The sequence below is a fragment of the Nonomuraea sp. NPDC050663 genome (genome assembly GCF_044456985.1).
Taxonomy (GTDB): Bacteria; Actinomycetota; Actinomycetes; order Streptosporangiales; family Streptosporangiaceae; genus Nonomuraea.
This window is the reverse complement of record NZ_JBITGL010000019.1, coordinates 55,486-110,750: the sequence shown is the minus strand read 5'-3', so window position 1 is coordinate 110,750 and position 55,265 is coordinate 55,486. Positions and strand designations below refer to the sequence as shown.

The 55,265-nt window shown below is 70.5% G+C and carries 54 protein-coding genes and 1 tRNA gene (2 of these 55 only partly in view); 26 read left to right on the top strand and 29 right to left on the bottom strand.

Annotation, left to right across the window (positions count from 1 at the left end):
- Positions 1–8 carry the 3' portion of a helix-turn-helix domain-containing protein gene (locus tag ACIBH1_RS40420; RefSeq protein ID WP_397319353.1) on the top strand. The gene continues 838 nt to the left of window position 1, outside the view, so 8 of the gene's 846 nt are visible here — the last part of the coding sequence; the start codon falls outside the window, past its left edge; it ends in the stop codon at positions 6–8.
- A gap of 292 nt (positions 9–300) precedes the next feature.
- Here ACIBH1_RS40420 and ACIBH1_RS40415 read toward each other — a convergent pair whose 3' ends face one another.
- The 4 genes from ACIBH1_RS40415 to ACIBH1_RS40400 all read right to left on the bottom strand — a co-directional run bounded on the left by ACIBH1_RS40415 (position 301) and on the right by ACIBH1_RS40400 (position 4,079).
- A complete protein-coding gene (locus tag ACIBH1_RS40415; protein WP_397319352.1) occupies positions 301–1,563 on the bottom strand; it encodes an RNA polymerase sigma factor in 1,263 nt (420 codons plus the stop codon).
- A gap of 379 nt (positions 1,564–1,942) precedes the next feature.
- Positions 1,943–2,317 (bottom strand): YciI family protein, encoded by a 375-nt coding sequence (locus ACIBH1_RS40410; RefSeq protein WP_397319351.1) that lies wholly within the window; start codon positions 2,315–2,317, stop codon positions 1,943–1,945.
- Positions 2,318–2,355: 38 nt separating this feature from the next.
- Positions 2,356–3,210 carry a DUF998 domain-containing protein gene (locus ACIBH1_RS40405; protein WP_397319350.1) on the bottom strand — a complete coding sequence of 285 codons (855 nt, stop codon included), beginning with the start codon at positions 3,208–3,210 and terminating at the stop codon, positions 2,356–2,358.
- Between the two features lie 98 nt (positions 3,211–3,308).
- Complete coding sequence (locus ACIBH1_RS40400; protein ID WP_397319349.1) at positions 3,309–4,079, bottom strand: arginase family protein; 771 nt, start codon at positions 4,077–4,079, stop codon at positions 3,309–3,311.
- An 82-nt stretch (positions 4,080–4,161) separates the two neighbouring features.
- Between ACIBH1_RS40400 and ACIBH1_RS40395 the strand changes: the two genes are divergently transcribed.
- Both ACIBH1_RS40395 and ACIBH1_RS40390 read left to right on the top strand, forming a co-directional pair.
- A complete protein-coding gene (locus ACIBH1_RS40395; RefSeq protein WP_397319348.1) occupies positions 4,162–5,064 on the top strand; it encodes a 4-(cytidine 5'-diphospho)-2-C-methyl-D-erythritol kinase in 903 nt (300 codons plus the stop codon).
- 46 nt (positions 5,065–5,110) lie between these two features.
- A complete protein-coding gene (locus tag ACIBH1_RS40390) occupies positions 5,111–6,907 on the top strand; it encodes an ABC-F family ATP-binding cassette domain-containing protein (RefSeq protein ID WP_397319347.1) in 1,797 nt (598 codons plus the stop codon).
- Positions 6,908–6,926: 19 nt separating this feature from the next.
- Here ACIBH1_RS40390 and ACIBH1_RS40385 read toward each other — a convergent pair whose 3' ends face one another.
- Positions 6,927–7,418, bottom strand: coding sequence for a MarR family winged helix-turn-helix transcriptional regulator (locus ACIBH1_RS40385; RefSeq protein ID WP_181614272.1), 492 nt, complete (start codon positions 7,416–7,418; stop codon positions 6,927–6,929).
- Positions 7,419–7,473: 55 nt separating this feature from the next.
- On the opposite strand from ACIBH1_RS40385, the gene ACIBH1_RS40380 reads away from it, so the two are divergent.
- The 3 genes from ACIBH1_RS40380 to ACIBH1_RS40370 are packed head-to-tail and all read left to right on the top strand — an operon-like array spanning position 7,474 to position 10,098.
- Positions 7,474–8,247 carry a trans-aconitate 2-methyltransferase gene (locus ACIBH1_RS40380; protein WP_397319346.1) on the top strand — a complete coding sequence of 258 codons (774 nt, stop codon included), beginning with the start codon at positions 7,474–7,476 and terminating at the stop codon, positions 8,245–8,247.
- A complete protein-coding gene (locus tag ACIBH1_RS40375) occupies positions 8,244–8,591 on the top strand; it encodes a glyoxalase (protein WP_397319345.1) in 348 nt (115 codons plus the stop codon). The genes ACIBH1_RS40380 and ACIBH1_RS40375 overlap by 4 nt, the downstream gene beginning before the upstream one ends.
- 52 nt (positions 8,592–8,643) lie before the next feature.
- The gene (locus ACIBH1_RS40370) at positions 8,644–10,098 is read left to right on the top strand and encodes a CHAD domain-containing protein (RefSeq protein WP_397319344.1); all 1,455 of its coding nucleotides are present in this window, start codon (positions 8,644–8,646) and stop codon (positions 10,096–10,098) included.
- Here the strand turns inward: ACIBH1_RS40370 and ACIBH1_RS40365 are convergent.
- The 4 genes from ACIBH1_RS40365 to ACIBH1_RS40350 are packed head-to-tail and all read right to left on the bottom strand — an operon-like array spanning position 10,095 to position 14,960.
- On the bottom strand, positions 10,095–10,901 hold the full coding sequence (locus tag ACIBH1_RS40365) for an NUDIX domain-containing protein (RefSeq protein ID WP_397319343.1): 807 nt from the start codon (positions 10,899–10,901) through the stop codon (positions 10,095–10,097). The two genes, ACIBH1_RS40370 and ACIBH1_RS40365, sit on opposite strands and share 4 nt — an antisense overlap.
- A complete protein-coding gene (locus ACIBH1_RS40360; protein WP_397319342.1) occupies positions 10,891–12,951 on the bottom strand; it encodes an RNA degradosome polyphosphate kinase in 2,061 nt (686 codons plus the stop codon). The genes ACIBH1_RS40365 and ACIBH1_RS40360 overlap by 11 nt, the downstream gene beginning before the upstream one ends.
- Before the next feature lie 54 nt (positions 12,952–13,005).
- Entirely contained in the window at positions 13,006–13,959 is a 954-nt protein-coding gene (locus ACIBH1_RS40355; protein ID WP_397319341.1) for a TetR family transcriptional regulator, read from the bottom strand.
- A 59-nt stretch (positions 13,960–14,018) separates the two neighbouring features.
- Positions 14,019–14,960, bottom strand: coding sequence for an acyl-CoA desaturase (locus tag ACIBH1_RS40350; protein WP_397319340.1), 942 nt, complete (start codon positions 14,958–14,960; stop codon positions 14,019–14,021).
- 267 nt (positions 14,961–15,227) lie between these two features.
- On the opposite strand from ACIBH1_RS40350, the gene ACIBH1_RS40345 reads away from it, so the two are divergent.
- The 10 genes from ACIBH1_RS40345 to ACIBH1_RS40300 all read left to right on the top strand — a co-directional run bounded on the left by ACIBH1_RS40345 (position 15,228) and on the right by ACIBH1_RS40300 (position 24,831).
- A tRNA-Gln gene (locus ACIBH1_RS40345) sits at positions 15,228–15,300 on the top strand.
- Positions 15,301–15,464: 164 nt separating this feature from the next.
- Positions 15,465–16,922: a bifunctional UDP-N-acetylglucosamine diphosphorylase/glucosamine-1-phosphate N-acetyltransferase GlmU gene (gene glmU / locus ACIBH1_RS40340; RefSeq protein WP_397319339.1), complete on the top strand. Its 1,458-nt coding sequence runs from the start codon at positions 15,465–15,467 to the stop codon at positions 16,920–16,922.
- 4 nt (positions 16,923–16,926) lie between these two features.
- Positions 16,927–17,904, top strand: coding sequence for a ribose-phosphate diphosphokinase (locus ACIBH1_RS40335; RefSeq protein ID WP_397319338.1), 978 nt, complete (start codon positions 16,927–16,929; stop codon positions 17,902–17,904).
- Positions 17,905–18,044: 140 nt separating this feature from the next.
- Positions 18,045–18,674 carry a 50S ribosomal protein L25/general stress protein Ctc gene (locus ACIBH1_RS40330; protein WP_397319337.1) on the top strand — a complete coding sequence of 210 codons (630 nt, stop codon included), beginning with the start codon at positions 18,045–18,047 and terminating at the stop codon, positions 18,672–18,674.
- Between the two features lie 60 nt (positions 18,675–18,734).
- Positions 18,735–19,319, top strand: coding sequence for an aminoacyl-tRNA hydrolase (gene pth / locus ACIBH1_RS40325; RefSeq protein WP_397319336.1), 585 nt, complete (start codon positions 18,735–18,737; stop codon positions 19,317–19,319).
- A 112-nt stretch (positions 19,320–19,431) separates the two neighbouring features.
- A complete protein-coding gene (locus ACIBH1_RS40320) occupies positions 19,432–20,871 on the top strand; it encodes a sugar transferase (RefSeq protein WP_397319434.1) in 1,440 nt (479 codons plus the stop codon).
- On the top strand, positions 20,871–21,635 hold the full coding sequence (locus ACIBH1_RS40315) for a 3'(2'),5'-bisphosphate nucleotidase CysQ (protein WP_397319335.1): 765 nt from the start codon (positions 20,871–20,873) through the stop codon (positions 21,633–21,635). The genes ACIBH1_RS40320 and ACIBH1_RS40315 overlap by 1 nt, the downstream gene beginning before the upstream one ends.
- A gap of 10 nt (positions 21,636–21,645) precedes the next feature.
- Positions 21,646–22,563, top strand: a complete 918-nt coding sequence (gene cysD / locus ACIBH1_RS40310; RefSeq protein ID WP_181614284.1) for a sulfate adenylyltransferase subunit CysD — start codon at positions 21,646–21,648, stop codon at positions 22,561–22,563.
- Positions 22,564–22,565: 2 nt separating this feature from the next.
- The gene (cysN, locus tag ACIBH1_RS40305; protein ID WP_397319334.1) at positions 22,566–23,831 is read left to right on the top strand and encodes a sulfate adenylyltransferase subunit CysN; all 1,266 of its coding nucleotides are present in this window, start codon (positions 22,566–22,568) and stop codon (positions 23,829–23,831) included.
- Positions 23,832–23,907: 76 nt separating this feature from the next.
- On the top strand, positions 23,908–24,831 hold the full coding sequence (locus ACIBH1_RS40300) for a phosphotransferase (RefSeq protein ID WP_397319333.1): 924 nt from the start codon (positions 23,908–23,910) through the stop codon (positions 24,829–24,831).
- Positions 24,832–24,848: 17 nt separating this feature from the next.
- Here the strand turns inward: ACIBH1_RS40300 and ACIBH1_RS40295 are convergent, their stop codons facing one another.
- The 4 genes from ACIBH1_RS40295 to ACIBH1_RS40280 form a co-directional block, all read right to left on the bottom strand.
- Positions 24,849–25,268 carry an HIT family protein gene (locus ACIBH1_RS40295; protein ID WP_397319332.1) on the bottom strand — a complete coding sequence of 140 codons (420 nt, stop codon included), beginning with the start codon at positions 25,266–25,268 and terminating at the stop codon, positions 24,849–24,851.
- A gap of 14 nt (positions 25,269–25,282) precedes the next feature.
- Entirely contained in the window at positions 25,283–27,874 is a 2,592-nt protein-coding gene (gene rph, locus ACIBH1_RS40290; RefSeq protein WP_397319331.1) for a rifamycin-inactivating phosphotransferase, read from the bottom strand.
- 111 nt (positions 27,875–27,985) lie between these two features.
- Positions 27,986–28,345 carry a hypothetical protein gene (locus tag ACIBH1_RS40285; RefSeq protein WP_397319330.1) on the bottom strand — a complete coding sequence of 120 codons (360 nt, stop codon included), beginning with the start codon at positions 28,343–28,345 and terminating at the stop codon, positions 27,986–27,988.
- Positions 28,346–28,353: 8 nt separating this feature from the next.
- A complete protein-coding gene (locus ACIBH1_RS40280; RefSeq protein ID WP_397319329.1) occupies positions 28,354–28,782 on the bottom strand; it encodes a hypothetical protein in 429 nt (142 codons plus the stop codon).
- A 532-nt stretch (positions 28,783–29,314) separates the two neighbouring features.
- Here ACIBH1_RS40280 and ACIBH1_RS40275 point away from each other — a divergent pair.
- Both ACIBH1_RS40275 and ACIBH1_RS40270 read left to right on the top strand, forming a co-directional pair.
- A complete protein-coding gene (locus ACIBH1_RS40275) occupies positions 29,315–29,662 on the top strand; it encodes an ArsR/SmtB family transcription factor (protein WP_397319433.1) in 348 nt (115 codons plus the stop codon).
- 52 nt (positions 29,663–29,714) lie between these two features.
- Entirely contained in the window at positions 29,715–29,837 is a 123-nt protein-coding gene (locus tag ACIBH1_RS40270; RefSeq protein ID WP_397319328.1) for a hypothetical protein, read from the top strand.
- Between the two features lie 56 nt (positions 29,838–29,893).
- Here the strand turns inward: ACIBH1_RS40270 and ACIBH1_RS40265 are convergent, their stop codons facing one another.
- Positions 29,894–30,682 (bottom strand): thioesterase family protein, encoded by a 789-nt coding sequence (locus tag ACIBH1_RS40265; RefSeq protein WP_397319327.1) that lies wholly within the window; start codon positions 30,680–30,682, stop codon positions 29,894–29,896.
- Positions 30,683–30,728: 46 nt separating this feature from the next.
- Between ACIBH1_RS40265 and ACIBH1_RS40260 the strand changes: the two genes are divergently transcribed.
- Genes ACIBH1_RS40260 through ACIBH1_RS40235 form a run of 6 tightly spaced genes read left to right on the top strand, consistent with a single transcriptional unit; the run spans position 30,729 to position 35,594 of the window.
- Complete coding sequence (locus tag ACIBH1_RS40260; protein ID WP_397319326.1) at positions 30,729–31,412, top strand: TetR/AcrR family transcriptional regulator; 684 nt, start codon at positions 30,729–30,731, stop codon at positions 31,410–31,412.
- On the top strand, positions 31,387–32,496 hold the full coding sequence (locus tag ACIBH1_RS40255; protein ID WP_397319325.1) for a DNA glycosylase AlkZ-like family protein: 1,110 nt from the start codon (positions 31,387–31,389) through the stop codon (positions 32,494–32,496). Before ACIBH1_RS40260 ends, ACIBH1_RS40255 begins: the two co-directional genes overlap by 26 nt.
- 59 nt (positions 32,497–32,555) lie before the next feature.
- Positions 32,556–33,449, top strand: a complete 894-nt coding sequence (locus tag ACIBH1_RS40250) for a sulfotransferase (RefSeq protein ID WP_397319324.1) — start codon at positions 32,556–32,558, stop codon at positions 33,447–33,449.
- A complete protein-coding gene (locus tag ACIBH1_RS40245; RefSeq protein ID WP_397319323.1) occupies positions 33,446–34,369 on the top strand; it encodes a glycosyltransferase family 2 protein in 924 nt (307 codons plus the stop codon). Before ACIBH1_RS40250 ends, ACIBH1_RS40245 begins: the two co-directional genes overlap by 4 nt.
- On the top strand, positions 34,366–35,202 hold the full coding sequence (locus ACIBH1_RS40240; RefSeq protein ID WP_397319322.1) for a WecB/TagA/CpsF family glycosyltransferase: 837 nt from the start codon (positions 34,366–34,368) through the stop codon (positions 35,200–35,202). Before ACIBH1_RS40245 ends, ACIBH1_RS40240 begins: the two co-directional genes overlap by 4 nt.
- Entirely contained in the window at positions 35,199–35,594 is a 396-nt protein-coding gene (locus ACIBH1_RS40235) for an SRPBCC domain-containing protein (protein ID WP_397319321.1), read from the top strand. The genes ACIBH1_RS40240 and ACIBH1_RS40235 overlap by 4 nt, the downstream gene beginning before the upstream one ends.
- On the opposite strand, the gene ACIBH1_RS40230 is transcribed toward ACIBH1_RS40235, so the two are convergent.
- The 7 genes from ACIBH1_RS40230 to ACIBH1_RS40200 are packed head-to-tail and all read right to left on the bottom strand — an operon-like array spanning position 35,591 to position 44,208.
- Entirely contained in the window at positions 35,591–37,858 is a 2,268-nt protein-coding gene (locus ACIBH1_RS40230; RefSeq protein WP_397319320.1) for an immune inhibitor A domain-containing protein, read from the bottom strand. The genes ACIBH1_RS40235 and ACIBH1_RS40230 overlap by 4 nt on opposite strands.
- Before the next feature lie 38 nt (positions 37,859–37,896).
- Positions 37,897–38,790: a sulfotransferase gene (locus ACIBH1_RS40225; RefSeq protein WP_397319319.1), complete on the bottom strand. Its 894-nt coding sequence runs from the start codon at positions 38,788–38,790 to the stop codon at positions 37,897–37,899.
- Complete coding sequence (locus ACIBH1_RS40220) at positions 38,787–40,019, bottom strand: lipopolysaccharide biosynthesis protein (protein WP_397319318.1); 1,233 nt, start codon at positions 40,017–40,019, stop codon at positions 38,787–38,789. Before ACIBH1_RS40220 ends, ACIBH1_RS40225 begins: the two co-directional genes overlap by 4 nt.
- Entirely contained in the window at positions 40,010–40,852 is an 843-nt protein-coding gene (locus tag ACIBH1_RS40215; RefSeq protein WP_397319432.1) for a sulfotransferase family protein, read from the bottom strand. The genes ACIBH1_RS40220 and ACIBH1_RS40215 overlap by 10 nt, the downstream gene beginning before the upstream one ends.
- Positions 40,853–40,857: 5 nt before the next feature.
- Positions 40,858–41,757, bottom strand: coding sequence for a hypothetical protein (locus ACIBH1_RS40210; protein WP_397319316.1), 900 nt, complete (start codon positions 41,755–41,757; stop codon positions 40,858–40,860).
- The gene (locus tag ACIBH1_RS40205) at positions 41,750–43,021 is read right to left on the bottom strand and encodes an O-antigen ligase family protein (protein ID WP_397319315.1); all 1,272 of its coding nucleotides are present in this window, start codon (positions 43,019–43,021) and stop codon (positions 41,750–41,752) included. Before ACIBH1_RS40205 ends, ACIBH1_RS40210 begins: the two co-directional genes overlap by 8 nt.
- A complete protein-coding gene (locus ACIBH1_RS40200) occupies positions 43,018–44,208 on the bottom strand; it encodes a YveK family protein (RefSeq protein ID WP_397319314.1) in 1,191 nt (396 codons plus the stop codon). The genes ACIBH1_RS40205 and ACIBH1_RS40200 overlap by 4 nt, the downstream gene beginning before the upstream one ends.
- A 369-nt stretch (positions 44,209–44,577) precedes the next feature.
- Here ACIBH1_RS40200 and ACIBH1_RS40195 point away from each other — a divergent pair, with 369 nt between their 5' ends.
- Together ACIBH1_RS40195 and ACIBH1_RS40190 are read left to right on the top strand one after the other, a co-directional pair.
- On the top strand, positions 44,578–45,582 hold the full coding sequence (locus ACIBH1_RS40195) for a glycoside hydrolase family 26 protein (protein WP_397319313.1): 1,005 nt from the start codon (positions 44,578–44,580) through the stop codon (positions 45,580–45,582).
- A 159-nt stretch (positions 45,583–45,741) separates the two neighbouring features.
- The gene (locus tag ACIBH1_RS40190) at positions 45,742–45,903 is read left to right on the top strand and encodes a hypothetical protein (protein ID WP_397319312.1); all 162 of its coding nucleotides are present in this window, start codon (positions 45,742–45,744) and stop codon (positions 45,901–45,903) included.
- 70 nt (positions 45,904–45,973) lie between these two features.
- On the opposite strand, the gene ACIBH1_RS40185 is transcribed toward ACIBH1_RS40190, so the two are convergent.
- The 8 genes from ACIBH1_RS40185 to cysC all read right to left on the bottom strand — a co-directional run.
- Complete coding sequence (locus ACIBH1_RS40185; RefSeq protein WP_397319431.1) at positions 45,974–47,686, bottom strand: pectin acetylesterase-family hydrolase; 1,713 nt, start codon at positions 47,684–47,686, stop codon at positions 45,974–45,976.
- Entirely contained in the window at positions 47,683–49,221 is a 1,539-nt protein-coding gene (locus ACIBH1_RS40180) for a hypothetical protein (RefSeq protein WP_397319311.1), read from the bottom strand. The genes ACIBH1_RS40185 and ACIBH1_RS40180 overlap by 4 nt, the downstream gene beginning before the upstream one ends.
- 68 nt (positions 49,222–49,289) lie before the next feature.
- Positions 49,290–50,144: an ABC transporter ATP-binding protein gene (locus ACIBH1_RS40175; RefSeq protein ID WP_397319310.1), complete on the bottom strand. Its 855-nt coding sequence runs from the start codon at positions 50,142–50,144 to the stop codon at positions 49,290–49,292.
- The gene (locus tag ACIBH1_RS40170; RefSeq protein ID WP_397319309.1) at positions 50,141–50,995 is read right to left on the bottom strand and encodes a zf-HC2 domain-containing protein; all 855 of its coding nucleotides are present in this window, start codon (positions 50,993–50,995) and stop codon (positions 50,141–50,143) included. Before ACIBH1_RS40170 ends, ACIBH1_RS40175 begins: the two co-directional genes overlap by 4 nt.
- Before the next feature lie 19 nt (positions 50,996–51,014).
- The gene (locus tag ACIBH1_RS40165; RefSeq protein ID WP_397319308.1) at positions 51,015–51,560 is read right to left on the bottom strand and encodes an RNA polymerase sigma factor; all 546 of its coding nucleotides are present in this window, start codon (positions 51,558–51,560) and stop codon (positions 51,015–51,017) included.
- A 48-nt stretch (positions 51,561–51,608) separates the two neighbouring features.
- Positions 51,609–53,273: a LamG-like jellyroll fold domain-containing protein gene (locus ACIBH1_RS40160; RefSeq protein WP_397319307.1), complete on the bottom strand. Its 1,665-nt coding sequence runs from the start codon at positions 53,271–53,273 to the stop codon at positions 51,609–51,611.
- Between the two features lie 77 nt (positions 53,274–53,350).
- Positions 53,351–54,235: a sulfite exporter TauE/SafE family protein gene (locus ACIBH1_RS40155; RefSeq protein ID WP_397319306.1), complete on the bottom strand. Its 885-nt coding sequence runs from the start codon at positions 54,233–54,235 to the stop codon at positions 53,351–53,353.
- Positions 54,223–55,265, bottom strand: partial view of an adenylyl-sulfate kinase gene (gene cysC, locus ACIBH1_RS40150; protein ID WP_397319305.1) — the 3' portion only. The gene runs 136 nt beyond the window's last position; 1,043 of the gene's 1,179 nt are visible here — the last part of the coding sequence; its start codon lies beyond the right edge, outside the window; it ends in the stop codon at positions 54,223–54,225. The genes ACIBH1_RS40155 and cysC overlap by 13 nt, the downstream gene beginning before the upstream one ends.

Below are 55,265 nucleotides of genomic sequence, written 5' to 3'. Positions count from 1 at the left end.
GCCCCTGAGCGCAACCCACCGCTCGACAACCTACGGTCTTCCCGCGCCAGCCCCACCCCGCTCGGCGCTCTCCGCCTCCATCGGAGATCTTCGCCGGGTGCCCCGTTCGCCGTCGTCTCCTTCCCCCTTCCCTCCACCGAGCGCCGCACGACCGGTAGTCGGGTTCGGCGGAGAGCGGCCACACCACGATCAGTCACTTCAGGCGGGGAGCGGCGGCACCACGGTCGGTCAGGTCGGGCGGGGAGCGGCGGCCATACGGCGGTTGGTCCCGCCGGCGGAGGGCGGCCACACGACGGTGGGTTACGTTTCGCGGAGGGTGGCCGCGCGTGACAGGAACAGAATGCGTTCACGGGCGTTGCGCGTCAGGGCCGCCGCGCGTTCAAAAGCTTCCGCCGCCTCCTGGGCATGGCCGAGGCGGGCGAGGAGGTCGCCGCGTACGGCAGGCAGCTGGGGATAGTCGCGCAGCGAGCGTTCCGAGAGCAGGGTGTCCACGATCTCCAACCCCGCGGCGGGACCGTCGGCCATGCCGACGGCGACGGCGCGGTTGAGCTCGACGATGGGCGATGGGCTGACGTGGGAGAGCAGCCGGTAGAGCGCCGCCATGCGCGACCAGTCGGTGGCGTCGGAGGTGAGGGCGCGGGCGTGGCAGGCGGCGATGGCTGCCTGGAGGGCGTACGGGCCGAGGGTGCCGAGCGATTCGGCGCGACCGAGTGCGGCCAGGCCGCGGCGGATCAGGAGGCGGTCCCAGCGGCTGCGGTCCTGGTCGAGCAGGAGGATGGGGGAGCCGTCCGGCGCGGTGCGGGCGGGGATGCGGGAGGCCTGGATCTCCATGAGCGCGAGGAGGCCGTGGACCTCGGGTTCGTTCGGAAGGAGTCCGGCGAGGACGCGGCCCAGGCGCATGGCCTCCTCGCAGAGGGAGGGGCGGATCCAGTCCTCGCCGGTGGAGGCGGCGTAGCCCTCGTTGAAGATCAGGTAGATGACTTCCAGGATCGAGGCGAGGCGGGTGGGGAGTTCGGCGGGGGGTGGGAGCTCGATGGGGACCTGTTTGTCGGCGAGGGTGCGTTTTGCGCGGGAGATGCGTTGGCCGACAGTGGGTTCGGGGACGAGGAAGGCGCGGGCGATCTCTTCGGTGGTCAGGCCGCCGAGCAGGCGGAGGGTCAGGGCCAGGCGTGCTTCGGCGGGGAGGACGGGGTGGCAGGCGGTGAAGATCAGGCGGAGGAGGTCGTCGCCGATGTGGTCGTCCAGGGCATCGTCGAGCTCGGCTTCGGCGGATTCCTGGCGGATTTCGAGGTCGTGGCCGACTTGTTGGAGCTTGCGGTCGTAGGTGTCGCGGCGGCGGAACTGGTCGATGGCGCGGTGCTTGGCCGTACGCGTCAACCAGGCGCCCGGGTTATCGGGGATGCCTTTTTGGGGCCATTCCTCCAGGGCGGCTACCAAAGCGTCTTGGGCGAACTCCTCGGCCAGGCCGATGTCGTTGACCATGCGGGCGAGACCGGCGATGACGCGGGCGGACTCGATTCGCCAGACGGCTTCTACGGCGCGATGCGCGTCGGCTGTGGGCATGGGATGTGGATATCGGATGGGGGTGGGTGGGGGGAAGCCCCTTGGCGCTCCGGGGGGGCTGGGAGCCATGATCGACGGGAGTCGGGAGGGCCTGGGATCAGGGAGGGGGGACCAGGGACGGCGGGGATGCGGGGTGGGGATGCGGGGGAGACGGGAATGCGAGGGAGGCGGGGATGTGGGGAAGGCGGGAGTGGGGGAAGCGGGCAGGGCGAGGCAGCGAGAGGCCCGCCGTTGCGGGTGCGCTACGGCGGGCCTGGGGGAGCGGGTCGGGTGGGGGATTGGGCCGGGGTTCGGGTGCGGGAGCGGGCCAGAGTGCGGGAGCGGGCGGGGTGCGGGAGCGGGCCGGGGTGTGGGAGCGGGCCAGGTGGTGGGGAGTGGGTTAGGCCGGTGGGGCGAAGTCCTCGGGGCCGAAGAGGCGCAGGACGTCGGCTTCGCCCTCCCAGCCCGGCCACAGGTCGAGGTGGATGCGGAGGAACCGAGCGCCCCACTCCACCGCCTCCTCCTTCGTCTTGACCTGGTACAGCGCGTAGCTGATCAGTTCCTTGGCCTCCGCGAAGGGCCCGTCGGTGACCGCGAGGCGGCCGCCGGTCGCCACGATCCTGGCGCCTTCGGAGCTGGGGGCCAGGCCGCTGTTGTCGAGGAGGGCGCCGGCCTCGGTGGCCTCCTGGCCGAGTTTGAAGATGGCTTCCATGAGCTCCGCGGGCGGCGGACCGTCGGGCTGGGACACGACCTTGAGGGTGATGAGGTAACGCATGGTGGGACTCCTTTGTCGTCAGTGATCAGGGGGCGGGATCAGGCGTTGCGGGAGAACTTGATGGACAGTAGCGACATCCAGCACCAGACGGCGATGATCGCGGTGACGAAGATCAGGTTCGCCCAGGCGATGGCTCCGCCGGTGGCGATGCCGAGGAAGGCGCCGAGGAAGAGGGTGCCGGTGATGCGGGTGTAGATGGCCCAGCCGCGCTCGCCGGAACGGGAGAAGCGGGAGGCGAGGACGTAGCAGGCGGCGACGAGGCAGAGGAAGCCGACGCCGCCGACGGCCATGTGCAGGGTGCCGGAGAGGGTGATGGTGCCGGGGCCTTCGGGGGTGCCGGTGGGGAAGCCCATGGCGGGGTCGGCGGGGAAGATGGCGGCGCCGAGCATGCTGGCGCCGAACGCGGCGATGAGGCGGGGGGCCCAGCGGGAGCCACGGCCGGAGGGGCGGCCATCGGAGCCGCGGCCGGAGGCGGGCATGGCGGGCGCGGGCGCGGGGGTGGGGGCGGGGACGGAAGCGGAGGTGAGGGCGGAAGCGGGAGCGGAGGCGGAGCCGGGAGCGAAAGCGGAGGTGGAGGCGGAAGAGGAGCCGGGGGCGGAAGCGGGGGCGGCGCTAGGCCCGGGGGTGGAAGTGGAGGAGGGCGCGGGGGTGAGGGTGCGGCGGAGGCCGATGGCGAAGGCGATGGTGGCCAGGGCGGTGATGACGAAGTTGGCCGTCTGGATCCAGCCCAGCTCGCCGTTGGCGAGGAAGCTCCAAGGGTGGCGCGACAGGTCGAAGCCTTCGCGGGTGAGCGCCTGGGCCAGGGCGACGGTGACGTAGAAGGGCCCGGCGAGGGCGCCCAGCCGCAGGAGTGAGAGCGTGCTGCCGACAACAGGTGCGGTGCGGAGGGCCATGGTGATCGTCCTTGCGTTCGGCCGGGACCGGCGTTTCCGGCCCTCTGCCTACGCGGCGATCGGGCGGCCCTCCTTTCGACAACGCACCCGGATTTTTTTCAAGATTTTTTGGAAGCCGCAAATGCCGAGGTCAGCCCCCTGACGAGAGGCACCAGCAACTCCTGGTCGGCCGCCGAGGCGGGCTCGTACTCTGTGATCGCCATCCCCACCACCTCGGCGACGGACGCGATGGCGGTCACGGCGTCGAGGAGTTCGCCGGGCTTCAGCCCGCCGGGCGCAGGGGTGCCGACGGAGGTGAACACGCCTGGATCGAGCACGTCGAGGTCGATGTGGATGTAGGCGACGTCGCCGGGAGCGAGTGCGGACTCGACCCCGGAGGCGTCGCGCAGGTGGGTGATGCCCGAGGAGTCGACGAACGCCTGCTCTCCCGGGTCCAGGTCGCGGACGCCGACCAGGACGATCTGGGCGGGGTCCAGGAGGGTGCCGGGCACCAGAGAGGCGGGTCCGGTGCCGGTCAGCGTGCGCAGGACCATGCCGTGGAAGGCCCCGGAGGGTGACGATTCGGGCGTGTTGAGGTCGCCGTGCGCGTCGAACCAGAACACTTTCAGCCGCGAGCCGTACTGGGAGACCGCTCTGGCGACGGGTTCGAGGTCGACCGAGCAGTCGCCGCCGACCGTCAGCACGGGTCCCGGCGGCAGCATGGAGCGCACGGAGGCGGCGATCCCGTCGACGGACGACTCCTCGCCGACCGGCACCCGCAGCCGCGTGCCGTACGGGATCATGTCGGCCAGCAGGGCGGCGCCCTCGGCGAGGCGGCGGGCGGTGGGTGCGCCGGAGCCCTGCCACTGGGGCACTTCGAGAATGTGCATATCGCGGTCCGCCAATCCTTTGAACCGGCCACCGATAGCATCGGGAGCCTTGAAAACCACTGGGGATGAGAGTAGAAGCGCGATGAGTTCGGTGACCGTCCGGGTGCCCGCCAAGGTGAACGTCCAGCTGTCGGTCGGCCCGCTTCGTGACGACGGTTACCACGATCTGGTCAACGTCTTCCACGCGGTGTCGATCTTCGACGAGGTGGTCGCCAAGGAGTCCGAGCTGGTGACCGTGCGGGTGGAGGGCGAGCACGCCGACCAGGTGCCGCTCGACGACGGCAATCTGGCCATCCAGGCCGCTCGGGCGCTGGCCAAGCACGCGGGCCGTACATATGGCGTGGAGCTGGTCATCAGCAAGGCGATCCCGGTGGCGGGCGGCATGGCGGGGGGCAGCGCCGACGCGGCGGGCGCCCTGGTGGCGTGCAACGAGCTGTGGGGGCTCGGGCTGCCGCGCGAGGACCTGATGGAGATCGCCGCGGATCTGGGCAGCGACGTGCCGTTCTCGCTGCTGGGCGGCACGGCGGTGGGCACCGGGCGGGGCGAGCAGCTGACCGGGGTGCCGACCGGCGGCGACTTCCACTGGGTGTTCGCGGTGGCCGACGGCGGGCTGTCGACGGCGACCGTCTACGCCCAGTGCGACAGGCTGCGCGAGGCGACCGGGGAGCAGGTCGCGTGGCCGCAGGTGAACGACGGGCTGCTGGCGGCGCTGGCGGCGGGTGACGCCGGGCGGCTGGGCGCCGAGCTGGTCAACGATCTGCAGCCGGCGGCGGTGATGTTGCGGCGTTCGCTGACCAGGACCCTCGACGCGGGACGCGAGCTCGGCGCGCTGGGAGCGATCGTGTCGGGGTCGGGCCCGACCTGCGCGTTCCTGGCCCGCGACGGGGATCACGCGCGGGAGCTGGCGGCGGCGCTGAGCGGTGCGGGGGTGTGCAGGCTCGCGGTGGCCGCCCACGGCGAGGTGCCGGGCGCCGAGATCGTGTGATCGGCCGTACGGCACAAGCGGACGGCGCGGATACGCTAGTGCTGCGATGAATCTGGTCAATCTCGAATCGGTCTCCCAGGCCTTCGGCCCCAAGCCCTTGCTCAGCGACGTCTCCCTCGGCATCGAGGCGGGCGATCGCATCGGCGTCGTGGGCCGCAACGGCGACGGCAAGTCCACGCTCATCTCGGTCATCGCGGGCACGCTCAAACCCGACGGCGGCCGGGTCACGCACACCCGCGGCGTCCGCATCGGCCTGCTCGCCCAGCGCGACGACTTCGATCCGGCGAAAGCCGTACGAGAGATCGTGCTCGGCGACAAGGCCGAGCACGAGTGGGCCGGAGACCAGCAGATCAGGGAGATCCTCACGAACCTGATCGGCGACCTCGACCTCGAGGCCAAGGCGGCCGAGTTGTCGGGTGGCGAGCGGCGGCGCGCGGCGCTGGCCAAGCTCCTCATCGAGGACCACGAGCTGATCATGCTCGACGAGCCGACGAACCATCTCGACATCGAGGCGATCGCGTGGCTGGCGCGGCACCTGTCGGCGCGTAAGAGCGCGTTGCTGGTCGTCACGCACGACCGGTGGTTCCTCGACGCGGTCTCGACGCGGACGTGGGAGGTCGTCGACGGCCGGGTCGAGCGCTACGAAGGCGGCTATGCCGCGTTCGTCCTGGCCAAGGCCGAGCGGGCGCGCATCGCGCAGGCGGCCGAGGAGCGCCGGCAGAACCTCATGCGCAAGGAGATCGCGTGGCTTCGGCGCGGCCCGCCCGCCCGCACCTCCAAGCCCAAGTTCCGCATCGAGGCCGCGCAGGCGCTCATCGCCGACGAGCCTCCGGTGCGTGACACGGTCGAGCTGCTGAAGTTCGCCTCGGCGCGGCTCGGCAGGACCGTCTACGACCTCGAAGACCTCACGCTGCACGCCGGCGGCCCCGGCGAGGGCCCGCTGGTGCTCGACCGCTCGACCTGGCAGTTCGGCCCCGGCGACCGCATCGGGCTGATCGGCGTCAACGGCTCGGGCAAGTCGAGCGTGCTGCGGCTGCTGGCCGAGCAGGTCAAGCCCGACTCGGGCCGGCTGGTCAAGGGCAAGACGGTACGGCTGGCGTACCTGTCGCAGGAGCTGGCCGAGCTCGACCCGAAGCGGCGCGTGCTGGAGACGGTCGAGGAGATCCGCAAGTACATCCAGGTCGGCAAGAAGGAGTGGAGCGCCTCCCAGCTGCTGGAGCGCCTCGGCTTCAAGGGCGAGGCGCAGTGGAAGGTCGTCGGCGACCTGTCCGGCGGCGAGCGGCGGCGGCTGCAGCTCCTGCGGCTGATCATGGACGAGCCGAACGTCCTGCTGCTCGACGAGCCGACCAACGACCTCGACATCGAGACGCTCAACGAGCTCGAAGACCTGCTCGACGGCTGGCCCGGCACGCTCGTGCTGGTCTCGCACGACCGCTACTTCCTGGAGCGCGTCACGGACCGGTGCGTGGCGCTGCTCGGTGACGGGCGGTTGTCGATGCTGCCGGGCGGCGTCGACGAGTATCTGGAGCGGCGGGCGTCGGGCGGCGCGGTGACCGCGCGGGTGTCGTCGGCGGTGAAGGCTCCCGTCGAGGCGGCCGCTCCGGTGGCCGACCCGGGCAAGTCGGCCAAGGAGGAGCGGGAGCTGCGCAAGGAGCTCAACCGGCTGGAGCGCCAGCTCGACAAGCTGGGGCAGCAGGAGGCCAGACTTCATGCTGCCATGGCTGACGCGGCCAGCGATTTCGGGCGGCTCGGTGAGCTCGACGCGCAGTTGCGCGAGGTGCTCGGCCAGAAGGACACGGTCGAGGGTGAGTGGCTGGAGGTCGCCGAGCGCCTCGGGGAGTAGCCGGGGTCAGGCCGTCGGTTCAGCTGTCGAAGGGCGCCAGCAGGGTGCGCAGGAGGCCGGCGAGCGCGCGCTGGTCGTCGGCGCCCAGCCCGGCCAGCAGGTCGTGCTCACGCCTGAGCAGGCCGGCGAAGGCCGCGTCGACCCGGTCGAGCCCTTCGGAGGTGAGGGAGACGAGCACGCCGCGCCGGTCCTCGGGGTCGGGGCGGCGGCGCACCAGCCCGGCCTGGGCGAGGCGGTCGATGCGGTTGGTCATGGTGCCGGAGGTGACCAGGGTCGCCCGCAGCAGCGCGCCGGGCGACAGTTCGTACGGCTTGCCCGCGCGGCGCAGCGCGGTGAGCACGTCGAACTCCCACGGTTCGAGGGCGTGCTCGGCGAAGGCGGCCCGGCGGGCGCGGTCGAGGTGCTTGGCCAGCCGCGAGACGCGGCTGAGCACCTGGAGCGGCTCGACGTCCAGATCGGGGCGTTCCTGTCGCCAGGCGGCGACCAGCCGATCGACCTCATCGGTGTTCATGGGAGAAGTCTACTGTCTTGACATCGAGATATCTCTCTCGATATCAATTATCTTCATGTCAAGAGATATCTGGGACCCGGCCGTCTACGCACGGTACACCGACGAACGATCACGCCCGTTCTTCGAGCTCACCGCGAGGATCGGGGCGCAGGGCCCGGCGACGGTGGTGGACGCGGGGTGCGGCAGCGGTGAGCTGACCGCCGCCCTCAAGCAGCGCTGGCCGGAAGCGGACGTGCGCGGCTTCGACTCCTCGCAGAAGATGATCGACCAGGCGCGCGAGCACCGCGGCGTGAGCTTCGAGGTCGCCGACGCCGCGACCTGGGCACCCGTCGGACCTGTCGACGTGCTGGTCTCCAACGCGCTGCTCCAGTGGGTGCCCACCCACCGCGAGGTCCTGACGCGCTGGGCCGACGCCCTCGCGCCGGAGGGCTGGCTGGCCTTCCAGGTGCCGGGCAACTTCGACGCGCCCAGCCACGTGATCATCCGGGAGCTCTGCCAGAGCCCCGAATGGCGGGACAAGGTGGGAGACGTGCCACGGGCCAAGCCCGTCGACGATCCCGAGGGCTACGTGGATCTGCTGGCCGCCCGGTTCACGCGGGTCGACGCGTGGGAGACCACCTACGTGCACCTGCTGCAGGGCGAGGACGCCGTGCTCCGGTGGACCTCGGGCACCGCCCTTCGCCCGATCTTCGACCGCCTCGACCAGGACGAGCGCGAGCGCGAGCGCTTCACCGCCCAGCTGGCCGTACGGCTCGGCGAGGCCTACCCGCGCCGGCCGTACGGCACGGCGTTCCCGTTCAGAAGGATCTTCGTCGTGGGGCAGAAATGATCACAGCGATCCACCACGTCCAGCTCGCCGCGCCCAAGGGCAGCGAGCCCTTGCTCAGGGAGTTCTACGAGGGCGTGCTCGGGCTCACGGAGGTGCCCAAGCCGCCGGAACTGGCCAAGCGCGGCGGCGCGTGGTTCAGGGGGCCGGGGGTAGAGGTGCACCTGGGCATCGAGGAGGATTTCCGTCCCGCGGGGAAGGCTCATCCGGGCTTCCTCGTCGACAATCTCGACGAACTCGCGAAAAAGCTTCCCGACGCTATACCAGACCACCTTTTCCCCGGATTTCGGCGAATTTACGTGAAAGATCCGGTGGGCAACAGGATCGAGCTCCTGCAGGCCGTGTGATGTTCACCTTGCGATGGCATCATGGTCCGAAATCGGCCATCTAGGGGGTCTAGTGGGCATTGAGATTGAGGACAAGTTCGACGTTCCACCCGACTACGAAGTACCGGATCTGGGCGCGACGATCGGTCCCAAGAGCTACCAACTCGTCGCCCTCTACTACGACACCGCCGATCTGCGGCTGGCCAGGAGAGGGGTGACGCTCCGCAGGAGACGCGGAGGCTCCGACCCCGGCTGGCACCTGAAACTGCCCAAGGCCAAGGGCGCGCGGCAGGAGATCACCCACCCGCTGACCCGCAGCATCAAGGTCGTCCCGACGGAGCTGTCCGAGCTGGTGCTCGCCTTCACGCGCGGCGCCGACCTGCAGATCGTCGCCGAGCTCGACACCAGGCGCACGGTCGTCCGGCTCGGCAACGACCTGGAGGTCGCCGACGACCGCGTCAAGGGCACCGTGATGGGCGAGGAGCCCAGGGTCGTGCGGTGGCGCGAGGTCGAGGCCGAACTCCTCGACGGCGACCGCAAGCTGCTGGCCAAGGTCGGCAAGAAGCTCATGAAGGCCGGCGCGACGCCCGCCGGAGCGGCCAGCAAGCTGGCCCGCCTGCTCGAACCCCCGCCCCTGGACCGCGCCGCCACCGAGGCGGGCAGCGCGGGCGCGGTGGTGGTCGACTACCTGGCCGGGCACGTGGCGGCCCTGCTCTCGCAGGACCCGAGAGTACGGCGGGCCGAAGACGACGCCGTGCACCAGATGCGCGTCGCCTCCCGGCGCATGCGCAGCGCGCTCAAGGCGTTCAAGTCGGTCATCACGGACACCGACGAGCTGCAGGAAGAGCTGAAGTGGCTCGGCACCGTGCTCGGCGAGGCCCGCGATCTGGAGGTCATCCGCGCCCGCTTCGACGGCCACCTGCGCAGCCTCGCGCCCGAACTGGTCACCGGACCGATCCAGACCCGCCTCGGCGAGGACCTGCACAAACGCGAGCAGGAGGCCTACGAGCGCATCCGCGAGGCCCTCCGCGGAGAGCGCTACTTCGCCCTTCTCGACGCCCTCGACCGGATGGTCACCGCGCCGAAGCTGACCGGCAGGGCGGGCAAGGCCGCCCAGCAGCAGCTCACCGCGGCCGCGGCGAAGAACTGGAACCGCGTCACCAGGGCCTACGACACCGCCCAGGCGATCGACGACCCCGAGCGCCGCGAGATCGCCATGCACGACGTGCGCAAGGCCGCCAAGCGTGCCCGCTACACCGCGGAGGCGCTCCGGCCCGCGCTCGGCAAGGACATGGGCAGGCTGGCCAAGCACGCGGAAGCCGTACAGGAGGTCCTCGGCAAGCACCAGGACGGCGTCGTCGCGCAGGAGACCCTGGCCAAGGAGGCCGAGACCGCGCGGCAGGCGGGTGAGGACACCTTCACCTACGGCCTGCTGATCGGGATCGAGCGCAACACGGCCGAGCGTGCGCACGCCGACTTCCCCGCCGTCTGGGCCAGGACGGTCGAAGCGGTCGGCAAGCTGCTCTAACGGGTCAGGTGGTACTCCTCGGCGACCACGCGGTCGCCGAGGCGGTGCCGGACGACGAAGGCGCCCTTGTCGAGGTGGCGCGGGGCGAGCGCGGGGAGCACCTTGCCGTGCGAGCAGACCACCGCGGGCACGCGGATCCCGTCGACCAGGTCGACGGTCTTGTCGGGATCCCACTGCTCCTCGCTGAGCAGGGGCTCCAGGCCCGGCATGCCGTACGGCTCCAGCGTCTGGACGCAGCGCAGGCTCGGCGAGCTGAGCAGCAGCCGGGGCTGGTAGGCGGGCAGGATCTTGGCCAGGATCCTGGCCTGGACCAGGCCGTGGGCGTCGAGCGGGCGCAGCAAGTCGGGCCCTCGCCAGGCGTCACGCTCGCCCGCCGTGCCGTGCCGTACGAGCACGAGAGGGACGGTGTCGAGCGGGCGCAGGCGGCCGAGCAGCGCCGCGTCGAACGGGAAGGTCAGGCGCTCCCTGGCGGCGCCGGGCTCCAGCCAGACGAGCTCATCCACCTCGTCGTTCGGGGTGAAATGGCCGGACACCAGGCGTGCCGTCCAGTAGTTCACCCGTTTCGGGCGGCCGTTATGCGCGTAGTAGTGAGTCGGCAGCCGCCGGCCCAGCGTGACCGTGAAGCCGGTCTCCTCCCTGACCTCGCGCAGCGCCGTCACGATGTCGTGCTCGCGCGGCTTGGCCTTGCCCTTGGGGAAGGTCCAGTCGTCGTAGCGCGGCCGGTGCACGACGGCGATCTCGGGAGCGTCCGGGGAGCCGCGCCAGACCACGGCTCCCGAAGCCCTGATGGGCTCAGCCGTCAACGGTCCTCCATCGCCTGGTGCCGATCAGGTGGCTCTGCAGGTCGGTGCCCTGGTGCCGGGTCCACGTGCCGTCGGCGTTTAGCCACCACGAGCTGGTGGTCTCGGCCATGGCCAGGTCCATGAGCTCGATCAGGTACGCCCTGTGCTGCTGGCCGGTCACCTTGACCAGCGCCTCCACGCGCCGGTCGAGGTTGCGGCGCATGAGGTCCGCGCTGCCGATCCACACTTCGGGACGCCTGCCGAGGCCGAACTCGTAGATGCGGGAGTGCTCCAGGAAACGGCCCAGGATGCTCCTGACCCGGATGTTCTCCGAAAGATCGGGGATCCCGGGGCGTAGCGTGCAGATGCCGCGCACCCAGACGTCCACCGGGACACCCGCGCGGGAAGCCCGGTAGAGGGCGTCGATCATCTCCTCGTCGACCAGCGAGTTCGTCTTGATCCGGATCCGCGCCGGACGACCCGCCTGCTGGTGGGCGATCTCCCGCTCGATGCGCGCCAGCAGCCCGCCGCGCAGGGAGTGCGGGGCGACCAGCAGGCGCCGGTAGGCCGAGTGGTTGGAGTAGCCGGTCAGGTGGATGAACAGGTCCGTGACGTCCTCGCCGACCAGCGGATCGGAGGTCAGCAGGCCGAAGTCCTCGTACTGCCTGGCGGTCTTGGGGTTGTAGTTGCCCGTGCCGATGTGGCAGTAGCGCATCAGCTCGCCGTTCGGCTCCTGCCGTACGACAAGCGAGAGCTTGCAGTGCGTCTTGAGGCCCACGACGCCGTAGACCACGTGGCAGCCGGCCTTCTCCAGCTTGCGCGCCCACTCGATGTTGGCGTGCTCGTCGAAGCGCGCCTTGATCTCCACGACCACCACGACCTGCTTGCCCGCCTCGGCCGCGTTGATCAGCGCGTCGACGATGGGGGAGTCGCCGCTGGTCCGGTAGAGCGTCTGCTTGATCGCCAGCACGCCCGGGTCCTCGGCCGCCGACTCGATGAAGCGCTGCACGCTGGTCGCGAACGAGTCGTACGGGTGCTGGACCAGCAGGTCGCGCTCGCGCAGCACGGCGAAGATGTCGTCCTCGGCGTGTACGGCCTCCGCGGGCACGAACGGGCGGTAGCTCAGCTCCGCGCGATCCAGGTCGGCGATCGCGTGCAGGCCGCTCAGGTCGAGCGGGCCCCGGATGCGGTAGATCTCGTGCGGGGCGACGTCGAGCTCCTGGACCAGGAGCTTGAGCACCTCCGGGGTGATCGTGTCCTCGACCTCCAGCCGCACCGGCGGGCCGAACCTCCGCCTGAGCAGCTCCTTCTCCAGGGCCTGCATGAGGTTCTCCGTGACGTCCTCGTCGACGTCGAGGTCCTCGTTGCGGGTCACGCGGAAGACGTGGTGCTGGACGATCTCCATGCCCTTGAAGAGCTGGCCCAGATGGGCGGCGATCACATCCTCGAGCGGGACGAACCGGTCCTTGGAGGCGGCCACGAACCTCGGCAGCTGCGACGGGACCTTGACCCGGGCGAAGACCGTGTGATCGGTCGCCGGGTTGCGCACGACGACGGCGAGGTTGAGCGACAGTCCGGAAATATAGGGAAAGGGGTGGGCGGGGTCCACGGCCAGAGGCGTCAGAACCGGACGGATCCGCTCCCTGAACAGCTTGCGCAGCTCCGTGCGCTCCTCGCGGCCCAGGTCCTCCCAGCGGGCGATCTCGATGCCCTCCGCGGCCAGTTGCGGGCAGATGCGCTCGTGGAAGGCCTCCGCGTGCCTCCTGGCCAGCCGGTCGGCGATCGTGCCGATGCGCGCCAGCTCCTCGCGCGGCTTCAGTCCGCTCTTGGTCCGCAACAACAGGCCCGTCGCCATGCGGCGTTTGAGACCTGCCACCCGCACTCGGAAGAACTCGTCCAGATTGCTGGCGAAGATCGCCAGGAAACGCACTCGCTCGAGAAGGGGAAGCGAGGGATCCTCAGCAAGCTCCAGCACCCGTTCGTTGAACTGCAGCCAGCTCTCCTCACGGTTGAGGAAGCGCTCCTGAGGCAGGGGCAGGTCGTTTCCAGAGTGCAGCAGTTCGGCGGACATATTGGTTAATATGCCCAACTAGGTTGAACAATGCGTTAACTTCCGCTCAACGGCTTACTCTGTCTGTTCCGTTTCTGCCGATTCGATGGCAAGGGGCAGGATCCGCTCCACAATGATCTTCTCGCGATCCTTCTCCGCCAGCCGCGCCGCGCGCTCGGCAAGCCGCGCCTCGCGCTGCCGGAGTTTCTCCGCCCGGTCGGCCGCCTTCTCCGCCTCACGCAGATTGCGCTCGCGTTCCTTCAGATCGCGCTCGCGGGCCTTGTCCGCCTCCCGCTGCTCGCGGATGCGGACCTTCTCGACCTCGCGACGCTCCTTCTCGCTCAGCTCGCGCGGCTCGTCGTCATCGTCGAGATCGACCGGCTTGGGCGCCATCGGACGCGGCGTGTGATTGCGGGTCGCCGCCGTGATCTGCGGGCTGGGGTTGAGCCCCGTCAAGCCGTTCCAGGCCAGGTTCACCAGATGCGCCGCGACCTCCTCGCGGCTGGGCTTGCGCACATCGAGCCACCACTGGCCGGTCAGCGCCACCATGCCCACCAGCATCTGGGCGTACATCGGCGCCAGATGCGGATCGTAGCCCCGGCTGTGGAACTCGTCGGCCAGGACGTCCTCGACCTGGCTGGCGATCTCACTGATCAGACTGGCGAACGTGCCGGTGCCGGAGGCGGCGTGCGAATCGCGCACCAGGATCTGGAAACCCTCGCTGCTCTCCTCGATGTATCGCAGCAGCGCCAAGGCCGCGCGCTCCAGCTTGATCAGCGAGTGCGACGCGGCCAGTGCTTCCGTGATCATCCCGAGCAGCTTCTGCATCTCGCGGTCGACCACCACCGCGTAGAGGCCTTCCTTGCCGCCGAAGTGCTCGTAGACCACCGGCTTGGACACCTGAGCGTGGGCCGCGACCTCCTCGATGGAGGTCGCGTCGAACCCCTTCTCGGCGAAGAGCGCGCGGCTGATGCGGATCAGCTGCTCGCGGCGCTCTCGGCCGGTCATACGCTTTCGGGGAACGGTCACAGACTCCATCATGTCGGGTCACGGCCGGATCGGCCGAATCAGGCCTCCCGCCCGTCCGCTCAGGCGGCCACGCGCTTGGCGGCCAGCCGCTCGGGGTTCGGCCAGCGCACGTCGTGGGCCCAGCCCAGCTTCTCGAAGATGCGGATCGTGCCCGCCGACAGGTCGATCTGACCCTTCAGCGCACCGTGACGGGCGCACGTCGGCTCGGCGTGGTGCAGGTTGTGCCACGACTCGCCGAACGACGGGATGGCCAGGATCCACACGTTGCGCGACTTGTCACGCGACTCGAACTCCTCGTCGCCGAACACGTGGCAGATGGAGTTGATGGACCAGGTCACGTGGTGCAGCAGGCCGATGCGGATCAGCGTGGCCCAGAAGAACGCGGTGAACGCGCCCCACCACGACATGGTGATCAGACCGCCCAGGATGGCCGGGGCGAACAGCGAGAAGGCGGCGAGCGGGATGAAGGCCTTGTGCATCTTCACGATGTCCGGGTCCTTCAGCAGGTCCGGAGCGTACTTCTCGCGGTTGGCCCGCTCGGCCTCGAACAGCCAGCCCATGTGGGCGTACAGCAGGCCCTTGGTGACGGCCCCGAAGGTGGTGCCGAAGCGCCACGGCGAGTGCGGGTCGCCCTCCTTGTCGGAGAACTTGTGGTGCTTGCGGTGCACCGCCACCCAGTCGAGCACGGACATCTCCAGGCTCAGGCTGCCGGCGACACCGAGCGCGATCTTCAGGCCGCGCTTGGCCTTGAAGCTGCCGTGGGTGAAGTAGCGGTGGAAGCCCACCGTGACGCCGAGGCCGGAGATGACGTAGAAGACGAAGCCGATGATGACGTCGGTCCAGGTCAGGCCCCAACCCCAGGCGAAGGGCACGGCCACCGCGAGCGCGATGAGCGGGAGTCCGACCACTAGACCGAAGATGGCAAGCTCGGTCTTGGAGCGGCGGGACGGATCGTGTTCGGGCTTGGGGGTCGGTGCCGGTCGGTCGACGGCGATGGTCATGGGCTACCTCTCACGACACAGATGGGGAAGTATGTCCGAGCTACGCAACCGTAACTTACGCCATCGTAGGTAAGGAACGGCTAAGACGCGAATGTGGGGAAGATGACGTTCTCTGCTGCCCTCTGATGTGGGTTCCATGCCTTGCCTATTTTCGGTCTGTCTGTTAAAGGCCGCGGCGGAGCAGGGGTGATCAGCGAAATATGGGAGTCGGCGGCCGGTGTCCGGGGTCGGTAAGCTTGACCCCTGGAGCCTCGGGGCTCCGGGCGATCCGGCGTAGAGTAATTGGCAACTCACCAGATTTTGGTTCTGGGTATTCCAGGTTCGAATCCTGGCGCCGGAGCTGGGCAAGTTCGGGTTCGAGTCCCTCCGCTGACCCGCGGCGGGACGGGCCAGGTATCCTCAGCGTGTCGGGAGGGTAGCGGTGCGGTAGCCGTCGCAACAACGAGCAACACGGCAGCCGTACCCCAACACCCTGAACCGCCCAGCCACAGGGAGCCTCAATCCGTGAGTGTGCCGCGCCCTAACCCGGTAAGCCCGGCCGCAGTCGTCGTCCTCGCCGCGGGCGAGGGCACCAGGATGAAGAGCCAGACCCCGAAGGTGCTCCACGAGGTCTGCGGTCGCACGCTGGTGGACCATATGCTCGCCGCCGCTCGTGAGCTCGAGCCTGAGCGGCTGATCGTGGTCATCGGCCACGCGCGCGAGCGCGTCGGAGACCATCTCAAGAACACCGGCCCCGACGCGCGGGCGGTGGTGCAGCGTGAGCAGAAGGGCACCGGGCACGCCGTGCGCACGGTGCTGGAGGAGACGGGCACGATCGCGGGCACGGTGCTGGTCACCTACGGCGACACGCCGCTGCTGCGCGCCGACACGCTGCGCGAGCTGCTCGTACGGCACGCGGAGGAGGGCAACGCGGTGACCGTGTTGTCCGCCGAGGTGCCCAAGCCGACGGGCTACGGCCGGATCGTCCGCGACGCGAACAACAGCGTGCTGGAGATCGTCGAGGAGAAGGACGCCTCCGACGAGCAGCGCGCCATCCGCGAGATCAACTCCGGCGTCTACGCCTTCGACGGGCTGCTGCTGGCCGACGCGGTCAAGCGCGTGTCGACCGACAACGCGCAGGGTGAGGAGTATCTCACCGACGTGTTGTCGATCCTGCGCGAGGAGGGCCATCGGGTGGGCGCCTGGATCGCGGGCGACTACGTCGAGGTCGAGGGCGTCAACGACCGGGTGCAGCTGGCGTTCGCCCGCAAGGTGCTGAACCAGCGCATCCTCGAGGCGCACATGCGGGCGGGCGTGACCGTGGTGGATCCGGCCAGCGTGTGGGTCGACGTCCAAGTGGAGCTGCAGCCCGACGTGGTGCTGCATCCGAACACCCAGCTGCACGGCCGTACGATCATCGAGAGCGGCGCCGAGGTGGGCCCGGCGAGCACGCTGACCGACACGCGGGTCGGCGCCGGCGCCGTGGTGCGCAACGCGGTCTGCGACAGCGCGGTGGTCGGCCCCGAGGCGAGCGTCGGGCCGTACGCCTATCTGCGTCCCGGCACGGTGCTGGGGGTCAAGTCGAAGGTCGGCACCTTCGTGGAGACCAAGAACGCCAGGGTGGGCGACCGGGCGAAGGTGCCGCACCTGACCTACGCGGGCGACGCGACGATCGGCGCCGACGCCAACATCGGCGCCTCGACCGTGTTCGTGAACTACGACGGCGTCAACAAGAGCCACACGACGGTGGGCGAGGCCGCCTTCGTGGGCTGTGACACCATGCTCGTCGCACCGGTGACCGTCGGCGACGGCGCTTACACGGCGGCCGGTTCGACGATCACCGACGACGTTCCCCCCGGTGCCATCGGGGTGGCGAGGGCGCGTCAGCGCAACATCGAAAAGTGGGTCTTGCGCAGGCGCGCGGGCACGAAATCGGCCACGGCGGCTCACAAGGCGCTGGCCGACGAGCAAGAGCGGGAGTAAAAGCGTGACGAGCATCAAGCAGCCTGGTGAGAAAGAGCTCATGTTCTTCTCCGGGCGGGCCCACCCGGAGCTGGCCGAGGAGGTGGCCGAGTGTCTGGGCATCTCGCTGACGCCGACCAAGCTCGTCGACTTCGCCAACGGTGAGATCTACGCGCGTTATCTGGAGTCGGTGCGCGGCAGCGACGCCTTCGTGATCCAGTCGCACACCATGCCGATCAACAAGTGGATCATGGAGCAGCTGATCATGGTGGACGCGCTCAAGCGTGCCTCCGCCAAGCGGATCACCGTGGTCATGCCGTTCTTCGGCTACGCGCGGCAGGACAAGAAGGGCCGCGGCCGCGAGCCGATCACGGCCCGGCTGATCGCCGACATCTTCAAGACCGCGGGCGCCGACCGGCTGATGTCGATCGACCTGCACACCTCGCAGATCCAGGGCTTCTTCGACGGCCCGGTCGACCACCTGTTCGCCATGCCGGTCCTGGAGGCCTACCTCAAGGACAAGCTCGACCTGGCCAACACCACGGTCGTCTCGCCCGACACCGGCCGCGTGCGGTTGTCGGAGCGCTGGGCCGACACGCTGGGCACGCCGCTGGCGTTCATCCACAAGCGGCGCGACCTCGACGTGGCCAACTCGGTGAAGGTCAGCGAGGTCGTCGGCAAGGTGCGCGGGCGCACGTGTGTGCTGATCGACGACATGATCGACACCGCGGGCACGATCTGCAAGGCGGCCGACGCGCTGTACGAACAGGGCGCGACCAACGTGATCGTCGCCGCGACCCACGCGGTCTTCTCCGACCCGGCGGTCGACCGGCTGAAGAACTCCCGCATCTCCGAGGTGATCGTCACCAACACGCTGCCGCTGAGCGAGGAGAAGAAGTTCGACAAGCTCACGGTGCTGTCGATCGCGCCGCTGCTCGCGCGGGCGATCAGCGAGGTGTTCAACGACGGCTCGGTCACGAGCCTCTTCGAGGGCGAGGCCTGAGAGAGCCGGGCGTACGGCGGGCGGGCGCGCCTGCCGTACGCAGCAGGTAGGCTTGTGGGGTTGTCCGCGCTCGTAACGCCTTCCGCTAGGGCGGTTGAGGGTGAGCGCGGGATTCCGCAATCGCATCCCTAGGAGATGTCGTGTCCGAAGTCCGCATTGCCGCCGAAGCCCGCACCACCTTCGGCAAGGGCGCCGCTCGCAAGATCCGTCGCTCCGACAAGGTTCCCGCCGTCCTGTACGGCCACGGCATCGACCCCAAGCACCTCACCCTGCCGGGTCACGAGATCCTGCTCGCCCTGCGCACGCCCAACGTCCTGATCCGTCTCGAGGGTGACGGCATCGACGAGATGGCCCTGCCCAAGGGTGTGCAGCGCGACCCGATCAAGGGCTTCGTCGAGCACGTCGACCTGCTCCTGGTCAAGCGCGGCGAGAAGGTCACCGTCGACATCCCCGTCACCACCGTCGGCGACGTCAACTCCGAGGGCCTGCTCGACCAGCAGCTCGTCTCGATCTCGGTCGAGGCCGAGGCCACCCACATCCCGACCGGCATCGAGATCGACGTCGAGGGCCTTGAGGTCGGCACCCAGATCCTGGCCGGCGACCTGAAGCTGCCGCAGGGCACCACCCTGGCCGCCGACCCCGAGGCTCTGGTGCTGCACGTCACCTCGAAGCCGACCGAGGAGCCCGAGGCCGAGGAGGCTGAGGGCGAGACCGCCGAGGCCGGTGAGGGCGAGAGCGCCGAGGCTGCCGAGGGCGACAACGCCGAGTAGTCATCCGTCTGAAACGGGGCAGTCCGCGGGCTGCCCCGTTTTGGCATAAGCGGGGATCTGATGGATCGTTGGTTGATCGTCGGGCTGGGCAATCCCGGTCCGGAGTATGCGGGTAACCGGCACAATGCCGGCTTCATGACGCTCGACGAGCTGGCCGCGCGTGCCGGCGGGCGCTTCAAGGTGCACAGGAGCCGGGCCGAGCTGCTGGAGACGCCCAAGGCGGTGCTCATCAAGCCGCTCACCTACATGAACCTGTCCGGCGGTCCCACCAAGCTGCTGTCCGACTTCTACAAGATCCCGGTGGAGCGCGTCATCGTCGTGCACGACGAGCTCGACGTGCCCTACGGCGCGCTGCGCGCCAAGCTGGGCGGCGGCGACAACGGCCACAACGGGCTCAAGTCGATCACCAAGGTGATGGGGTCACGCGACTACCTGCGGGTGCGGTTCGGCATCGGCCGCCCGCCCGGCCGGATGGACCCGGCCTCGTTCGTGCTGAAGGACTTCGCCACCGCCGAGCGCAAGGACCTGCCGTTCCTTGTCGACCGGTCGGCCGACGTCGTCGAGTCGCTCATGGAGCGCGGCCTGGAGGCGACGCAGAACTCCTTCCACGCCCTCGACCTGAACATTTCCGGCCCTCCTCGCTGATCGCCGCATAGAACCGTTCGCCTGTGCCGGGCAGACCGGGTCGCTACGCTCTGGTGACTATCTGTTGACCCGCGGTCACGTGGAGGCGTGCGTGCACAACGGCGAAGGGCTGATGACCGTCGTCCGATCGGAACCGGTCGTCGCCTGGCGCGCCGATCCTCGCAGGCCGGCCTGGGTGCGCCCGTACCTCCTGCGCGCGTTCGCCTCGGATCTGACCTGCGCCGGGGCCGGGGCGGCCGTCGCCTTCCTGGTGCGCTTCGGCGAGGTGACCTCCTACGCCACGCCGTACATCGTCCTGAGCCTGGCCCTGCCGCTCGCCTGGGTGTGCGCGATCGCGCTGAACCGGGCCTACGAGCCGCGCATGCTGGGCATCGGCTCGGAGGAGTTCCGCCGGGTCGTGCAGTGCGGGCTGGTGCTGATCACCGCGCTGGCCGTCTGCGCCTACGCCACCAAGACCGAGGTCGCGCGTGGTTACGTCGTGGTGGCGCTGCCGCTGACCGTGGTGCTGACCCTGGGCTTCAGGTACGGCCTGCGTCGTGAGCTGCATCGGCGCCGGGCGGCGGGGGAGTGCATGCGGCGGGTCGTCGCGGTGGGGCATGCCGCGGCGATCGCCGAACTGGTGACCCGCTTCCGCACCGAGCGCTACCACGGCATGGAGGTGGTGGCCGCCTGCCTGCCGCGTGACGTTCCTGGCAGGCAGATCGAGAACGTGCCGGTGCTGGGGGCGTTCGCCGACGTGGCCCTGGTGGTGGGGCAGTGCGAGGCCGACACGGTGGCGGTGCTGGCCTGTCCCGAGATGGACGGCGTGGCGCTCAGGCGGCTGGCCTGGCGGCTGGAACGCACGCACACCGAGCTGGTCGTGGCGCCCGCGCTGATGGAGGTCGCGGGGCCGCGCACCACGATCAGGCCCGCCGCGGGGCTGCCGCTGCTCCACGTGGAGCATCCCGAGCTGGCCGGGGCCAGGCAGCTGGTGAAGAACTGCTTCGACCGCGTCGTGGCGCTGGCGATGCTGGTCGTGCTGGCGCCGGTGCTGGTGACGCTGGCGCTTGCCGTACGGCTGACCAGCTCGGGACCCGCGTTGTTCCGTCAGACGCGGGTGGGGCGCGACGGGCGGACGTTCACGATCCTGAAGTTCCGCACGATGTGGCGCGACGCGGAGAACCGGAAGATCGCGCTGACCAGCGACAGCGCCGGCGTGCTGTTCAAGATCCGCAACGATCCGCGGATCACGCCGCTGGGGGCCAGGATGCGCCGCCACTCGATCGACGAGCTGCCGCAGCTGATCAACGTGCTGCTCGGACACATGTCGCTGGTGGGTCCGCGGCCTCCGCTGCCGGAGGAGGTGGCCAGGTACGGCGACGACGTGCGCAGGCGGTTGCTGGTGCGTCCGGGGCTGACCGGGCTGTGGCAGGTGAGCGGGAGATCCGACCTGTCGTGGGAGGAATCCGTGCGGCTGGACCTGCGTTACGTGGAGAACTGGTCCCTCATGCTCGATCTGCAGATCCTATGGAAGACTTGGTCGGCCGTAGCACGCGGGCAAGGAGCCTATTGATGACGATTCGTGACGACCACGATCTGGCCGCCGATCTGGCGACCGCGGCCGGCGAGTCGCTTCTGAAACTCCGCGCCGACCTCGGCTTCGAGCATCCGCCCGCGCTGCGGGCCGAGGGCGACCGCGCGTCGCACGTCTTGCTGATGGAGTCGCTGGCCCGGCTCCGGCCCTCCGACTCCGTGCTGTCGGAGGAGGCCACGCGCGAGGAGCGCGAGAACCCGCGCCGCCAGCAGGCGCAGCGGGTCTGGATCGTCGACCCGCTCGACGGCACGCGCGAGTTCGCCGAGGAGGGACGCGCCGACTGGGCCGTGCACGTCGCGCTCTGGGAGCGCGGCTCGCTGGTGGCGGGCGCCGTGGCGCTGCCCGCGCAGGGACGATGCCTGGGCACGGCCGCGCCCGTGCCGTTGCGGCGGTACGAAGGAGGGCGCTTCCGCATCGCGGTGAGCCGCACCCGACCGCCGGAGTTCGTGCAGAAGCTCGCCTACCTGCTGGGCGCCGACCTGGTGCCGATCGGCTCGGCCGGGGCGAAGATCGCCGCCGTGCTGACCGGCGAGGTCGAGGCTTACGTGCACGCCGGGGGGCAGTACGAATGGGATTCGGCGGCGCCGGTGGCGGTCGCGCAGGCCGCCGGGGCGCACGCGAGCCGAATCGACGGCTCGGAGCTGACCTACAACCAAGTCGACCCGACCCTTCCGGATATCCTTGTTTCCCTACCGGAGCTGGCGCCTTCCCTGCTCGCCGGAATCCGGGACCTGCACCGCTAGAGGAGATCGGATGCTGCAGCAGCGCGACTACACCACGTCGCAACTCGACGTGCTCGAGGCCGAGGCCATTCACATCATGCGCGAGGTCGCGGCGGAGTTCGAGCGCCCGTGTCTGCTCTTCTCGGGCGGCAAGGACTCGATCGTCATGCTGCGCATCGCGGAGAAGGCCTTCTGGCCCGCGCCGATCCCCTTCCCGCTGATGCACATCGACACCGGCCACAACTTCCCCGAAGTGCTGGAGTTCCGCGACCGCCGCAGCGAGGAGCTCGGCGCGCGGCTCGTCGTGGCCCTCGTGCAAGACTCCATCGACGCCGGCCGCGTCGCCGAGGAGACCGGGCGCCGCGCATCGCGCAACCGCCTGCAGACCACGACGCTGCTCGACGCCATCGAGGACAACGAGTTCGACGCCGTCTTCGGCGGCGCGCGCCGCGACGAGGAGAAGGCCCGCGCCAAGGAGCGCGTGTTCTCCTTCCGCGACGAGTTCGGACAGTGGGACCCGAAGAACCAGCGCCCCGAGTTGTGGAACCTCTACAACGCGCGCATCCGCAAGGGCGAGCACATCCGCGTCTTCCCGCTGTCCAACTGGACCGAGCTCGACATCTGGGACTACATCCGGCGCGAGGGCATCGAGATCCCCTCGATCTACTTCGCCCACACCCGGAGCGTGTTCGAGCGCGACGGCATGCTCCTGGCCGACAGCGAGTTCGTCACCCGCGGCGACGACGAGCCGGTTTTCGAGGCCGTGGTCCGCTACCGCACCGTCGGCGACCTGACGATCACCGGAGCCGTCCAGTCGACGGCGGCGACCGTCGAGGCGATCATCGAGGAGATCGCCGCCACCCGGTTGACCGAGCGCGGCGCCACCCGCGCCGACGACCGCTCCTCCGAGGCCGCTATGGAAGACCGCAAGCGTGAGGGTTACTTCTAATCATGGACATTCTTCGTTTCGCCACCGCCGGCTCCGTTGACGACGGAAAGTCCACCCTCATCGGACGCCTGCTCTTCGACTCCAAGGCGATCTTCGAGGACCAGCTCGAAGCCGTCGAGCGCACCTCGCGCGACCGCGGCACGGAGTACACCGACCTGTCGCTGCTCACCGACGGCCTGCGCGCCGAACGCGAGCAGGGCATCACCATCGACGTCGCCTACCGCTACTTCGCCACCCCGCGGCGCAAGTTCATCATCGCCGACACGCCCGGGCACATCCAGTACACCCGCAACATGGTCACCGGCGCCTCCACCGCCGACCTGGCCATCATCCTCATCGACGCCCGCAAGGGCGTGCTGGAGCAGTCGCGCCGCCACGCGTTCCTCACCTCGCTGCTGCGGGTGCCGCACCTCGTGCTGGCCGTCAACAAGATGGACCTCGTCGACTACTCCCAGGAGCGCTTCGAGGAGATCCGCGAGGAGTTCACCTCCTTCGCGTCCAAGCTGAACGTCTCCGACCTGACGTTCATCCCGATCTCCGCGCTGCACGGCGACAACGTCGTGTCCCGCTCGGAGAACACGCCCTGGTACCAGGGATCGTCGCTGCTGCACCACCTCGAGAACGTGCACATCGCCTCCGACCGCAACCTGGTCGACGTGCGCTTCCCCGTGCAGTACGTCATCCGGCCCCAGAAGGCCACCGACCCGGCCTTCCACGACTACCGCGGCTACGCCGGCCAGGTGGCCGGAGGCGTCCTCAAGCCCGGCGACGAGGTCCTGCACCTGCCGTCCGGACTGGCGACCCGGATCGCCTCCATCGACACCTTCGACGGGCCCGTCGAAGAGGCCTTCCCGCCCATGTCGGTGACGCTCCGGCTCGAGGACGACATCGACATCTCGCGGGGCGACATGATCTGCCGGCCCAACAACCAGCCGCAGGCCGCCCAGGAGCTCGAGGCGATGGTGTGCTGGATGACCGACGCGGTGAAGCTCGCCCCGCGGTCGAAGCTGACGATCAAGCACACGACGCGTACGGCACGGGCGCTGGTGCGTGACGTGCACTACCGGCTGGACGTGAACACCCTCCACCGGGACGAGACGGCCACGGCGCTGGGGCTCAACGAGATCGGACGGGTGTCGTTGCGGGTCACGCAGCCGCTGTTCGTGGATGAGTACTCCCGGAATCGGATGACTGGGGGGTTCATTCTGGTGGAGGAGGGGAGCAACACCACCGTGGGCGCGGGCATGATCGTCGACGCCCGGGGGTAGTCGCTCTGCTTCGCCTCCCCGCCCGCGTCCTGCGTGGGCGGGGCCGGTCCTCGCCGTCTGTGGCACAGTTCTGAGCGTGAACCTGGACGAGTTGCCGGAATGGCTGCCCGCTTGGTGTCGTGACCACCTGGGCGGCGCACCCATCGAGGTGCTGTTCCGCTCCCAGCAGGTCTCCACGGTCGTCGGCCTGCGCCTGCAGAGCGAACGGGACGTGGTGGTCAAGGCGCGTGAAGACGGCGGGCGGGCGGCGGCGTGTGTCGCGGTGCAGTCTCGGCTCGCTGAGCGCGGGTTCCCCTGTGCCCGGCCGCTGACGCCGGTGGTCGAGGTCGGGCCGCTGGCCGTGCATGCCGAGGAGTTCCGGCCCGGCGGCGAGGTGCTGCGCGGTGACTCGCCGGGCATTGCCGTACGCTGCGCCGAGGTGTTCGCGCGGCTGATGGCCGAGCTCGCCGGCGTGAAGGTCGCGCCGCCGGTGCCGAATCCGCCCTGGGTGCGCTGGGACGAGCCCGGTCCTGGCCCATGGCCGGCGATCGGCTTCCTCGACGGCCTGGACCAGAGCCTCGTGTCCGAGCACATCGTCGTGGCGGCCGAGCGGGCCAGGGAGCGGCTGCTGGCCCATGACCTGCCCTGCGTGCTCGGGCATGCCGATTTCGAGGCGCAGAACCTGCGCTGGCAGGGCCGGCGGGTGCGGGCGGTGCACGACTGGGACAGCCTGGCGTGGCAGCCCGAGGCGGCGCTGGTGGGAGCGGCGAGCGGATCGTTCGCCAGCGACGGGCCGCCGACACTGGCGCCGATCGAGAGCTCGGAGGCGTTCCTGACGGCGTATCAAGATTTCCGGGGGCGCCCGTTCACGCCCGAGGAGGTGGGGATCGCGTGGGCGGCCGGCGTGTGGATGGCCGCGTACAACGCCCGGGAGATGGCCCTGTGCGGCGGCCCTCCGGCGGGTGGTGACGCGCTGCGGGAGCAGGCGGCCGAGCGTCTCCGCCGGGCGACCGGTGCCTGACCTGTTGGCGGCTCGGCTCAGAGCTGTGCCCGCAGCAGCGCGGCCTGCTCGGCCCGCACCTCGAACGGCACCTCTACCTTGTCCGGGTCCGGCTGCACGAATCCGTCGCCCTCGAAGCGCGGGATCACGTGCACATGGAGATGATGCAGCACCTGACCCGGAATCGTGTTGTTCTGCTGCACGATGCTGCCCACCGCCCCGAAGGCGCGTGGCACGGCCGCCACCACCCGGCTGACCAGCTCGAACACCTCCCCCCGAACCTCCGGCGACGCCCTGTCCAGGCGCGTGACGTGTTCGGTGGGCAGGACCAGGCAGTGCCCGGGGTTACGCGGGCGCTGCGAGGGGACGGGCACGACGTAGGCGCCGGCCGTGCGCCACGCGACCAGTTCGGCGTCGGCGTCGCCGGCCCCGATGAGGCAGAACGGGCAAGCAGTCACCCGTCGATGATGGCTCAGCCCAGGATCTCGACGTACCCCTCGGTGCCGTGGACGCGGATGCGCTGACCGTCCTCGATCAACCGGGTGGCCTGCTCCACGCCCACGACCGCCGGCAGGCCGTACTCGCGGGCGATCACCGCCCCGTGCGTCATCAGCCCGCCCACCTCCGTCACCAGCCCGGCGACGGTGACGAACAGCGGGGTCCAGCTCGGGTCGGTGTAGGCGGTGACGAGGATGTCGCCCGGTTCCAGGTCGGCCTGGGCCATGTCCTTGACGACGCGGGCGCGGCCCTCGACGGTGCCGGCGGAGACGGGCAGGCCGCTGAGGGCGCCGGGTGGGGCGTCGTCGCGGCGATACTGGCCGGTGAGGGCCTCGCCGTCCGAGGTGAGGACCCGGGGCGGGGTGAGCGTCTCGTATGTCCGGAACGCGGCGCGCCGCTCCTCGATGAGCGCGGCGTCGGCCTTGCCGGTGCGCACGACGTCCTGCAGCTCCTGGAAGCGGAGGTAGGAGATGTCGTCCCGCTCCCGCAGGACGCCCGCCTGGACGAGGCGGTCGGCTTCGCGCAGCAGCGCCTGCTTGTAGACGAAGTAGCGGCTGATCATGCCGTACTTGGGGTACTCGCGGTAGCCGGCGAAGGTGCGGACGCGGTCGATGTTCCGCTTGGTCTCCTCGGCCTTGCGCTCCCCGTCGGGGAGCTCGCGCAGCCGCGCCAGCAGGTCCTGCTCCTTGCGGCGGGCCTCCTCCAGGCCCTGCTCGAAGTGCCGTCTGCCGGCGCCCGGTTGGAAGTTCTTGACGTTGCCGAGGAGGGTGGGCAGGAGAGTGGCGGGGTGCTCGCTCCAGCGGGTTCTGGTGATGTCGATCTCGCCCGCGCAGCGCATGCCGTACATGTCGAGATAGGCCTGGATGGCGTCCCGTGCTTCCCGTCCGCCGGGCAGGTCGCTCATGCCGTTCGGGAAGTCGTCCGGCGCGTCCTGGAGGTAGGCCACGAGCTGCGGGTGGGGGCGGATGGTGTCGGCGACGTCGAGGAGGGCCAGGCCCATCTCCGAGGTGACGTTGTGGGGGACCGACTGGGTCAGGACGTCGGCGGCGTTCTTCTCGCCCAGCCATTCGTCGAGGTGGTCGTTGAGCCACCAGGCTGCGTCCATCCCCACCATGATCGCCTGGATGCTCCTCGGCTCGAACAGGACACGCTTCAGCTCCGCGATGTCGGCGTGGATGAAGTCGAGCAACGCCGTGCCGTACAGGTCCTGGATGGTGTCCTTGAGCGTGGCCAGCGACTCCTCGCTGCGCCGGATGAGCTCGGTGACGAGGGCCGGGTCGGTCTCGATCGGGGCGGGCGGGTCGGCGGCGGGCGGCGCGGCGGCGGCGGGTTCGTCGGGGACGATGCGGACGAAGTCGCCGCGGTCGAGGATGGTGCGCAGCGCGTCGCGGGTCAGCGGGTCGCCCTTGCCCAGCGTGTCGATCATGGTCGCGCGGCCCGCGGACGTCGCCAGGAGCGGCGCGACGTCGACGAACAGCCGCCCGCCCGCCTCCGACATCTGCCGCGGCGTCGTCATCTGCCAGAACGACAGCCCCAGCGGCTTCATCGCGTCGGTCATCATCTGCTGGTGGCCGACGGAGAGGTACACGTGGTTCTCGCCGTCGTCGGTCGCGGGGATCGGGAAGAGCGTGGTGATCGCCCGGCTCTGGACGATGTGGAAGTCGTCGCCCGTCAGGCACCACTCGATGTCCTGGGGGCGCCCGAAATGCTCCTCGATGCGGCGGCCGAGCCGGACCAGGCGCAGGATCTGGTCGTCCGTCAGGGCCGGCTGCGTCTGCCGCCGGCCCTCGATCGGGATGTCCTGGACTCCGCCGCCCGGCGACGGCAGGACGGCGTGCCGCTTGGTGGCGACGGACGAGGTGACGACCCGGTCGTCGCGCACCGTGTAGACGTCGCCGGTGACCAGGCCGGCGACCAGCGCCTCGCCGAGCCCCCAGCCGGCCTCCACAGTGGCGATCTTGCGGTTGGAGGTCACGGGGTCGGCGGTGAACAGGATCCCGGCCGCGTCGGCGAACACCATCTCCTGCACGACCACGGCCATCCGCACCTTGCGGTGGTCGTAGCCGTTGCGGCACCGGTAGGTCACGGCCCGCTCGGTGAACAGCGAGGCCCAGCATTTTCGGACATGCCTCAGGACGCCGTCCAGGCCGACGAGGTTCAGGTACGAATCCTGCTGCCCGGCGAACGACGCCGTCGGCAGGTCCTCGGCCGTCGCGCTGGACCGTACGGCATAGGCGGTCCGCTCGCCGCGCCGGGCGAGGGCCGCGCTGATCGTCTCCACCAGGTCGTCAGGTACGGCGAGGCCTTCGACCACGCGGCGGATGCCGGCGCTCAGCGTGCTGATGGCCGCCCGGTCGTCCGGCTCCACCCGCGCCAGCCGGTCGAGGTGCTCGTCGATCGACGGCGCGGCGGCCACGACCCGCCGGAAGGCGTCCGTCGTGACACAGAAGCCGTACGGCACGCGCACGCCGTCGATGCGGGACAGCTCACCCAGGTGCGCGCCCTTGCCACCCACGTCCGCGATGTCCGCCGAGCCGATGTGCTCGAAACCCACGACGTCAGCCAATTCCCTCGCTCCATCGGTCGGTGTCTGGGTGATGTGCCCCGGTCGGTCCGGTCCCATTCTGTACGGCGGCGCCGGGATTCGTAGATCGTTGCGCTGACGCCTCACCGCCGATCAGGTCCACACGAAATGCAGGCATTCCAGAATCGGCCGCTCTCCGGCCCCAGGAGTGACGGTCACCGCGGACAGCGCCGCGCAGATGAGTGCGTGGCGCAGTTCCGGTGCCAGCTCGATGAACTTCTGCGTCAACGCGACCGCGGCCGCGTCGACGGTGCGGGCTTCGACACCGTCGGGGGAGGCCGCCTGGCGGAGCACCAGGACGACGACCAGCGTCTCCAGCTCGTCGGCCGGAGCCCACACCGGACAGGGACGCGGGCACCTGTACACGCTCCGGTCGCCGCCCTCGGCCTCCTTGACGAGGTGGACCACGTGATCCGCACACCAGACCAGCCCGGCCGGCAACGCGTACGTCATGTCACGCGCTACCGGGTGGCGTCCAGGGCCGTGTCGATCAATTCGAGCGTCCGGACGATGTGCCCCCGATGACCGCGGGGCAGCGTGCCGTACCTGGCCGCGATCCCGACGGCACGCCGGTGCGAACCGATCGCCTCCGCGGCGCCGCCGTACGCGGACCCGGCGCAGGCCCGGAGCGGCCCCTGCCCGGAAAGTACGGCAGCAGCCCGGGCGACCTGCTCGGCCCCTCCGGCGATGGCCGCCTGCGAGGTGTCGGCCAGCATCGCGCTGAACCCGTCACGTGCTGCTCGGAGCGCGGGCGCGACGTAAGCGTGCACCCGCTCGCACGGCTCAGGCCCGGATTCCCGCCAGGCTTCGACCCCGGTCGACGATATCCACGCGGCCGGCACCACGACCGCGAGCAGCGTCAGCGTACGGAGAACCGGCCGCGGCCTCATCGCGCCGGCCTGCACGAACAGAAACCCCAGGACAGGATGAGGTGGACCCGAGCACACGTATAGGCCTCCCGCCCCGGCGCGGGCAACACCCCGTTGCACCTGGCACAAGTCAGCGGCGCCTCCGGCTGCTCCGGCTCTTCCGCTAACGATTGCTCCAGCATGAATGGCTCCCCGTTGCATGGCGGCGGCTCCGCTCAGACAGAGACTGGAGCCGGATGGGAGCGGGAGCGGGCCCGCGCCGGACGCGCGTCGCACTCACCCCCGAGATCGCCCCCACCATGGAACGGCACCCAACCGACCCCCCAGCCGCGGATGCGTTCCGTGACGATCACATTACCGATGGAAGACTTTGCGTGCATAGCGTTTGCGCAATTGCGCAATCCGTGGTCACCCGAGAAGAAGGCACCCTCCGCCGCACGCCACTATCCTGGGCTGTTCACACCTGGTCCCTCACCGGTCACGCTCCGAACTGCGAACGGCCGCCCAGCCGCCGGAGCGCTCGACCGACCCCACCTCCAGGAGCTGGCTGATGATGTCGGTACCGCTGTACGAAGCCAAGGCCGAGCTGTTTCGCCTGCTGGGCCACCCCGTGCGCATCCGCGTGCTCGAACTGCTGCAGGAGGGCCCCAAACCGGTCCGCGACCTGCTCGCCACGATCGACGTGGAGGCGACGGGGCTGTCGCAGCACCTCGCCGTCCTGCGCCGCTCGGGCGTCGTCAGCGCGCAGCGCGACGGGTCGACGATGGTGTACAGCCTGGCGGGGGGAGACGTGGCGGAGCTGATGCGTGCGGCCCGGGTGCTGCTGACCCAGAAGCTGGCGGGGCAGTACGACCTGCTGCTGGAGCTTCGCCAGGGGGACGAGGACGGGGCGGCAGACTGAGCGCGGGATGTTGTCGGTGGTCGTCGTTACGATCTTGCCTATGATCGAACACATGGACGAAATCGTCGAGACGGCCTGGGCGCCGCGGCGTGACTACTACGAGGCGGTGGCGCGGAACCCGGTCATGGCGGTGCTGGACGCCGATGGCGAGGCGCCGGGTTATCGCCTCGGGTGACGCGGAGGTCCCGGGACGCGAGCTGCCAGAGGTCCTCAGCTCGAGCGGGGAACCGCTCAGGCGGGAGGGCGGACGGCCGCGTATTGGATGGCCTGGGCGACCAGGCGGCCCTTGGAGTCCCACGCGTGTGCCGTCTCGTCCATGCGCTCCCCCGTGATGTCCCCCGCGCTGAGCCGTACTTTCACCGGCCCGGGTGCCGGGAGACGGCGGATGTAGGCGGTGAGCTGGATGGTCGGCACCCATCCAGGAATGCCGAGGTCGAGCGACACCGGTGGCACCGGGTCGAGGGCGACGAGCAGTGACAGCGGGTCCCAGTCCGATCCGTCCGCGAGACGCTGCCAGCCGGCGATGTGGCCGCGGCGGGCGGGGGTGCCGAAGGCGAAGCCGATGTGTTCCGGGTGGAGGTGCTGTTCCACGACGTCCATGAGGGGGATGTGGAAGCCGCCGGGCGCCTGTGAGGGGGTGCGGAAGCACGATGTCTCGTCGGGGAGGTCGACGGGGTCGAGGCCTGACCACCAGGGGTCGGTGTCGTCGAGGGTGCCGAGCGTGACCATGGCTTCTGTGCACAGGGTGGAGCCCTGCCACAGCTGGGTGCGGATCTGGGCGGTGGTGCGGCCGGCGCGCAGGGGTTCGGTGGTGATGCGGGCGGGGCCGGCGTCCGGGGCGGTGAGGAAGGTGCCGCTGATGGCCGTCAGGTGGGGGAGCGTTCCTGGGCCGGCCAAGGCGGCGCGGCCGAGGAGGGCGAGGAGGTAGCCGCCGTGGAGCTTGGTGCCGACCGCCCACTGCGGGTCCAGGGTGACAGAACCATCGGTGCCGATGGCGGTTGCGTCAGCGAATGTGCCCATATGCCCCAGGTTGACATCGTCAACCTGACGATGTCAACGTGCTGACATGGCGAGACGAGTGCGAGCCAACCCCGGCGAGGGTGCCCGGCTGCGCGAGGAGATCCTGGTGGCCGCGGAGAGCCTGATGGCGGAGGCCGGCACGGAGGAGGCCCTGACCCTCCGGGCGGTGGCCGCGCGCACCGGGGTGTCGACACCCTCGGTGTACATGCACTTCGCCAACAAGGACGAGCTGATCGAGGCCGTCTGCCTGCGCTCGTGGGACGAGCTGGCCAGGCGCATCAGGGGCGTCGAGGACCCCGACCCCTTCCAGCGACTCGGCGGGTGCGGCCGGGCCTATGCCGGGTTCGCCCTCGAATACCCGACCCAGTACAGGGTCCTGATGATGCGCCCGACCGACAACCCGGCCGCTCACGCCTGCTTCGAGCTGATGGCCGCGGCGGTGCGCGACTGCGTGGACGCCGGGGTGCTGCGCGGCCATCCCGGACGGATCACGCTGGGCCTGTGGGCGGCGATCCACGGCTGCGTCTCCCTGCTGATCGCCCAGCCGGGCTTCCCGTGGCCCGACGTGGACGACTTCGTCGACCAGGTGGTCCGTACGGCAGGCCTGGGCAGCGCCGTCTACAGCCGGGTGCAGAAGGCGCCCCTGGTAGCGAGCGGGAAACTGGCGCAGACGTTCGACGCCGCCTGCCGTACGATCAGATCCGATGTCGAACACACTAGCGATCAGTGAGCGCGACGCCCGGCGGATGGCGATCAACGCGCAGCACCTGGCGGGCCCGGTTCCCGACCTCCACCAGGTGCTCGGCAGCCTGCGCTGCCTGCAGCTCGACCCGATCGACGTGGTCGCCAGGAGCCACCAGACGGTGCTCTGGAGCCGGCTGCACACCCGGATCGACCTCGATGAGCTGATGTATCGCGACCAGGTGCTGTTCGAGTACTGGGCGCATGCCGCCTCGATCGTGCTCGCCGAGGATCTGCCGATCCACCACTACCTGATGCGACGTTATCCGGGCTCGAAGTCCGCCGAGGGCAAGCGGATCGCGGCCTGGGTCGAGACCAACGCCAAGCTGAAGACGAAGATCCTCGACGAGCTGGCCGAGAAGGGGCCGCTGCCCAGCCGGGCCATCGAGGACGAAGCGGAGCAGGCCTGGCGCTCCAGCGGCTGGACCGAGGGCCGCAACGTCGAGCGCATGCTCGACATCCTGCTCATCCAGGGCAAGGTCAGGGTCGCGGGGCGCAAGGGCAGGGCCAGGTTGTGGGGGCTGGCGCGCTGGCCGGAGTTCGAGCCGTTGTCCGACCGCGAGGTGACCAGGCAGGCCGCGGGCAGGGCGCTCAAGGCGCTCGGGGTCGGACGCCGGCGCGACGTCTTCGACCACTTCACCAGGGGCAGGTACCCCGACCTGGCCGAGGTCCTGGAGACCTCTCCCGAGATCCGCAAGGTCACGGTCGGCGGCGAGGAGGGCTGGTACGCCCACGAAGACTCCCTCGACCAGCCGGAATGGCAGCCGAGGGAGGCGACGATCCTGTCGCCGTTCGACAACCTGATCTGCGACAGGAACAGGACCGAGCGCCTGTGGGGCTTCGTCTTCCGCAACGAGATGTACGTCCCCAAGGCCAAGCGGCAGTATGGCTACTACGTGATGCCGGTCCTGGCCGGCGACGAGCTGGTCGGCCGGATCGCGCCCAGGGCCGACCGGAAGGCCGGCAGGCTCGTCCTCGAAGGCGTCTACACCGACCATGACGTGACCAGGGCGCTCGAACGCCTGGAGGCCTTCGCGCTAGGTAGATCCTTTGGGGATTCCGTGAGCCTCTGATTACTCTCCGCGCTAGTGTCTGCACGGTCCGTATTCGCTAGCCCGGAGGTCCGTGCTTCGTGTCTTCCCCTCAGGTGATCTTCCTGGGCGGCCTGGGCCGTAGCGGCACCACGCTGCTCGAGCGGCTCCTGGGCCAGCTGCCCGGGGTCGCGCCACTCGGTGAGGTGGTGCACCTGTGGGCGCGTGGCGTTCTGGCGGGCGAGCCTTGCGGGTGCGGCGCGCCCTTCGCCGAATGCCGCTTCTGGCACGAAGTGGGCGAGCTGGCCTTCGACGGCTGGGCCCCGCATGTCGCGCAGACCGTGCTCGGCCTGCGCCGTCGGGTCGACAGGACCCGGCGCATCCCGTTCGTCGACCACCGCGACCTGGGCCGGTACGTCCAGGCCTACCGCGCGGTCTACGAGGCGGCGGCGGAGGTCGCGGGAGCCGACGTCGTGATCGACTCCAGCAAGCACGCCTCGCTCGCCTTCTGCCTGATGGCTGGAGGCGTCGACGTCCGCGTGGTGCACGTGGTGCGCGACCCTCGCGCGGTCGCCCACTCCTGGCGGCGCACCGTCGAGCGCCCGGAGGACGGCCGGCCGATGACCCGCTGGGGAGCGCTGCGCACCAGCATGCACTGGACCGCCCAGAACCTCGCGCTCGACCTGTTCGCGGGAGCGGGAGGCATCACCAGGGTGCGCTACGAAGACCTGCTCGCCGACCCGCGCACCACACTCACGCGCCTGGCCGACGAGCTCGACCTGGAGCCGGACTTCGGCTTCCTCAGAGGCTCGACGGCGATGCTGCAGCCCAGGCACACCGTCTCCGGCAACCCGATGCGCTTCGCCGTCGGTCCGGTCGAGCTCTCGCGTGACGACGCCTGGCACGACGGCCTGCCCAGGCGGCACCAGACCCTGGTGGCCGGGCTCACCTGGCCGCTGATGTCCAAGTACGGCTACCGGGGAGCGGCCGCATGAATCCAAGCGTCGGTGTGGTGATTCCCACCAACGGAGACCGTCCCGAGCAGCTGAAGCAGGCGCTGCGCGCGGTGCTTGAGCAGGGCTACGACGGCGAGTTGCAGATCGTGGTCGCCGTCGACGGCGCCGACGAGCGCAAGGTCGCCGAGGACCTCGCCGAGGTCCTGGTGCCCGAGCACCCCGAGGCGCGCACGCATCGTGTCCAGGTGCTGCCCAACCGGCTCAGCCCCGGCCTGCCCGGCACGCGCAACTCCGGCATCTCGGCGCTGCCCACCGAGCTGATCGCCTTCTGCGACGACGACGACGAGTGGCTGCCGGGCAAGCTGGCCGCCCAGGTCAAGCAGCTCAAGCGCAGCGGCGCCGAGTTCGCCAGCTGCGCGATCGAGGTGGCGTACGGCACGCGCCTCACCGCCCGCCTGGCCGGCACCGACACCATCACCCAGGACGACCTCGTGCGCTCGCGCATGGTGATGGTGCACTCCTCGACCTTCCTGTTCAGGCGCGGCACCCTGTGGGCCGACGAGAGCGCCCCCGGCGGTCAGAACGAAGACTGGGACCTGGCCCTGCGCGCCGCCAAGCGCCAGCCGATCGTCCATGTCGACCGTCCGCTCGTGCGCGTGCACTGGGGCAGCTCTCACTACGTCGCCCGCTGGGCCGACCGAATCGCCGGGCTCGAGTGGATGCTCGCCCGGCACCCCGAACTGGCCGTAGATCCGCGCGGCGCGGCGCGGATCTACGGTCAACTGGCCTTCCACCACGCCGCGCTGGGCCACCGGCGTACGGCACTGCGTCTGGCCGGGCGCACTCTGGCGTCCCATGCCGGCGAGCCGCGTGCTCCGCTCGCGCTCGCCGTGGCCGCCGGGCTGGTGCCCGCGCAGACCGTGCTGTCGCTCCTGCACGGCGTGGGGAGGGGCATATGACCCCCGAGGTGCAGGCTGTCTCGATTCCCCGGCAGCGCACTCCCGTACCCGAGCGGTCATCAGGAGCCGGGGGGCGGGTGGTCGTCGCGGGGGTGGCGATCGACCCGCTCACCGAAACGCAGGTGGTCGAGCACGTCATGAAGGCGCTGGCGGGCGGCAAGGGCGGTCACGTCATCACCCCCAACGTCGACATCTGCCGGGCGGTCGCCAAGGACGCGTCGCTGCGCAGGCTCGTCAGGCGCGCCGAGCTGGTCGTGGCCGACGGCATGCCCCTGGTGTGGGCCTCCAGGCTCAAGGACAGGCGGCTGCCCGAGCGGGTGACGGGCGCCGACCTGATCTGGTCGCTGAGCAAGGCGTCCGCGCGTGAGGGGCACCCCATCTACCTGCTGGGCGGCCCGCCGGGCGTGGCGGCCCAGGCGGCCGATCAGCTGACCGCCTATCACCCGAAGCTGAAGGTGTGCGGCTTCGACGCTCCGCCGTACGGCTTCGAGACCACCGTCGACGGCGTGGCCAGGGTCCGCAAGCGGCTGGCCACCGCCAGGCCGCGCGTGGTCTTCGTCGGGCTCGGCTTCCCCAAGCAGGACCTGCTGATCGCGCAGCTGCGCGACGCGCATCCCGAGACGTGGTTCGTGGGCTGCGGGGCGGCGATCTCGTTCGCGGCCGGCGTGCAGTCGCGCGCGCCGCAGTGGATGCAGGACTCGGGGCTGGAGTGGCTGTTCCGCCTGGCCTGCGAGCCCGGCCGGCTGGCGCGCCGCTACCTGGTCAACGACCTGCCGTTCATGACGGCCTACCTGGCACGGTGCGCGTGGCGGCGCTACGCTCGCCGTTCATGAGCGACGTCGCCCGGATCTCCCGCACGATCGCCGCCCCGCCGTCCGAGGTCTTCGCCGACTGGGTGAGCAAGAACAGGCTCGAGAGCTGGTTGTGGCCGGAGCCGTTGGTGCAGATCAACCCGGTCGTGGGTGGCTATTTCCACTTCAAGGACACGATGTACGGCATCGCGGCCGAGGGCATGTTCGAGGAGGTCGTCCCCGCCAAACGCCTGGCCTTCACCTGGCGCTGGATCGAGGACGAGAGCACCTCGGCGGTGGTGGTGAGCTTCGACGACAACGGCGACGGCAGCACCACGGTGACCGTCGCCCACACCGGAGCCCCGCACGAGCGTCAGCCCCATGAGGAAGGCTGGGCCTCCTGCCTTGACCGGCTGGAGGCCCAGCACCGCTAGGACGCGGGCCCGACCCTGATGGTGGTGGCCCTGCCGCGGTCGGCCTCCGACACCACCTCGATCCGCGTGTTGGTGTCCGGCGGCCGGACGCCGAGCGCCGGGGAGGTGCTGTACCAGTAGACGCCCGAGTGGTCGTCGAAGGCCGGCACCGCCGGGGTGCTCGGGAAGACCGTGAGCGCCCCGTCCTTGTGCAGCGCCACCCGGTCGGTCGGCCGCAGCCCGAAGGTCGCGTCGAACACCTGGACCCGCCCGTTGACCAGCGTGTTGTCCTTCCACTGCAGAGGCACCGCGCGGGCGTCGATCGGCAGGATCATGCCCTCACCCGGGTGGTTCTGGGTGTTGTTGTCGGAGTAGAAGGTGTCCCACAGCCAGACGAGCACGCCGTCCTGGTACGGGAAACGCTCGAAGATCTCCCGGCGGTTCGGGTCGTTGCGGAAGCCCGCGCTGTAGGGGCCGCTGCGAAGGTATTCGCCGTAACCGACGTAGCGGCGGTTCTCCACCAGGTAGGCGCGCGGGTGGTCCTTGACGCCGATCTTCCCCGTCCGGCTGAAGCCCACCGCGGTCCAGCCGTTGTCGCCGCTCTCCACGTCGTCCTCGAAGACGCCCGGGAGCTTGATCGCGTCGATCAGGAAGCCGTTCTCGATGGTGTTGGTGTCGGTGAAGTAGCGCAGGCGGAACTGCACCTTCTTCCCGGCATAAGCCCCCAGGTCCAGGGCCAGGTCGGCCCAGTCGGAGTGGCCGGTGATGCCCACGCCGATCGGGACGCCGCCGACGGTGCCCGGGACCGGCTTCCACTGCGTGCCGTCCTCGGAGACCTCGGGGTAGAGGTAGTCGAAGTCCTGCTCGATGCGATACCAGACCTTGGCCGTCAGCGTGGCCGAGGCGACCCCCGTGAGGTCGAGCTCGCGGGTGAGCGTCTGGTTGAGGTAGTCGCCCTTGCCGCTCCACCACTGGTGGGCGCCCTGCGCGGGATCGGTCAGCTCGGTGCTGTCGCGATGGGGCGGCAGGTTGACCAGGACGGCCTGCGGGTTGGCGGTGTTGTAGGAGCTCACGCCCAGCGTGTGGGTGGAGGGGGTGGCGGCCGCCGCCGTCTCGTACGACAGCCAGCCCAGCCGCAGCTTGCTCCAGGCGTCGAGGTCGCCGGGGTATTCGCCCAGCGGGCCGTTCTTCTTGGCCAGGTAGGAGGCGTCGGACATGAGCGACCAGAACTTCACGCTGTTGTCGCCGCCGTAGAGGTCGGGCAGGCCCAGGTCGTGGCCGTACTCGTGGGCGATGAGGCCCAGGCCGCTGTTCTCACCGGCGGTGAGGAACTTGCCGACCCAGACGCCGGTGTCGCCGATCTGGACGCCGCCCTGCAGGTTGCCGGCCGGTCCTGAGACGCCGCGCTGGTTCCAGAACGCGTCGTGGCTGACCGCCCAGAGGGCGTCCTCGCCCTGCGCGCCGCCGCCCCAGGTCTCGTCGACGCCCGCGTGGATGACCTGGAACCGGTCGAGGTAGCCGTCGGGCTCGTCGAAGTTCCCGTCGTTGTCGTAGTCGTTGCGGTCCCAGACGTCGAAGGACTTCAGCTCGGCGGTGATGGCCTCCTTGCTGCGGCCCTTGGCCCGCTCGGCGTCGTACCAGGCGGTGACCGAGTCCTTCACGAAGTCGAACAGCGGCAGGTCGCAGTCGAGGCCGCCGGCGCAGCGCGGGCTGCCGTAGCGGGCCTCGTTGTAGGGCACCGTGACCCAGTCGCTGACCTTGCCCTCGATGTCGTAGCGCCCGGCGGACTGCAGGCCGTAGTAGCTCTTCAGCGAGTTGCCGCGGCCGAAGTAGAGGTCCTGGTAGTAGGCCCGGCTGAAGTCCTTGCGCCACAGGGTGTGGTTGTCGTAGCTCGCCCTGGGGCGGGGGATCTGGTTGTGGCGCGGGCCGGGCGTGCCGCCGTAGCGGATCTGGCCCTCGTGCAGGGTGGTGTTGTCGATCTTGTCGCCGAACTCGGCGAGCACCGTGAAGATCCGGTCGGTGCGCTCCAGTGCCAGCTCGACGTAGTCCTTGCCGACCTTCGCCTTTCCGGAGGCGGACCGGCCGCGGGCCAGGGAGCTCTGGTCGAGCAGCTGCTGCATCGCCTGGGTGCGGGCGGCCCGCTCCTCGGCGGCGATGGGGTTGACGATGTCGTCGGGGTGCCGGCCTTCGCCGGAGGGTGCGGGAGGGGGTGGGCTCGCGTGGACGGCGCCTGGTGTGAGGGCCAGGGTCAGGCCGGCCACCAGCGCGAGGGCTAACGCACGCATGGAGGTCCTTCCGAGTGCCATGTGCAATGTCACACACTCTAAGCGGAAGGGGATTGTGTGATCAAACCCTCAATTCGCCGCACCTCCTCCGGCGACAGACCTTTCCTGGCATTGCGGAGCGCCAGCCGTGAGTCCATGCGCCGGAAGCCGGTCTTCGACAGACCCGCCCAGGAGAAGCCCGGTCCCTGCGACTCCCCGGCGGTGCAGGCGCGCGTGATGCGGCGTTCCACCCTGTCGCTCCAGGTCAGCCCCGCGAAGCCATACAGGTCGCGAAAGCCCGCGACCGGGTCGTCGGCCAGGGACTCGTAGGTGACGACCCGGATGCCCGGCGTCGACATCAGGACCTCGCGCGCGAAACGCCACAACGCGGCCGCCTTCGCGATGCGGTCCTGCGAGCCGACCAGCGGGCGCAGCTCCAGCACCGACGGGTGGTCGCGGACCAGGGCCGGCTGCTCCAGCAGCTCGTGGAAGTACACCGTCCAGCCCAGGCGCTGCCAGCTGGCCACGAAGGAGACCGGGTCGCGCAGCAGCGCGATCACCCGGCAGCCCAGCCGCTCGGCGAACCATCGCGCCGACAACACCGCGAACGGGTCGTCGAGCAGCGCCCTGCGGCCGGTCGCCCTGCCGTACAGGAAGGCCGAGCCGTAGCGGGCCATGCGGGCCAGGTCATACGGCGAGCGGTTGGCGCGCAGCTCGGCCAGGAACCGGTAGCGCAGCGCGGCCGTGTCGCGGAAGGCGGGCAACCACGAGTCGTCCAGATACTGGAACCGATGGGTCACCTGCCTGCGCAGCACCCCCGGGCAGCGGCCGGGCGGGTGCTGCGGGTTGAGCGGCTCGTTGACGTAGACGAGCTCGCCCGAGGCGGCCAGCATCTTGCCCGTCCAGCTGGTTCCGCTGCGCGGCAGCCCCGTGACCAGGATCGGGGCGCTCATGCGGTCGCCCAGGAACGCGGGCGCAAGGTGTGGCGACCGAACGGGCGCAGGCCGTGACGCTGGTGCAGCTGCCACAGCGGGAGCAGGTTCTTCACGATCACGCCGCCGGACCAGCCGAGCGCCGCGCCGAGCGCGCCGTGCGAGGGGATGAGCACCAGGTCGAGCAGGACGGTCACGCCGAGCGCCACCAGCAGGTTCACCAGGCTGGAGGTCGTGTGCCCTGCGGCGGTGAGCACGACGTCGACCATGCCGCACGCGGTGGCGATCATCATGGTCGCCGAGAGCACGATCGCGATCGGCACCGCCGAGCCGTACTCCATCCCGAAGATCTCCAGCAGCCAGGGCGCGACCAGCGCGTACCCCAGCCAGACCGGCCAGGTCAGCAACACCAGCCACACGGTGGTGGTCTGGTAGAGCTCGCGCGCCCTGACGAGGTCGCCGGCGGCGAGAGCCTGGATCAGCCGCGGCTGGGCCGCCTGCGCGAGCCCCTGGTTCGCCAGCTGCCCGACGACCTTGAACCGCGTCGCCGCCGTGTAGAGCGCCGCCTGGGCGGGCCCGCCGAGCACGGCCACGATCACGATGTCGAGCCGCTGGAAGATCGCCTGCACCGCCCCGGCCAGGCTGCGCGGCGCGGTGTACCTCCACAGGTCACGTCCGGTGCCGGGCAGATAGGGCGTGTACGGCAGGCGCCCGCGCAGCGCCAGCGCCGCCCCGGCCAGGACCAGCGTGTACGGCAGCGCCCACGCGGCGGGCAGCCAGGCCGCTCCCACCCAGAGGGCGACGCCCACGAGAGCGACCTGCGCGACCGGCAGCAGCACGCCGTCGTAGAGCACGGTGGGACGCATGACGCCGAAGCCGCGGGTGGCCGCCAGCAGGATGTCGGCGGCGACCATGACGGGCACCGCCAGCGCCAGCACGCCCAGCAGCGGCTCCAGCACGATGCTCGCGACGACGGCCAGCAGGACCGACGGCACCAGCGCCGCCTGGAGATAGCCGGACATGCCGCGATAGCCGTACGTGCGCGAACGCGCGATGAAGAAGATCAGGCCGTTGCCCGCGTCGAGCCGCGCGACCCCCGCGACCATGAGCGCCAGCGCGATCGCCGTGAAGAACGAGCCCGCTTGCTCCAGAGGCGCCGACCGGGTGACCACGACCACCACGAGGAACTGCGCGAGCGCGCTGACCGCCGCGCCCGCGATGCCGGCCAGGCCGGCCCTGGCTAGCGCCATGACGGATCCCCGTCGAGCCAGGGCACCAGCTGCGTGTCGTACACCTCGAAGTGGTCGAGCAGGCTCTGGCGCAGCATCTCGGGCATCCGGTGCGGACGCGGCCTGCTGTTGTGGCGGTCGAACACCGGGTCGTCCATGCGCGGCACGCCCAGGAACTCCAGCACCCGCTCGTAGACGCGCTCCGGCTGGGAGAAGAAGCGGTGGCTGTCGATCACGTGGATGCGGTCGCGGCCGAACAGCGGCTCCAGGCGGTCGAGCTGCTCGGCGTACCGCCCGCGCGACAGGTAGGCGTGGTGGCGGTGGGAGTGGTGCAGGCCGTACGGCTCGGCGCGCAGCTGCTCCTCGGCGCCCGCCAGACGCTTGTCCTCCAGCTCGATCGCGTACTCGAAGCTCGACTCGGTCTCGAAACCCCTGGCCAGCTCGTGGGCGTGGGCGGAGAAGGCCCGTTCGACGGGGTCGCGCACCAGCACGATCAGCTTCACCCCCGGCAGGTCGCGCACGATGCGCTCACCGGCCAGCGGGTGGAACAGGTAGTAGGGCGACGACTCGAAAGCCTGCGGGCGCGTGCCGTACCTGCGCTTGAGCAGCGCGGATCCGACCGTGAGCGGGAAGTGGCCGCGATACCAGTCGAGGCCGCGCTCGTAGGCCATGTCGAAGTAGTGCACGCCCTTGTGCATCACGGGCTTGGCCAGCAGCGGGTGCTGGGCCAGCGCCCGGTAGAGCGAGGTCGTGCCACATCGTTGCGCGCCCACGATCAGGAAGGACGGCAGCACCCGCCCGCCGGAGGTGAGCCGGCCGGCGGCCCTGGAGACCGAAAGCACCGAGCGCTTCATGGCGTTCAAACGAACAACTCCTGATGATCGACGAGGGGGTTGAGCCAGCGCTCCGGCGGGCCCAGCGGCTCGTGGCCGTCGGCCGCGTGCCGGTCGGCCAGGGCGATGAGGTAGCCGATCGCTGCCTGCTTGGCCTCGGCCACCGACAGCCCGAACGGTTCGAGCGCGCCAGGAGCCTGCGCTAGGCAGGCGCGCGCCGCGGTCGCCGGGTCCATCCGGCGCAGGCAGCGGTTGAACAGGTGGTGGAGGGCGTCGAACCCGAGGGGCACGCCGAGCGCGTAGCGTTCCCAGTCCCACACCAGCAACCGCCCGTCGCCGGTGGGGGCGATGTTCCAGGGCGACAGGTCACCGTGCCACGCGCCCGGCCCGGTCCCGGCGATCTCCTTGACCGCCGCGGCCAGCAGGTCGCCGCCGACGGGCGCGCGCCTGATCGGCAGCGGCGACAGGACCAGCACTTCGTGGTCGTGCCAGGAGCCGTGATGCAGCACCGAGGGCGTCACGACCGTCTTCAGCGGCAGGTCGGCGAGCCTGGCGAGCGTGGCGGCCTCGTGGGCGACCAGTTCGCGGGTGTACGAGGTCTCGCCGATCTTGACGAAGGCGACCCGCTGGGCGCCGTCGTAGGCTTCCAGGATGGGCTTGCGGTTGGCCCTTTTCGCCGGCCGTACATGCATGACGACTCTGATGGAGGTGCCGAACACCTCGCTCAGGTAGCTCTCGATCGAGCCCTCGGCGGCCAGCGTCACCTTGGGGCCGAGCACCGCGTGCCACCAGCGGCGCGGGGCCAGCCTGCGGGGGAGTACGGCATGCGGCAGCAGGGAGTAGGCGCGCTCGTCCCCCGGGCCGGGGTAGAGCAGGCTGATCGTCTGCCGCAGGTAGCGCAGACGGATACGGGCGTCTTTAATCATGCGCCTGATTCCTCCAAAGGAGGGCGAAGGAGATGAGATACAGGCTCAGCGGGGTGACCAGGCCGTCGTAGACGAACATGTAGAGCAGCACGAGCAGCATGACGAGCACGCCCGCCAGGCCGATCGGGCTGCGGTCGGTCCAGTGCCGCCGGACCGCGCCCAGGAAGAACGCGACATACAGGGCGGCACCGGTGAAACCCTGAGTGATGAGCAGGTGCCACAACTGGCCGTCGCTGCCGAGCGGCGGATGCGAGCAGTCGGGGCACCAGGGGGTCTTGCCGGTGGTGATCGAGCGGTGGTTGCCCAGCGCGTTGCGCGTGTTGCCGTACCCGATCACCGGCGAGTGCGCCGCCGCCTGGATCGTCCTGGAGACCGTGAAGCCGCGGATGTCGTTGCTGTGCGGGTTGTCCAGCCGCTGGCCGACCAGGCTCGCCAGCGGGCTCAGCATGAACACCGCCGCCCCGATCGACGCCGCCGCGACCAGCGCCAGCCGGGTGCGGCTGACACGGACGATCAGATAGACGACCGCCAGGCCCAGGCCGATCCACAGGCCGCGGTTGAGTGAGTAGACGACCGGGACGGAGGCCAGCGCGCACATCGCGATCGCCGCGCCCCTGCGCCGCCGCCCGCCGTACACCCACCAGCCGACCACGAACCAGACCAGCAGCACCGACAGGTTGCTGCCCCACGCGTTGGCCCACTCGAACGGCGCCTCTGGACGCGGCATCGCGTAGCCCAGCACCTTCTGGGTCTGCGCGGCCGTCGGATGGATGAGGTTCTGCACGAACGAGTTGCCGCTGATCCAGCCGGGCAGCAGCCGCTCCACCGGGGAGGTGAACTGCAGCGTGGGCATCAGGACGCCCAGCAGCCCGCCGGCCACCGTGGTGACGAACAGCACGCCCAGCATGCGGACCAGGCGGAGCTGGGGGAGCTCCTTCTCGGTGAGGTTGCCCAGGTAGAGCACCATGATCAGGAGGGCGGCGTAGAGCGACAGGCGCATCAGGTAGCCGACCACGCGGCCCGCGCCGAGATCGCCGTAGGTGCCCGGGGGCATCTCGTCGAGCATGACCGCGCTGATCAGATAGCCGGCCAGGAGCAGCATCCACAGGCCGAAGCCCTTGGGCAGCTTGATCGGGCGGCGCTTCCACAGGATCCAGGCCATCGGGACGGCGAGCACCACGACGGACAGGCCGCCGAAACCCAGCGCCCACCAGACGGGATAGCCGACGAGCAACGCCGCGATCGGCCAGGCCGGACCTCTCACGGGGAGTCCGGTACCACGGGGATCGGAGCCGTTTCGAGGGCCTTGGGGGCGCTGTCCACCCGTGCGGGGGAGGCGCCCTGCGCCAGCGCTCCGACGACCGGCACCCGGTGCCTCTGCAGATGCCGTACGGCAGCCGCCACCTGCTGCGAGGTCGCCTGGCGCAGCGTGATGAGCAGGATCGCCGCGTCCGCCCTGGACAGGTCGCGCACGTCCGAGCCGTCGAGCAGCGCCAGCTCCACGGGAAGCGGCTCGTGGGGCTGGTTCGGCACCGCCCTGACCAGCAGCCGCTGATCCGGGCACGAGGCGACCAGGCTGGAGGTCAGGTCGTGCAGGTCGACGTCGCCCGTGAAGTCGGCCAGCACCGGCAGCCCCGTCAGGCGCTCCACGTCGGCCGCCGTGCGCAGCCGCGTGTCGAGCCGGTCGCGCACGTAGGCGGTGCCCACCCCGGCCAGCAGCCCCGCCATCAGGCCCGTGCCCAGGAGCATCGGGATGCTGGGGGAGCTGCGCTCCGCCGGGGGCACGGCCTGGCTGATCACGGTGCCGGGGGTCACGGCGACCGTCTTGAGCGAGTCGTACTTGGCCGTCAGTGAGGCGACCTGGCGGCTCAGGACGGTCTGGCGGTGGGTGGCGATCGTGCGCTCGGCGGTGCCCTTGGTGAGCTTCTCGATGTCCTCGACCACGTCGCTGAGGCTGCTGTTGACCTGCTTCAGCTTGGCGTAGAGCGTCTTGAGCCTGGCGGCCAGCTCGGCCTGGGCGGTCTCGGTGCGGTTGGCCAGATAGGCGTCGGCGTAGGCCTTCGACCTGGCGGCGGCGGTCGCCGGGTCGCCCGAGGTGACCGAGATCGACAGCACGGCCGAGTTGGGCGGGACGGTGATCGCGGGCGGCTCGATCGTCGTGCCGCCGGTCGCCTGGGCGGCCTTGGCCCTGACCACGGCCGACTGGGCGATCTGCGCCTCGGTGTCGAGGTTGAGCGACTCGCGCTGGCGGGGGGTCACCTGGTTGTTCTGCTCCTGGACGCCGGTAGGGGCGACCAGGACCTGGGTGGTGGCCGTGTACGTGGGCGGGAGCAGGAAGCAGAGGGCTCCCGAGGTCATCACGCCGAGCAGCAGGCAGCCCGAGAAGAGCAGCTTGCGCCTGCGGAGGAGCGCGAGATGCTCGGCCAGATCAGTGCCCTGCGGCTGGGTCATGGAGCGACGGTCTCCGTACGGTGAGTTGTCGGATGGCGACTCTGGGTCACTATAGGGTGGACTGGCATTTCCCTGACTCAATACAGAAGATTTTCTCCAGCCCCTCACCCGCCTTGTCCCGATATTTCGAGATGGGCGGTTTTTACGCTCTGTTATTTGTGTCACCGGAGTATGCGAAAGTAGCGGCACGGGTGCTGGTCAAGGGGGCACATGACAATGATTTCCAGGGGCTTTTTCCGCATTGCCGCTTTCGCGCGCTCACAAGGGCCTCGACCCATCTGCTGCGCCCCCGCCCTCGACGCTTCCATCCCACGACGCCGCTTCGTCCGCACCCGCTGGCGCTTCCGCCTGCTGACCCTGTCGCTCGTCATGGCCCTCGTCGGCTGCTCCGGCGCCCAGGGCGCGCGCACCGAGTCACCCACCCGCACCTCCGGCGCCCCCGCCTGCGCCGCCACCGCCAAGCTCATCCCGTCGTGCGGCGCCTGGTGGGGCATCGCCCCCGAGATCTTCACCGGCCTCGGCACCCCGCGCGCCCTGGAGCGAGCCGAGCGCCGCATGGGACGCGCCGCCGACATCCTGCACGTCTACCACCGCACCAAGGAACTGTTCCCCACCGACCGGGAGATCGCCCTGGCCCGCGACCCCGCACAACCCCGGTTGCTGCTCATCAACTGGAAACCCTCGTTCGACCACACCTGGGCCGAGATCGCCGCCGGCGCCCTCGACACCCGCATCGACCGGCTAGCCGCGCACATCGTCGGGAAGTTCCCCGAGCGGTTCTTCCTCACCGTGCACCACGAACCGGAGGACGACGTCGACGCCACCCCCGGGTCAGGCATGACGGCCGGCGACTACGCGGCGATGTTCCGCCACGTGGTGCTGCGGCTGAGGGAGCAGGGGGTGCGCAACGCCGTCACGGTGATGACCTACATGGGCGCGCCCAACTGGGCCTCCCGGTCATGGTTCGAGCAGCTGTACCCGGGCGACGACGTGGTCGACTGGGTGGCGATGGACCCGTACGCGGATGCCCGCGTGCGCGACTTCGACGGCCTGGTGAACAAGACACGCAAGGATTACGCCCAGTGGCCGGGCTTTTATCGGTGGATGCAGTCGAGATTTCCCGGAAAGCCGATCATGGTGTCGGAATGGGGGGTTTTCGAGAGACGCGGACAACCAGGCTTCAAGGCAACATTCTTCGCCAGCGTGAAGACCCAGATACGCAATTATCCCCAGATTAAGGCGTTGGTGTATTTCGACTCACCTCGCGCTCCCCGAGGCGACACCCGCTTCGACATCAACCCGGCGGCGGCCAAAGCCTTCACCGACCTCGCCTCCGACCCCCACTTCCGACGCACCAAGGTCCCCCGCCCCTAGCCTGGGCCCCTCCCCCTTCGCCCACCCCCCCGCCCACCCCCCCACCCACCCGCCCGCCCCCGGTCCTGCTCGGGCTGAGGGCGTCTGGCAGTGGCCGACCGTTGCGGGCGGCGTCTTCCGGGTCGTCAACTTTGTGGAGTGGACTTTATGAAAGCGCACATGACCAAACCGGCGCCCCAGGGCTGGTTACCGGTTCCTGCACTCGTCCGCCAGAACCACGAGACGGCCGTTCTACGCGAACGAGCCATCGCCGCGATGAAGAAGGTTCAGGAACGCATGAGCGGTGTGATCGGCCGGATTCGGGAGGGCGCGTGTGACTGACGCCTACATCGTGGACACGGCGTCTTCTCCGGTGCTGCCAAGAAGGGCTATTCGCGGGCTGCCGTAAGGATCATTCCCGGTCGCAAGTGCCGCAGCGCACGTCGTTCGGCCGCTCGCCGTTGACGAGCCGCGTGAGCCAGTCGACCAGCCGCACCCCACCGACCTCGAGCTCGTAGAACCGGTCGAACTCGAAGAGCCCATGCCGCCTCCCCGGCGCCGTGTAACTGCTCACCGTCGCCCCGGACCGCTCCGCCGCCGCCTCGTTGGCGTCGATGACCGACAGCAGGTCCGGCGCATCGCCGGGCATCCACCCGGTGACCTCCACCGCGGCCGCCGGGTCGTAGGCGTAGTCGAAGCGGCCCAGCACCACGCCAGGCGCGTGGCGAGCGGTCTGTGACCAGAATCGGGGCACGCCCCACTCCCGTGCGTCGAGCCCGTCGGTCGCCCATGCTGGGGCGGCGGCGTAGGCGCCCCAGGCGGTGTGCAGGACGGCATGGTTGAAGTCGGGGTTGTCCGGCCAGGCCCCCGATTGGGCGCCGAAGACGGTGACCTTGGCGCGGGGGAGGCGGTCGGCGACGAGTCCGCCGTAGAGGGGTGCGGCGATCGAGCCCGCCGTTTTGCCGATGACGACGACCTGGGCGGCGTCGGGGTAGCGCGAGGCCAGGTGGTCGAGGGCGGCGGCGCCGTTGACACGGCCGCGGTGCTGGACGGTCAGCGTGGGCGAGTACGGCTGGGCGGTGTCGCCCAGGTGCGCGTCGCCGGTGCAGGAGCTGACGAAGACGATGGAGTAGCCGGCGAACGGGTTGTCGGGGTGAGTGAGGTCGAAGAAGCCGGAGCTCTGGTCGTAGGGCCGTTCGCCGCTCTGGTCGTTCCAGTTGTAGTGGTCGTTCTTGCCGCCGGATCCGGTGAAGGCACACGTGCGGGCGTCCCAGCAGACGCCGCCGCCGTTGAGGAACAGGACGACCTTGGCCGGGTCCGCACGGCGTTCCCAGAAGGAGAAGCGGGTGCCGTCGGCGCACTGGCAGTCGCCTCCGGGGACGATCTGGGTCCAGGCCGGGGTGGCCGTGACCGTCGCCCGGACTGGGGTGTCGTTGTGCAGGGCGAAGGCCGTACCCGCGCCGGACAGCAGGATCGAGAGGGCGGCGTGGGGGAGCAGCCGTGCCGGGGAGCCTTCGTGGCCGGCCCACAGGAAGGCGATCAGGGCGGCGACGAGGACGGCCGCCCAGCGGTGGTGCGACTGCGTCCACGACGGGTCGCCGGGGGTGAGGGCGAGGGCCACCGGGTACGGCAGGAGCCAGACGGCGGCGGCGAGGGCGAGCACGGCAGGGGCGGCGATGACGCCGGCGTTCCCGTCGGTGTTGCGCCGCTGGGCGAGGGCGGCCAGGGCGAGGGCGGTGGCCAGCAGGGTCGCCGCCTCCAGCGTCAGCGCGCCGGTCGGCAGGGGCGCATCACCCGCGTCGGCGAGCGTGAGGGTGAGCACCCAGCACAGGATCGCGACCGGTACGGCCAGCGTGAGCCTGGCGAGGTTGCGGGTCAGGCGCTGGGTCGGCACCGCGGGGGTGCTGCGGGCGGCCGGGTCGTCGAGGACGAACCCCGCGCCGAGCGCGACACAGATCGCCGCGATTCGGGTCAGCGTGGTCAGGTGGGTGGGGGTCAGCCTGGTGCTCAGGGCTTCGGGCACCAGGAGGATGGCCGGTCCGAGGGCCGCGCCGACCAGCAGGGGCCACCAGGTGATGGCATGGGCGGTGGAGCGCAGGAGCGGGAGGAGGGTCTTGGGAGTCATCCGCACGCCGGGTTCGTGGCCGGCGCGGGGACGCCGAGGATCCGGGCGGCCTGGGTCGCGGTGGTGCCGGGGGCGGTGAGGGCGGGCCACGACTGCCGGACGCGGGCGGCGATGTCGGCGTGGGGGCGCGACAGGGCCTGCGTGGCGACGGCGAGCTCCGGCGCCGGTACGTGGACGGTGGGGAACAGGTGGGTTTCGTAGAAGGACACGCCACCGCGTTCGCCGCGCGACTCCTCGGCACGGCTGCGCAGGCCGGCGGCCGCCGCGGGGCCGGCCTGGCCGGTCAGCCAGGCGACGAGCACGCCTCTGCCGCCGCAGATGACGGCACCGTCGCGATCGCGATCCTCGGGACCCGCCTGCCCGACCTCCTCGGCCCGGCCGCCGCTGGCACGGCCGCGCGTGACCAGGCGGTAGGCGACCTGGGCGGCGAGGTCGGCTGTGGCGGCGCTGTCGCCCCATTGGGTGCCGATGCCGACCGCTCCGGGCGTCCCGGCCGCGGCGTCGTCGGCCCGCCAGGCGTCGACCAGTTGCCCTGGCCTGCTCGCCTGGTCGAAGGCGGGAACCGCGATGCGCTGACGAACGGTCAGCGGCGTGGACCGGGCTGTGTCGGGCGGGACCTGCGACACGACGGCTTGCACGACCTCGTTCCAGGCGGGTATCCATGCGCCGAATCCCTCGAAGGCGCAGTAGGTGACGGTCCCCACCTCGCGGCACGTCTCGTGCTGCGACGGCTGCTTCATGACCGCCGCCCGCGCCGCGGTGACGGCGCTGCCCGGCGGTGACAGCTGTGCCGTACCGCCTGCTGCCGCGCAGGCGAGCGCGAGCGCGCCGGCCACGGTCACGCGGGCGCCGCGGGCGCCGGCGCGCAGGAGGGCGGCGGTGGCCAGCAGTCCGGCCAGGCCCAGCAGGTAGGCCAGGTGTGGCCCGGCGGGGCGGGCCATGAGGGAGGCGGGGACGGGTATCTCCAGGGCCGCGCCGCCCTGCGGCGAGAGCCAGAGGGCGGGGCCGCCGCCGTTGGTGATCGGTTCGAGGGCTACGAGCGCGGCGAGAAGGACGAGCAGGGCCAGGGGTGCGGCCACGGCCGACCGGGTGAGCCGGCCGAGCAGGACGCCGAGCGCGCCGAGCAGCAGGACGGCGGCGGGTCCTGCGGCGAGCTCGTAGGGGTTGGGCCGGCCGGCGGCCGGGGCGAGGAGGGCCAGGAGCGCCATGCGGGCGGCGATGAGGGCGGCGCCGATCGCGGCCAGGGGGAGCGTGGCGAGCAGGTGGGCGAGGGTGCGGGCGTGGTCGGGCAGGATGAGGACCTGGCTCAGCCCGGTGGCGCCGTCGCGGTGGGTGCGCAGGACGGCGAGGTTGCCGGTGATGAGCGCGGCGCCGCCGAGCAGCACCATCATGCCCATCGCGCTGTCGCGGTCGAGTTCCTGCAGCACGGGGTAGCGGGTGGTCGCGATGGTGAACCAGGAGGAGATCCAGCCGCAGGCCAGCAGGAGGGTGGCGGCGACGGTGACCGGGTGGCGGAGCAGGCGTGTCGACTCCATGCGGGCCAGGGCCAGGACGGCGCGCCGGGGGGCTGCCTCTGAGGAAGGGGGCCGCGTTAGCGTCGTGGTCATGACGTGCGTCCGGCGAGGGTCGCGGCGTCGATCACCGTCAGGTATCCGTCCTCGATGCTCGGCTCGACCAGGCGCGCGCCGGGAGGCGGGTCGCCGATGTTGTGGAAGTCGCCGTTGCCTGTGCGCCATCCGGCGAGCGCTCCCTCGGCGCGGGCCTGGCTGGTCCACACCCGGCCGCGTGCCATGCCGGCCAGTTCGGAGGGCTCGCCGTCGAACCGGATCCGGCCCTGGTTCAGGACGATGACGCGCCGGCACACGGTGGCCACGTCCTCGGTCTGGTGGGTGGACAGCAGCACCGTGCGTCCCTCGCCGATGTCGGCGATGAGCTCGCGGAAGCGCAGCCGCTGCTCGGGGTCGAGCCCGACGGTGGGCTCGTCGAGGATGACCAGGGCGGGGTCGTCGAGCAGCGCCGCGGCCAGCCCGACGCGCTGGCGCATGCCGCCGGACAGGGCCTTGATCTTCTTGCCGCGCTGGTCGTCGAGGCCGACCGCGTGCAGTACCCGCCGCACCTCGTCGTGCCTGCCGTCCACGATCTCCTTGAGTATCGCGATGTAGTCGACGAACTCGAACGCGGTGAAGTGCTGGTGGAAGCCGGGATTCTGCGGCAGGTAGCCCAGGCGCCGCCGTACGGCCAGCCGTCCGGCGGCGTTGCGCGGGTCGGCGCCGAGGATGCGCAGCCGCCCGGCGTCGGCCGGGATGGCGGTGGCCAGGATGCGCAGCAGCGTGGTCTTGCCCGCGCCGTTCGGCCCGAGCAGGCCGGTGACCCCGTCGTCCAGCGTGAACGACACCTCTTGCAGGGCCATGGTGCGCCTGAACCGCAGCGACAGCCCGTCCGCCTGAACCGTTGTCACATCGTCCTCCTCGTGCGGGGGTCGGCGACGCGACCGGTGTCGAAGGCGGCGCGCACCTTCCAGAGGGCAAGCGCGGCGACGGCGGCCGCGGCCGCGAGCCCGGCCTGGCCGGGCGCGGTGAACAGGACCGACTCGCCGGTGGTGCGTCGTACGGTGACCGCCAGCAGCGCCAGCCAGCCCACTCCCACGGCGACGGGGGCGGCGACCGGGCCGAGTCTCGGCAGGAGGGCCAGGCTCAGGAACGTCAGCGTCAGCGACGGCGCGAGCCAGCCGAGCACCACCAGGCCGAAGGAGGGCGCGGTGACGCTGGCCAGCGCGGTCAGCGCCGTGGTCGTCATCAGCACCGCCGCGCAGCGCAGCAACAGCAGGCGGAAGGTGTGCAAGGGGGCGACGACGGCCAGCTCGTAGCTGGGGTCCACGCGCGGGCCGAACGAGATCGCCACACCGATCAGGGGGAGCAGCGGGGCGATGGCCAGCAGGGGGATCGGGACGGTCATCCACGTGCCCAGGTGCGCCGCGCCCGTGGTGACCGCGAGGGTGAAGCCCACCGCGATGAGCCACGACTTGCGCAGTCCGGGTGTCGAGGCCAGCAGCCGCGCGGTGTGCTCCGCGACGCCCGCTCTCAGGAGGAGCGCCTCGACGGGGCCGGGCAGCGGGGCGTCCAGTTCGGCGTCCAGCCGGGCCCATCCAGCGTGGACCGCGGACGGGTCGGCCTGCTGGGCGAGCTGCCGCCGGCAGCGCGGGCAGGCGGCCAGGTGCGCCTCGGTCGACCACGACCAGGGCGGCCGTGCCGTACCGCCGGCGTAGGCCCGCAGGTCGTCGTCGGAGACGTGCCAGTCGTCGGCGCTCATCGCCCACCTCCGGGAGTCGTCATGCCAGGTGCTCGCGCAGCTGCCGGCGGGCGCGCATCGCCCGGGTCTTGACCGTGCCCGCCGGGATGCCGAGCAGGGCCGCCGCCTCGTGCGTGCTCAACCCGTCGAGCACCGTGGCCTGCATGACCGCGCGCAGCTCGGGGGACAGCAGGGCCAGCGCTCCGGCCAGGTCGCCGTGCTCGACGCCCAGCAGGAGTTCCTCCTCCGCCGAGGGCACGCTGCTCCAGCGGCGTCCGGCCAGCAGGCCCAGGAGCCGGTCGCGGGCACGCTGCCCCCGGATCGCGTCGACCAGGCGCCGGAAGCCGATCTGCCAGAGCCATCCGGCGACGTCGCCGCCCTCACGGTAGCGGGCCGTGCCGCGCCAGATGGCCAGGAAGGTCTCCTGCACGGCGTCGTCCACCAGCGCGGCGTCGGGGCACCGGTATCGCAGGCGGACCGCCAGCCACGGCTGGTGGCGCCGGTACAGCGCCTCGAACGCGGCGCGGTCGCCGGCCGCCGTCGCGGCCAGCAACTCCGCGTCGCTCGGTTCAGGTAAGGCGCTCACACCCCATCATCGGAACGAGGTCGCGCATCGGTTCACACCGGTTGCGCGTCACCCCACCGGCACGGTCATGTTGTGCCGGATCTGCGCCTGGCTGAGGGCGATGTTGTACACGCGCACCTCGTCCAGCAGCCCGCCTTGTTCGGTGTACATCTCCAGTGGGGCGGCGCTCACCTCGATGCGCGTCCACGGCGAGTAGTCATCGAAGCGATCGACCAGGTTCCCGTCGACGTACAGGCGGGCGACACCTCGGTCGAACGTGTGAGCCACATGGTGCCATTGGTCGGCTGGGACACGCGCATCCCGGTTGTCGAGCAGGACGCTCACGTTCCACTCAGGATGGATGTCGACCCTGGAAAACGCGCTCGCCCCGGCTGAGAGCTGGCTCCACTCGAGCGCGTAGCAGCACTTCCGCGTGTTGGTGGTGCCCTTGCCCACCCGGGTCCGCGCCCAGCCAGGAGGCAGCTTGGACCAGTATTCAACGGTCACCGCGGTGGTCAGGTCCAGGTCGGCGTGATCGGGAACCCGGATGTGGTTGCTGGAGTTCGCGGGTGAGGACAGGGCGTTGCCGTACTTGCCGGGCGCCGAGGTGACGGGGACGACCGCGGTGCCGTGGTGGGACTTGCCCGACGCGTCGGTGACCGTCGTCCCCGAGGTCTGGTTCATGCCGTAGGCGGCGACCAGCGCGGAGGTGATCGGGGCGACGGCGACCGTGATGGTGTTCGACGGGGTGGCGTGACCGACGGCGTCGACGGCGACCACCTTGTAGTACGTCGTTCCCGGCGCGGGTTCCGTGTCGACATGGTTCAGCGCGTTGACGGTGGTGACCAGCGTGGCAGGTGACGGAGTGAATCCGGCGGTCGTCGAGCGGTGCACCTGGTAGAGCGCTCCGAGGACGTCCTGCGCCGCTGTCCAGGACAGCGTGGCGCGTCCCTGTCCGCCGGTGCCGCTGAGGGTCGGCGCCGTGGGCGGTGGGCCGGCGAAGACGGCGCCGCTGACGGCTCTGCGCATGTCGGTCTGGACCTGCTCGGCGGTCAACGCCTGGTTGTAGACGCGGACTTCGTCCAGGAGCCATGGTGGGCTGGTGAGCTGCTCGGGGTCGAACAGTGTTCCCAGGAGCAGCGGCGCGTCCGCTGCGGTGATCTGGTCGGCGATGGTGGCCTGTTCGCCGACCAGGTGACCGTTGAAGTAGAGGCGGAGAAGCCGGTCGCCGTAGGTGAGGGCCACGTGTGTCCAGACGTTCAGCGGGGCGTGCGGACCGCCGAGGTATTCGTCGAAGAGCCCGGCCCAGGTGCGGGGCATCATGAACGGGTCGTCCATCGACGTCACGCTGATGAAGTATGACGAGCTCGGCTCGTCCCTGACGAAGGCGTAGAGGTCGGCCGGCGTGGTGGGCCTGATCCAGGTTTCCAGAGTCATCCCGGTGGTCAGTCGCATGCTGGGCGAGTGCGGGACGACCACCTGTGCGAGCTGAGGGCTGTGGTTTCCTAATCGGAGAGCCTTGCCGAAGGGGCCGTCGACCCACTGCGCTCCCGCGGTGGTGCCGTGGTTGCCGTGTCCCGAGGAGTCGACGATGGTCGTGCCCGATCCCTCCTCGAAGCCGTAGGCCGCGACCGGGCCCGGTGGATTCCGCGTGGTGGCGTCGGCGGCGGTGAGTGGTCCGAGGGCGAGGGTCATGGCGACGGGCAGGACGAGAGCACGAAGAGATCGAGTCACGGAGTCTCCCTGAGCGGATGCTGTCCGGTGAGACGAGTGTCGCCGCTGAGCCCTGTACGGACGCTGGACGACAGCCTTCAGCCCACCCCGGCGGGCTCCCTCTTCTTCTTGGCCGCCCCGGCCTTCCACACCAGCACGCCCACCGGTACGGCGGCCGCCAGGATCCACAACGTCGCCGTGTTGCCCACGCCCAGGAGTTTCATCGCCGAGGCCAGCAGCACGTACACCAGCAGTGCCCGGATGATCCCCGCGGGCGCCCAGGCCGAGACGCGCGCACCCAGGTACACCCCGGGGATCGATCCGATCAGCAGCGACACGGTCAGGTCGAGCTTGAAGTCGCCGAAGAACAGGTGGCCCAGGGCCGCCGAGGCCACCAGCGGCACCGCCTGGACGAGGTCGGTCCCGACGAGCTGGTTGGCCTTCAGCGCCGGGTACAGCGCCAGCAGGGCGACGATGATGAGCGACCCGGACCCCACGGAGGACACGCCGACGACCAATCCGCCGACCATACCGACCAGTAGAGTCGGAATCGGGCGCACGGAGATCTCCTGGGCGTCCAGCGCTCCGCCCCTGTCGCCGATGAGGATCTTGGCGACCAGCCCGGCGACCGCCAGCAGCAGCGCGATGCCCAGCGCCACCTTGACCGCCTGCTGCACGCTTTCCCCGGTCCCGAAGGCGCGGATGAGGAAGACCCCGCAGAACGCCGTCGGGATCGACCCGGCGCACAACCACGCGACGAGCCGCAGGTTGACCGTGCCGCGGCGCAGGTGCACCATCCCGCCGACCGGTTTCATCAGCGCCGACGTCACCAGATCGCTGGAGACCGCGGCCAGCGGGGGCACGTTGAAGAACAACATCATCATGGGCGTCATCAACGCGCCGCCGCCCATCCCGGTCAGGCCGACGATGATCGCGACCAGGAAGGAGCCGACGACGAGGGGGAAGTCGATCAACGAATCCATCCTCCGCTTCGCAGGGCGTCGAGCACGCGGGTGACCGCGCTCTCGATGGACACGCCGGTGGTGTCGATGGCGAGGTCGGCGTCGTCCGGCTCCTCGTAGGGGTCGGAGATGCCGGTGAACGAGGGGATCTCTCCCGCGCGGGCCTTGGCGTACAGGCCCTTGCGGTCGCGCCGCTCGCACTCCTCCAGCGGCGTGGACACGTGCACGAGCAGGAAGTCGGCGCCGACCGACTCGACCATCTCGCGCACCTCCTCGCGGGTGGAGGCGTAGGGCGCGATGGGGGCGCAGATGGCCAGGCCGCCGTGCCGCGCGACCTCGGCGGCGACGAAGCCGATGCGCCTGATGTTGAGGTCGCGGTCCTCGCGCGAGAACGTCAGGCCCTTGGACAGCAGGTGGCGCACCACGTCGCCGTCGAGGTAGGTCACGGTGCGCCCGCCGAGCTCCAGCAGCGAGTCGCGAAGGCCGCGGGCGATGGTGGACTTGCCCGAGCCCGACAGGCCCGTGAAGAAGACGACCAGGCCGCGGCGGTGGGGCGGCCCGGGCAGGGTGATGGGCGCGGGTCCCGCCAGGTGCTCGGTGGCGCCGTAGGCCTCGGCGACGTGCTCGCGCAACTCCAGGTCGATCTCCTGGTCTTCGCGTTCCGCCAGGGGCACGGCCACCACCATGGCGTCGAGCTTGCCGGCCGCCGAGAGCGCGGCGCGCACGATGCCGGGCCCCGCCTCGCCGTACGCCAGGGGCATGAGGACCACGACGGCGCCGAGCTCGCGGGCGGTCTCCTTGATCTCCTCGACGGAGTCGAGCGGGCCGCGCATGGTCACGACGAGCGCGGGCCGGCCGTCGAGTTCCTTGCGGACCTCGGCGGGGGTACGGCGGAGCCGGGCGAAGGGCCCGTGCTCGATGCCGCCGAGGGCGCGTACCTGGCCGGTGCCGACGGTCAGCACGGCGAGCGGTGCGCCTTCCGGGTCGAGGAGGGTGAGGTCGCCCGAGGCGTCGTCGGGCAGGTCGATGGTGATCGGAGCCGGCCACGGCG

Excerpts from the sequence above, each read along its gene's own strand:
- ACIBH1_RS40415 (WP_397319352.1), bottom strand. The coding sequence starts at position 1,563 with ATGCCCACAGCCGACGCGCATCGCGCCGTAGAAGCCGTCTGGCGAATC.
- ACIBH1_RS40410 (WP_397319351.1), bottom strand. The coding sequence starts at position 2,317 with ATGCGTTACCTCATCACCCTCAAGGTCGTGTCCCAGCCCGACGGTCCG.
- ACIBH1_RS40405 (WP_397319350.1), bottom strand. The coding sequence starts at position 3,210 with ATGGCCCTCCGCACCGCACCTGTTGTCGGCAGCACGCTCTCACTCCTG.
- ACIBH1_RS40400 (WP_397319349.1), bottom strand. The coding sequence starts at position 4,079 with ATGCACATTCTCGAAGTGCCCCAGTGGCAGGGCTCCGGCGCACCCACC.
- ACIBH1_RS40395 (WP_397319348.1), top strand. The coding sequence starts at position 4,162 with ATGAGTTCGGTGACCGTCCGGGTGCCCGCCAAGGTGAACGTCCAGCTG.
- ACIBH1_RS40390 (WP_397319347.1), top strand. The coding sequence starts at position 5,111 with ATGAATCTGGTCAATCTCGAATCGGTCTCCCAGGCCTTCGGCCCCAAG.
- ACIBH1_RS40385 (WP_181614272.1), bottom strand. The coding sequence starts at position 7,418 with ATGAACACCGATGAGGTCGATCGGCTGGTCGCCGCCTGGCGACAGGAA.
- ACIBH1_RS40380 (WP_397319346.1), top strand. The coding sequence starts at position 7,474 with ATGTCAAGAGATATCTGGGACCCGGCCGTCTACGCACGGTACACCGAC.
- ACIBH1_RS40375 (WP_397319345.1), top strand. The coding sequence starts at position 8,244 with ATGATCACAGCGATCCACCACGTCCAGCTCGCCGCGCCCAAGGGCAGC.
- ACIBH1_RS40360 (WP_397319342.1), bottom strand. The coding sequence starts at position 12,951 with ATGTCCGCCGAACTGCTGCACTCTGGAAACGACCTGCCCCTGCCTCAG.
- ACIBH1_RS40350 (WP_397319340.1), bottom strand. The coding sequence starts at position 14,960 with ATGACCATCGCCGTCGACCGACCGGCACCGACCCCCAAGCCCGAACAC.
- pth (WP_397319336.1), top strand. The coding sequence starts at position 18,735 with ATGGATCGTTGGTTGATCGTCGGGCTGGGCAATCCCGGTCCGGAGTAT.
- ACIBH1_RS40320 (WP_397319434.1), top strand. The coding sequence starts at position 19,432 with ATGACCGTCGTCCGATCGGAACCGGTCGTCGCCTGGCGCGCCGATCCT.
- ACIBH1_RS40315 (WP_397319335.1), top strand. The coding sequence starts at position 20,871 with ATGACGATTCGTGACGACCACGATCTGGCCGCCGATCTGGCGACCGCG.
- cysD (WP_181614284.1), top strand. The coding sequence starts at position 21,646 with ATGCTGCAGCAGCGCGACTACACCACGTCGCAACTCGACGTGCTCGAG.
- cysN (WP_397319334.1), top strand. The coding sequence starts at position 22,566 with ATGGACATTCTTCGTTTCGCCACCGCCGGCTCCGTTGACGACGGAAAG.
- ACIBH1_RS40285 (WP_397319330.1), bottom strand. The coding sequence starts at position 28,345 with ATGACGTACGCGTTGCCGGCCGGGCTGGTCTGGTGTGCGGATCACGTG.
- ACIBH1_RS40280 (WP_397319329.1), bottom strand. The coding sequence starts at position 28,782 with ATGAGGCCGCGGCCGGTTCTCCGTACGCTGACGCTGCTCGCGGTCGTG.
- ACIBH1_RS40275 (WP_397319433.1), top strand. The coding sequence starts at position 29,315 with ATGTCGGTACCGCTGTACGAAGCCAAGGCCGAGCTGTTTCGCCTGCTG.
- ACIBH1_RS40270 (WP_397319328.1), top strand. The coding sequence starts at position 29,715 with ATGGACGAAATCGTCGAGACGGCCTGGGCGCCGCGGCGTGACTACTAC.
- ACIBH1_RS40265 (WP_397319327.1), bottom strand. The coding sequence starts at position 30,682 with ATGGGCACATTCGCTGACGCAACCGCCATCGGCACCGATGGTTCTGTC.
- ACIBH1_RS40260 (WP_397319326.1), top strand. The coding sequence starts at position 30,729 with ATGGCGAGACGAGTGCGAGCCAACCCCGGCGAGGGTGCCCGGCTGCGC.
- ACIBH1_RS40255 (WP_397319325.1), top strand. The coding sequence starts at position 31,387 with ATGTCGAACACACTAGCGATCAGTGAGCGCGACGCCCGGCGGATGGCG.
- ACIBH1_RS40245 (WP_397319323.1), top strand. The coding sequence starts at position 33,446 with ATGAATCCAAGCGTCGGTGTGGTGATTCCCACCAACGGAGACCGTCCC.
- ACIBH1_RS40240 (WP_397319322.1), top strand. The coding sequence starts at position 34,366 with ATGACCCCCGAGGTGCAGGCTGTCTCGATTCCCCGGCAGCGCACTCCC.
- ACIBH1_RS40235 (WP_397319321.1), top strand. The coding sequence starts at position 35,199 with ATGAGCGACGTCGCCCGGATCTCCCGCACGATCGCCGCCCCGCCGTCC.
- ACIBH1_RS40230 (WP_397319320.1), bottom strand. The coding sequence starts at position 37,858 with ATGCGTGCGTTAGCCCTCGCGCTGGTGGCCGGCCTGACCCTGGCCCTC.
- ACIBH1_RS40225 (WP_397319319.1), bottom strand. The coding sequence starts at position 38,790 with ATGAGCGCCCCGATCCTGGTCACGGGGCTGCCGCGCAGCGGAACCAGC.
- ACIBH1_RS40220 (WP_397319318.1), bottom strand. The coding sequence starts at position 40,019 with ATGGCGCTAGCCAGGGCCGGCCTGGCCGGCATCGCGGGCGCGGCGGTC.
- ACIBH1_RS40215 (WP_397319432.1), bottom strand. The coding sequence starts at position 40,852 with ATGAAGCGCTCGGTGCTTTCGGTCTCCAGGGCCGCCGGCCGGCTCACC.
- ACIBH1_RS40210 (WP_397319316.1), bottom strand. The coding sequence starts at position 41,757 with ATGATTAAAGACGCCCGTATCCGTCTGCGCTACCTGCGGCAGACGATC.
- ACIBH1_RS40200 (WP_397319314.1), bottom strand. The coding sequence starts at position 44,208 with ATGACCCAGCCGCAGGGCACTGATCTGGCCGAGCATCTCGCGCTCCTC.
- ACIBH1_RS40195 (WP_397319313.1), top strand. The coding sequence starts at position 44,578 with ATGGCCCTCGTCGGCTGCTCCGGCGCCCAGGGCGCGCGCACCGAGTCA.
- ACIBH1_RS40190 (WP_397319312.1), top strand. The coding sequence starts at position 45,742 with ATGACCAAACCGGCGCCCCAGGGCTGGTTACCGGTTCCTGCACTCGTC.
- ACIBH1_RS40185 (WP_397319431.1), bottom strand. The coding sequence starts at position 47,686 with ATGACTCCCAAGACCCTCCTCCCGCTCCTGCGCTCCACCGCCCATGCC.
- ACIBH1_RS40180 (WP_397319311.1), bottom strand. The coding sequence starts at position 49,221 with ATGGAGTCGACACGCCTGCTCCGCCACCCGGTCACCGTCGCCGCCACC.
- ACIBH1_RS40170 (WP_397319309.1), bottom strand. The coding sequence starts at position 50,995 with ATGAGCGCCGACGACTGGCACGTCTCCGACGACGACCTGCGGGCCTAC.
- ACIBH1_RS40155 (WP_397319306.1), bottom strand. The coding sequence starts at position 54,235 with ATGGATTCGTTGATCGACTTCCCCCTCGTCGTCGGCTCCTTCCTGGTC.